The organism is Pseudomonas sp. TE3786, from assembly GCF_054057335.1.
Window position 1 is genome coordinate 1 of record NZ_JBSRZF010000020.1, and the last position, 57,671, is coordinate 57,671.

At 61.3% G+C, this 57,671-nt stretch carries 49 protein-coding genes, 3 tRNA genes and 2 pseudogenes (1 of these 54 running past the window's edge); 12 read left to right on the forward strand and 42 right to left on the reverse strand.

Annotated elements, in window-relative coordinates:
* Positions 1–91: 91 nt before the first annotated feature.
* From ACVW0Y_RS19380 to ACVW0Y_RS19405, 6 genes are all read right to left on the reverse strand, one after another.
* Positions 92–280, reverse strand: a complete 189-nt coding sequence (locus tag ACVW0Y_RS19380; protein ID WP_457440580.1) for a DUF1289 domain-containing protein — start codon at positions 278–280, stop codon at positions 92–94.
* 12 nt (positions 281–292) lie between these two features.
* On the reverse strand, positions 293–1,318 hold the full coding sequence (gene scpB / locus ACVW0Y_RS19385) for an SMC-Scp complex subunit ScpB (RefSeq protein ID WP_457440582.1): 1,026 nt from the start codon (positions 1,316–1,318) through the stop codon (positions 293–295).
* A gap of 13 nt (positions 1,319–1,331) precedes the next feature.
* A complete protein-coding gene (locus ACVW0Y_RS19390) occupies positions 1,332–2,030 on the reverse strand; it encodes a segregation and condensation protein A (protein ID WP_457440733.1) in 699 nt (232 codons plus the stop codon).
* A 149-nt stretch (positions 2,031–2,179) separates the two neighbouring features.
* Positions 2,180–3,409, reverse strand: a complete 1,230-nt coding sequence (locus ACVW0Y_RS19395) for a tryptophan--tRNA ligase (RefSeq protein ID WP_457440584.1) — start codon at positions 3,407–3,409, stop codon at positions 2,180–2,182.
* A 20-nt stretch (positions 3,410–3,429) separates the two neighbouring features.
* On the reverse strand, positions 3,430–4,059 hold the full coding sequence (locus ACVW0Y_RS19400) for an L-threonylcarbamoyladenylate synthase (protein WP_457440586.1): 630 nt from the start codon (positions 4,057–4,059) through the stop codon (positions 3,430–3,432).
* Between the two features lie 28 nt (positions 4,060–4,087).
* Entirely contained in the window at positions 4,088–4,951 is an 864-nt protein-coding gene (locus tag ACVW0Y_RS19405) for a PHP domain-containing protein (protein ID WP_457440588.1), read from the reverse strand.
* 167 nt (positions 4,952–5,118) lie between these two features.
* Here ACVW0Y_RS19405 and ACVW0Y_RS19410 point away from each other — a divergent pair, with 167 nt between their 5' ends.
* The 6 genes from ACVW0Y_RS19410 (at position 5,119) to ACVW0Y_RS19435 (ending at position 10,030) form a co-directional block, all read left to right on the forward strand.
* On the forward strand, positions 5,119–5,739 hold the full coding sequence (locus tag ACVW0Y_RS19410) for a septation protein A (RefSeq protein ID WP_457440590.1): 621 nt from the start codon (positions 5,119–5,121) through the stop codon (positions 5,737–5,739).
* Position 5,740: 1 nt separating this feature from the next.
* Positions 5,741–6,040: a YciI family protein gene (locus tag ACVW0Y_RS19415; RefSeq protein WP_457440592.1), complete on the forward strand. Its 300-nt coding sequence runs from the start codon at positions 5,741–5,743 to the stop codon at positions 6,038–6,040.
* Positions 6,041–6,072: 32 nt separating this feature from the next.
* A complete protein-coding gene (locus ACVW0Y_RS19420) occupies positions 6,073–6,501 on the forward strand; it encodes a hypothetical protein (RefSeq protein ID WP_457440594.1) in 429 nt (142 codons plus the stop codon).
* Between the two features lie 41 nt (positions 6,502–6,542).
* Entirely contained in the window at positions 6,543–7,220 is a 678-nt protein-coding gene (locus ACVW0Y_RS19425) for a response regulator transcription factor (RefSeq protein WP_457440596.1), read from the forward strand.
* Positions 7,221–7,459: 239 nt separating this feature from the next.
* Positions 7,460–7,903 carry a Spy/CpxP family protein refolding chaperone gene (locus ACVW0Y_RS19430; protein ID WP_457440599.1) on the forward strand — a complete coding sequence of 148 codons (444 nt, stop codon included), beginning with the start codon at positions 7,460–7,462 and terminating at the stop codon, positions 7,901–7,903.
* 795 nt (positions 7,904–8,698) lie between these two features.
* Positions 8,699–10,030: a HAMP domain-containing sensor histidine kinase gene (locus ACVW0Y_RS19435; protein ID WP_457440601.1), complete on the forward strand. Its 1,332-nt coding sequence runs from the start codon at positions 8,699–8,701 to the stop codon at positions 10,028–10,030.
* 136 nt (positions 10,031–10,166) lie between these two features.
* Here the strand turns inward: ACVW0Y_RS19435 and ACVW0Y_RS19440 are convergent, their stop codons facing one another.
* From ACVW0Y_RS19440 to zwf, 3 genes are read right to left on the reverse strand one after another with little or no spacing between them, the layout of a single operon-like run.
* Positions 10,167–10,838, reverse strand: coding sequence for a bifunctional 4-hydroxy-2-oxoglutarate aldolase/2-dehydro-3-deoxy-phosphogluconate aldolase (locus ACVW0Y_RS19440; RefSeq protein WP_457440603.1), 672 nt, complete (start codon positions 10,836–10,838; stop codon positions 10,167–10,169).
* Position 10,839: 1 nt separating this feature from the next.
* Positions 10,840–11,556 carry a 6-phosphogluconolactonase gene (gene pgl, locus ACVW0Y_RS19445; RefSeq protein WP_457440605.1) on the reverse strand — a complete coding sequence of 239 codons (717 nt, stop codon included), beginning with the start codon at positions 11,554–11,556 and terminating at the stop codon, positions 10,840–10,842.
* Complete coding sequence (gene zwf, locus ACVW0Y_RS19450; protein WP_457440607.1) at positions 11,543–13,012, reverse strand: glucose-6-phosphate dehydrogenase; 1,470 nt, start codon at positions 13,010–13,012, stop codon at positions 11,543–11,545. The genes pgl and zwf overlap by 14 nt, the downstream gene beginning before the upstream one ends.
* Before the next feature lie 211 nt (positions 13,013–13,223).
* Here zwf and ACVW0Y_RS19455 point away from each other — a divergent pair, with 211 nt between their 5' ends.
* Positions 13,224–14,084 (forward strand): MurR/RpiR family transcriptional regulator, encoded by an 861-nt coding sequence (locus tag ACVW0Y_RS19455; RefSeq protein ID WP_457440735.1) that lies wholly within the window; start codon positions 13,224–13,226, stop codon positions 14,082–14,084.
* Between the two features lie 100 nt (positions 14,085–14,184).
* Here ACVW0Y_RS19455 and ACVW0Y_RS19460 read toward each other — a convergent pair whose 3' ends face one another.
* The 11 genes from ACVW0Y_RS19460 to edd form a co-directional block, all read right to left on the reverse strand.
* Positions 14,185–15,033 carry a D-hexose-6-phosphate mutarotase gene (locus ACVW0Y_RS19460; RefSeq protein ID WP_457440737.1) on the reverse strand — a complete coding sequence of 283 codons (849 nt, stop codon included), beginning with the start codon at positions 15,031–15,033 and terminating at the stop codon, positions 14,185–14,187.
* A gap of 85 nt (positions 15,034–15,118) precedes the next feature.
* On the reverse strand, positions 15,119–16,342 hold the full coding sequence (locus tag ACVW0Y_RS19465; protein ID WP_457440609.1) for a carbohydrate porin: 1,224 nt from the start codon (positions 16,340–16,342) through the stop codon (positions 15,119–15,121).
* Positions 16,343–16,596: 254 nt separating this feature from the next.
* Entirely contained in the window at positions 16,597–17,754 is a 1,158-nt protein-coding gene (locus tag ACVW0Y_RS19470; protein WP_457440611.1) for an ABC transporter ATP-binding protein, read from the reverse strand.
* 3 nt (positions 17,755–17,757) lie between these two features.
* Positions 17,758–18,603, reverse strand: a complete 846-nt coding sequence (locus ACVW0Y_RS19475; RefSeq protein ID WP_457440738.1) for a carbohydrate ABC transporter permease — start codon at positions 18,601–18,603, stop codon at positions 17,758–17,760.
* A gap of 19 nt (positions 18,604–18,622) precedes the next feature.
* The gene (locus ACVW0Y_RS19480; protein ID WP_457440613.1) at positions 18,623–19,531 is read right to left on the reverse strand and encodes a carbohydrate ABC transporter permease; all 909 of its coding nucleotides are present in this window, start codon (positions 19,529–19,531) and stop codon (positions 18,623–18,625) included.
* A gap of 134 nt (positions 19,532–19,665) precedes the next feature.
* A complete protein-coding gene (locus ACVW0Y_RS19485) occupies positions 19,666–20,958 on the reverse strand; it encodes an ABC transporter substrate-binding protein (RefSeq protein WP_457440615.1) in 1,293 nt (430 codons plus the stop codon).
* Positions 20,959–21,073: 115 nt separating this feature from the next.
* Positions 21,074–22,342: a D-mannose isomerase gene (locus ACVW0Y_RS19490; RefSeq protein WP_457440617.1), complete on the reverse strand. Its 1,269-nt coding sequence runs from the start codon at positions 22,340–22,342 to the stop codon at positions 21,074–21,076.
* Between the two features lie 455 nt (positions 22,343–22,797).
* Positions 22,798–24,291 (reverse strand): ATP-binding protein, encoded by a 1,494-nt coding sequence (locus tag ACVW0Y_RS19495; protein ID WP_457440619.1) that lies wholly within the window; start codon positions 24,289–24,291, stop codon positions 22,798–22,800.
* The gene (locus ACVW0Y_RS19500; RefSeq protein ID WP_457440621.1) at positions 24,281–25,012 is read right to left on the reverse strand and encodes a response regulator; all 732 of its coding nucleotides are present in this window, start codon (positions 25,010–25,012) and stop codon (positions 24,281–24,283) included. The genes ACVW0Y_RS19495 and ACVW0Y_RS19500 overlap by 11 nt, the downstream gene beginning before the upstream one ends.
* 80 nt (positions 25,013–25,092) lie before the next feature.
* Positions 25,093–26,073: a glucokinase gene (locus tag ACVW0Y_RS19505; RefSeq protein WP_457440623.1), complete on the reverse strand. Its 981-nt coding sequence runs from the start codon at positions 26,071–26,073 to the stop codon at positions 25,093–25,095.
* Complete coding sequence (gene edd, locus ACVW0Y_RS19510) at positions 26,070–27,893, reverse strand: phosphogluconate dehydratase (RefSeq protein ID WP_457440625.1); 1,824 nt, start codon at positions 27,891–27,893, stop codon at positions 26,070–26,072. The genes ACVW0Y_RS19505 and edd overlap by 4 nt, the downstream gene beginning before the upstream one ends.
* A gap of 127 nt (positions 27,894–28,020) precedes the next feature.
* Here edd and gap point away from each other — a divergent pair, with 127 nt between their 5' ends.
* A complete protein-coding gene (gap, locus tag ACVW0Y_RS19515) occupies positions 28,021–29,022 on the forward strand; it encodes a type I glyceraldehyde-3-phosphate dehydrogenase (protein WP_457440627.1) in 1,002 nt (333 codons plus the stop codon).
* The gene (locus tag ACVW0Y_RS19520; RefSeq protein ID WP_457440629.1) at positions 29,019–29,483 is read left to right on the forward strand and encodes a methylglyoxal synthase; all 465 of its coding nucleotides are present in this window, start codon (positions 29,019–29,021) and stop codon (positions 29,481–29,483) included. The genes gap and ACVW0Y_RS19520 overlap by 4 nt, the downstream gene beginning before the upstream one ends.
* A 59-nt stretch (positions 29,484–29,542) precedes the next feature.
* Here ACVW0Y_RS19520 and ACVW0Y_RS19525 read toward each other — a convergent pair whose 3' ends face one another.
* The 13 genes and pseudogenes from ACVW0Y_RS19525 to ACVW0Y_RS19585 form a co-directional block, all read right to left on the reverse strand.
* Complete coding sequence (locus ACVW0Y_RS19525; RefSeq protein WP_457440631.1) at positions 29,543–30,139, reverse strand: tRNA-uridine aminocarboxypropyltransferase; 597 nt, start codon at positions 30,137–30,139, stop codon at positions 29,543–29,545.
* Between the two features lie 139 nt (positions 30,140–30,278).
* Positions 30,279–31,244, reverse strand: a pseudogene (locus ACVW0Y_RS19530) (methyl-accepting chemotaxis protein); the annotation flags it as partial.
* Between the two features lie 321 nt (positions 31,245–31,565).
* A pseudogene (locus ACVW0Y_RS19535) lies at positions 31,566–31,844 on the reverse strand (PAS domain-containing protein); the annotation flags it as partial.
* 545 nt (positions 31,845–32,389) lie between these two features.
* The gene (locus tag ACVW0Y_RS19540) at positions 32,390–34,774 is read right to left on the reverse strand and encodes an efflux RND transporter permease subunit (protein WP_457440633.1); all 2,385 of its coding nucleotides are present in this window, start codon (positions 34,772–34,774) and stop codon (positions 32,390–32,392) included.
* A 16-nt stretch (positions 34,775–34,790) separates the two neighbouring features.
* Complete coding sequence (locus ACVW0Y_RS19545) at positions 34,791–35,885, reverse strand: WD40/YVTN/BNR-like repeat-containing protein (RefSeq protein ID WP_457440635.1); 1,095 nt, start codon at positions 35,883–35,885, stop codon at positions 34,791–34,793.
* A 342-nt stretch (positions 35,886–36,227) separates the two neighbouring features.
* Positions 36,228–37,598 carry a DUF1329 domain-containing protein gene (locus ACVW0Y_RS19550; RefSeq protein WP_457440636.1) on the reverse strand — a complete coding sequence of 457 codons (1,371 nt, stop codon included), beginning with the start codon at positions 37,596–37,598 and terminating at the stop codon, positions 36,228–36,230.
* Positions 37,599–37,664: 66 nt separating this feature from the next.
* A complete protein-coding gene (locus ACVW0Y_RS19555; RefSeq protein ID WP_457440638.1) occupies positions 37,665–39,614 on the reverse strand; it encodes a DUF1302 domain-containing protein in 1,950 nt (649 codons plus the stop codon).
* Between the two features lie 531 nt (positions 39,615–40,145).
* Positions 40,146–42,803: an aminopeptidase N gene (pepN, locus tag ACVW0Y_RS19560; protein WP_457440640.1), complete on the reverse strand. Its 2,658-nt coding sequence runs from the start codon at positions 42,801–42,803 to the stop codon at positions 40,146–40,148.
* Positions 42,804–42,821: 18 nt separating this feature from the next.
* Positions 42,822–43,649 carry a DUF2797 domain-containing protein gene (locus ACVW0Y_RS19565; protein ID WP_457440642.1) on the reverse strand — a complete coding sequence of 276 codons (828 nt, stop codon included), beginning with the start codon at positions 43,647–43,649 and terminating at the stop codon, positions 42,822–42,824.
* Complete coding sequence (locus ACVW0Y_RS19570; protein WP_108094283.1) at positions 43,646–43,906, reverse strand: YeaC family protein; 261 nt, start codon at positions 43,904–43,906, stop codon at positions 43,646–43,648. The genes ACVW0Y_RS19565 and ACVW0Y_RS19570 overlap by 4 nt, the downstream gene beginning before the upstream one ends.
* Positions 43,907–43,933: 27 nt before the next feature.
* Positions 43,934–44,797, reverse strand: coding sequence for a rhomboid family intramembrane serine protease (locus ACVW0Y_RS19575; RefSeq protein WP_457440644.1), 864 nt, complete (start codon positions 44,795–44,797; stop codon positions 43,934–43,936).
* Between the two features lie 11 nt (positions 44,798–44,808).
* Entirely contained in the window at positions 44,809–45,783 is a 975-nt protein-coding gene (locus ACVW0Y_RS19580) for a metallophosphoesterase (protein WP_457440646.1), read from the reverse strand.
* Entirely contained in the window at positions 45,783–46,673 is an 891-nt protein-coding gene (locus ACVW0Y_RS19585) for an NAD(+) kinase (protein ID WP_457440648.1), read from the reverse strand. The genes ACVW0Y_RS19580 and ACVW0Y_RS19585 overlap by 1 nt, the downstream gene beginning before the upstream one ends.
* 155 nt (positions 46,674–46,828) lie before the next feature.
* Between ACVW0Y_RS19585 and ACVW0Y_RS19590 the strand changes: the two genes are divergently transcribed.
* Positions 46,829–47,779 carry a DUF1853 family protein gene (locus ACVW0Y_RS19590; RefSeq protein ID WP_457440650.1) on the forward strand — a complete coding sequence of 317 codons (951 nt, stop codon included), beginning with the start codon at positions 46,829–46,831 and terminating at the stop codon, positions 47,777–47,779.
* A gap of 177 nt (positions 47,780–47,956) precedes the next feature.
* Here ACVW0Y_RS19590 and ACVW0Y_RS19595 read toward each other — a convergent pair whose 3' ends face one another.
* The 5 genes from ACVW0Y_RS19595 to ACVW0Y_RS19615 all read right to left on the reverse strand — a co-directional run bounded on the left by ACVW0Y_RS19595 (position 47,957) and on the right by ACVW0Y_RS19615 (position 54,306).
* Positions 47,957–49,066 (reverse strand): cyclic nucleotide-binding domain-containing protein, encoded by a 1,110-nt coding sequence (locus ACVW0Y_RS19595; protein ID WP_457440652.1) that lies wholly within the window; start codon positions 49,064–49,066, stop codon positions 47,957–47,959.
* A complete protein-coding gene (locus ACVW0Y_RS19600; protein WP_457440654.1) occupies positions 49,059–50,039 on the reverse strand; it encodes a 1-aminocyclopropane-1-carboxylate deaminase/D-cysteine desulfhydrase in 981 nt (326 codons plus the stop codon). The genes ACVW0Y_RS19595 and ACVW0Y_RS19600 overlap by 8 nt, the downstream gene beginning before the upstream one ends.
* Positions 50,040–50,042: 3 nt before the next feature.
* A complete protein-coding gene (locus ACVW0Y_RS19605; RefSeq protein ID WP_457440656.1) occupies positions 50,043–51,410 on the reverse strand; it encodes a chromosome partitioning protein ParA in 1,368 nt (455 codons plus the stop codon).
* A 251-nt stretch (positions 51,411–51,661) separates the two neighbouring features.
* A complete protein-coding gene (locus ACVW0Y_RS19610) occupies positions 51,662–52,096 on the reverse strand; it encodes a nuclear transport factor 2 family protein (protein ID WP_457440658.1) in 435 nt (144 codons plus the stop codon).
* A 173-nt stretch (positions 52,097–52,269) separates the two neighbouring features.
* Positions 52,270–54,306 carry an oxidoreductase gene (locus ACVW0Y_RS19615; protein ID WP_457440659.1) on the reverse strand — a complete coding sequence of 679 codons (2,037 nt, stop codon included), beginning with the start codon at positions 54,304–54,306 and terminating at the stop codon, positions 52,270–52,272.
* Between the two features lie 215 nt (positions 54,307–54,521).
* Here ACVW0Y_RS19615 and ACVW0Y_RS19620 point away from each other — a divergent pair, with 215 nt between their 5' ends.
* Complete coding sequence (locus ACVW0Y_RS19620; protein ID WP_457440661.1) at positions 54,522–55,655, forward strand: carbon-nitrogen hydrolase family protein; 1,134 nt, start codon at positions 54,522–54,524, stop codon at positions 55,653–55,655.
* Positions 55,656–55,658: 3 nt separating this feature from the next.
* A complete protein-coding gene (locus ACVW0Y_RS19625; RefSeq protein WP_457440663.1) occupies positions 55,659–56,696 on the forward strand; it encodes an AraC family transcriptional regulator in 1,038 nt (345 codons plus the stop codon).
* A gap of 309 nt (positions 56,697–57,005) precedes the next feature.
* Here ACVW0Y_RS19625 and ACVW0Y_RS19630 read toward each other — a convergent pair.
* The 4 genes from ACVW0Y_RS19630 to ACVW0Y_RS19645 form a co-directional block, all read right to left on the reverse strand.
* Positions 57,006–57,082: transfer RNA gene (locus ACVW0Y_RS19630), tRNA-Asp, on the reverse strand.
* A gap of 108 nt (positions 57,083–57,190) precedes the next feature.
* Positions 57,191–57,267 (reverse strand) — tRNA-Asp (locus ACVW0Y_RS19635).
* A 31-nt stretch (positions 57,268–57,298) separates the two neighbouring features.
* A tRNA-Val gene (locus ACVW0Y_RS19640) sits at positions 57,299–57,374 on the reverse strand.
* 221 nt (positions 57,375–57,595) lie between these two features.
* On the reverse strand, positions 57,596–57,671 hold the 3' end of the coding sequence (locus ACVW0Y_RS19645; RefSeq protein WP_457440665.1) for a type II secretion system protein M. Its footprint extends 446 nt past the window's final position; 76 of the gene's 522 nt are visible here — the last part of the coding sequence; its start codon lies off the right edge, out of view — the gene reads right to left on this strand; the stop codon is at positions 57,596–57,598.

Genomic DNA, 57,671 nt, shown 5'->3' on the forward strand with positions numbered 1-57,671 from the left:
CAAGTTGCTGCACATCGCTTACGGCGTACTCAAATCGGGACAACCCTTCGATGCGCAAAAGGCGCTTGCTCACTGATGGGCAAGACGGTATCTACTTGCGTTTGCCCTTCTTCTTGCCCATGCCTTTTAACCGCTGCTGCGCTTCGGCCAGCACAGCACGTTTCTCGGGCTTATCCATCTTCTTCCACCCCTTGATCTCTTCCTTGCTGCGCCCACAGCCGATACAAATTCGTTCGTCGAACTTACAAATGCTGATGCAAGGATCTTTGCTATCGCCCATCACGGTTCTCGCTTAGTCGCGGAAGTATTCCTGTTCTTCCCGAATGGCACGGGCCAGAGCTTCTTCTTCGGTTTCTTCGCGGGGCTCAGGTGCAACTGGCGTTACGGGGACAGGAGCGGGTGGCGGTTGGGTGGCGACCTTGTTGCGCAGCACCTCTAGCGCCTCTAGCGCCTCTTCGGCGGACATGGGCTCTTCGTCTTCGTCGTCGGCCCATGCGGCATCGGCGCGGGCTTGCAGGTCGGAGGGCACGGGCTTGTCGTCGCTGTATTCTTCGACGGGGGGCGCTACGGGGGGCGGCTCATAGTCGTCGGGCAAATCGTCGAAGTCGGTTTTCAGGCCTTGTTCCATCGAGTCCAGTTCAGCCAGCAGGCTGCCGAAGCTTTTCTCTTCGCTCGGTTCGGGCGCTGCGCCCTCTTCGCCTTCGGTGGCCACGTCGGCGCGGGCTTGCAGGCTTTCGGGTACTGGCAGGTCGTCCTGGTCGAAACCGAGCATGGGTTCGGGTTCCAGTTCGCGCAGGGCGGCCAGGGGTGGCAGGTCGTCGAGGTTCTTGAGGTTGAAGTGGTCGAGGAACTGTTTGGTGGTGGCGAACATGGCCGGTTTGCCGGGTACGTCGCGGTAGCCGACGACGCGTATCCACTCGCGTTCGAGCAGGGTTTTGACGATTTGGGTGTTTACGGCCACGCCGCGTACGTCTTCGATTTCGCCGCGGGTGATGGGTTGGCGGTAGGCGATCAGGGCCAGGGTTTCCAGCATGGCGCGGGAGTAGCGTTGCGGGCGTTCTTCCCACAGGCGGCCGACCCAGGGGGCGTAGATTTCGCGCACTTGCAGGCGGTAGCCGCTGGCGACTTCTTTGAGTTCAAAGGCGCGGCCAGCGCAGGATTTTTCCAGGGCGGCCAGGGCTTTTTTGAATACGGCGGGCTCGGGGCGCTCGCCTTCTTCAAAGAGTTCGTAGAGGCGCTCCAGCGATTGCGGTTTGCCGCTGGCAAGCAGGAAGGCTTCGAGAAGTGAGGCCAGTTCTTTGGGGTCGTTGAGGTTCATGCTGGGCTCAGTGTTATTCGGCGCGGGCGCGTACGTGAATCGGCCCGAAAGCCTCGTTTTGTACCAGCTCGACCAGTTGCTCTTTGATCAATTCCAGTACCGCCATAAAGGTCACCACCACGCCCAACTTGCCTTCTTCGGCGAGGAACAGGCTGACGAAGGGCACGAAGCCGGCACCTTTCAGGCGTTCCAGCACGTCGCTCATGCGCTCGCGGGTGGACAGGGTTTCGCGGGTGATCTGGTGGCTTTCGAACATGTCGGCGCGGCGCAGTACTTCGGCCATGGACAGCAGCAGCTCTTCCAGGCTGACATCCGGTAGCAGTTTGCGCGCCCGCGCTTCGGGGGCGTCCAGGCGCGGTACGGTGAGGTCGCGGCCGACGCGGCTGATCTGGTCGATGCCTTCGGCGGCGGCTTTGTAGCGTTCGTATTCTTGCAGGCGGCGGATCAGTTCGGCGCGCGGGTCGTCTTCTTCTTCCTCGGCTTCGCTGGAGCGCGGCAGCAGCATGCGCGATTTGATTTCGGCGAGCATGGCGGCCATTACCAGGTACTCGGCGGCCAGTTCCAGGCGCACCGACTGCATCAGCTCGACGTAGCCCATATATTGCTTGGTGATCTCGGCCACGGGGATGTCGAGCACGTCGATGTTCTGTTTGCGGATCAGGTACAGCAGCAGGTCGAGCGGGCCTTCGAAGGCTTCGAGGAATACCTCCAGCGCATCCGGGGGGATATACAGGTCCACCGGCATTTCGGTGATGGCTTTGCCGTACACCAGGGCGAATGGCAGCTCCTGCTGGGCGCCGGCCTGGCTATCGACTTCGCTGGGGGTGGTGTCCTGCATAAGGTCCTTTATCGGCTGCGTGGTTAACGGTAGGTCAAGCCCAGTGCGGCACGCACTTCCACCAGGGTTTCGCGGGCCTCGTCGCGCGCCCGTTCGGCGCCCTCGGCGAGGATGTTGCGCACCAGTTCCGGGCTGTCCTGGTAATCCATGGCGCGCAGTTGCAGCGGTTTCAGTTCAGCCTGCACGGCTTCGATCAGCGGGCCTTTGCAGTCGACGCAGCCAATGCCGGCGCTGCGGCAGCCTTGCTGCACCCACTCACGCGTCGGCGCGTCGGAGTACACCTCATGCAACTGCCAGACCGGACAGCGGCTGGGCTCGCCCGGGTCGTCGCGGTGCACGCGCGCCGGATCGGTGGGCATGCGCCGCAGTTTGTCGTCGACTTCGCTCGGGGTGTCGCGCAAGTAAATGGCGTTGCTATTGCCGCCCTTGAAATGGGAGGTGGCCATCTTGCCGCCATCCAGCCCGGCCATTTTCGGCGATTCGCTGAGCAGGGCCTGGGGTTCGGGCAGCAGCACTTTACCGCCGCCTTCGAGATAGCCAAATAGGCGCTCTTTATCGCCGAGGGTGATGCTCTGCACTTCTTTGAGCAGGGCGCGGGCGGTGTCCAGGGCTTCGCTGTCGCCCTGTTCCTGGAAGGCTTTGCGCAAGCTGTTGTAGAGCTTGGCGGTTTTTTTGCCCAGGCGCAGGATGGCCGCTTCGGCCTTGGCTTCAAAGCCCGGCTCGCGGCCGTATAGGTGATTGAAGCGGCGCGCCACTTCGCGGGCAAATTCGATATGCGGCAGCTGGTCGGAGCCCACCGGCACCAGGCCGGCGCGGTACAGCAGAATGTCGGCGGCCTGCAGCAGCGGGTAGCCGAGAAAGCCGTAGGTACCGAGGTCTTTGTGGTGCAGTTGGTCTTGCTGCTCTTTGTAGGAGGGCACGCGTTCCAGCCAGCTGAGCGGGCAGATCATCGACAGCAGCAGGTGCAGCTCGGCGTGCTCGGGCACTTGCGATTGGATAAACATATTCGCCGAGCTGGGGCTGACGCCAGCGGCCAGCCAGTCGACGGCCATATCGCAAACATGCTGGGCAATCTGCCCGACTTCGTCGTAGTCGGTGGTCAGTGCATGCCAGTCGACGATGCAGAAAAAGCATTCGTACTCGTGCTGCAGTTTTACCCAGTTTTTCAGCACACCGTGGTAGTGGCCCAGGTGCAGCCGGCCACTGGGGCGCATGCCAGACAGTACACGGCGTTGCGGGTCGACCAGGCTCAAGCGTTGATTCCTTCAACCATCTAGGCGTCAGCCTCGAAGGGCGTGGGGTCGCCACAGCCGACGCGCACCAGCACCACTTCGTCGTCCACCAGGCTGACCACGGTGGAGGCTGCCAGGCCGCCAAAGCCGCCGTCGATAATCAGGTCGACCTGATGCTCGAGGATCTGGCGCATTTCATAGGGGTCGCTCATCGGCTCTTTTTCGCCGGGCAGTATCAGGCTGGTGCTCATCAGCGGCTCGCCGAGTTCTTCCAGCAGCGCCTGGGCAATCGGGTGGCTGGGCACGCGCAGGCCGATGGTGCGGCGCTTGGGGTGCAGGAGCATGCGCGGCACTTCGCGGGTGGCGTTGAGAATAAAGGTGTAGGGCCCCGGCGTATGGCCCTTGAGCAGGCGGAAGGCACCGGTATCCACCTTGGCGAACAGGCCCAGTTGCGAGAGGTCGCGGCACACCAGGGTGAAGTTGTGTTTGTCGTCTAGCTGGCGCAGGCGGCGAATGCGCTCGACGGCGGTTTTGTCGCCGATATGGCAGCCCACGGCATATGACGAATCGGTGGGATACACCACCACGCCACCGGCCTTGATGATTTCAACGGCTTGCTTGATCAGCCGCGCTTGCGGGTTTTCCGGGTGCACCTGGAAAAATTGACTCACGGGAGTTCCCTTCTCGAAGGCATGCGGCTCAGCCGGCAGCAGCGTGTTGGACATGATCGAAACGCAACCACAGTGGTGCCAGGTCTTCCGGTAGCGGGCGGTACATGCCCAGCTCGGACCAGTCTCCTGGGGCGTGGAAGTCACTGCCGACGCTGGCCAGCAGACCGAATTCACGGGCAAGTATCGCCAGACCGCCAATCTGCTCGGCCGGCTGCATGCCATTGACCACTTCCAGCGCCTGGCCGCCAGCGGCGACGAAGTCGATGATCAGCTTGCGCCGTTTGCTACGGGTGAAATCGTATTGCCAAGGGTGCGCCAGGCTCACCCAGGCACCCGCTTCACGCAGGGTGCCGACGGCTTGTTCGAGCGTTGGCCAATGCTGTTTGACGTCGCCGAGCTTGCCCGAGCCCAGCCACTTGCGGAACGCTTCGGCGCGGTCTTTGACGTAGCCTTCGCGCACTAGAAAATCAGCGAAATGCGGACGGGCCGGAGCGTTGCCGCTGTCGCCGAGTTCCTGCTGGATGGCCCGGGCACCATCGAGGGCACCGGGCATGCCTTTGAGCGCCAGGCGCCGATCGATCTCTTCGGCGCGTAGCCAGCGGCCACTGTGCAGGTCGGCAATCGCCTGTACCAGGGCCGGCGCCGTAGCCGCGAAGCCGTAGCCGAGCACGTGGATGGTGGCACCGCCCCAGGTGCAGGACAGCTCGACGCCATTGATCAGTTGCATATCCAGCTCGACGGCGGCGCTGCGCGCTTCGTCGAGGCCTTCGAGGGTGTCGTGGTCGGTGAGGGCCAGAACCCGCACGCCGCGCTCGTGGGCGCGGGCGACCACCACGGCGGGCGCGAGGGCACCGTCGGAAGCGGTGCTATGGCAGTGCAGGTCAACAGTCATCAACTAAGGCTCTCTGAATCAAAGGGTCTGTTTGCAATAGATAGCAGGGCTGACAAACAGTTGGTACGAAAAAAACCACGCGGTGGCACAAAGTCTGCGCCGCTGCGCCTAGCTCTACGGTTCGGGTTTGTTATTATGCCGGCACATCCAGCTTCTGGCTTGCCACTGTGAAACAATTCCTCGACTTCATTCCGCTTATCCTGTTTTTCATCGTTTTCAAGCTTGAACCCCGCGCGGTCGAACTGTTCGGCCACACCTACATGCTAGGCGGTATTTTCAGTGCCACCGCCATGCTGATCGCCAGCTCCATTGTGGTGTACGGCATTTTCTTTATCGTTCAGAAGCGTCTGGAGAAAAGCCAATGGCTCACCCTGATCGCTTGCCTGGTGTTCGGTAGCCTCACGCTGGCCTTCCACAGCGAAACCTTCCTGAAGTGGAAAGCGCCGGTAGTCAGCTGGTTGTTTGCCCTGGCCTTTTTCGGCAGCCACTTTATCGGCGACAAGCCGCTGATCCAACGCATGATGGGCCACGCGGTCAGCCTGCCGGAGCCGATCTGGGTAAAGCTGAACATCGCCTGGATTGTGTTCTTTATCGTCAGCGGTGCCGCCAACCTGTTTGTGGCCTTTACCTTCCAGAGCATCTGGGTGGACTTCAAGGTGTTCGGCAGCCTGGGCATGACCCTGCTGTTCCTGATCGGTCAGGGCATCTTCCTGGCCAAGCATATTCACGACGTCGAGGCTGACCCTGCGGCAGCCACCAAGACCGTCCCTTCCGAAAACAAGGACTGACATGCTCTACGCGATTATCGCCACCGACGTGGCCAATTCCCTGGAAGCCCGCCTTTCCGTGCGCCCTGCCCACCTGGCCCGTCTGGAACAGCTGAAAAGCGAAGGCCGCCTGGTGCTCGCCGGCCCGCACCCGGCCGTGGACAGCAATGACCCCGGTGCCGCCGGTTTCAGCGGCAGCCTGATCGTGGCCGAGTTCGACTCGCTGCTCGCCGCGCAAAGCTGGGCCGATGCCGACCCGTACCGCGCCGCTGGCGTGTACGCCAACGTGATCGTCAAACCGTTCAAGCTGGTCCTGCCCTAACCCCGTCGCACTCAACAGATTAAGGAAAGTCGATGCGCCAAGGCCCTTTGTCCCTGCTGTTCGCTGCATCGCTGTTGATTGGCTCTACCCCGTTGCTTGCCGAAGAACCCCCAGTGGTAGCGGCTGGCGAATCCACCGCAAGCGCCGAGCAAACGCAGTTACAACAGGAGGTGGATAGCCTGGAGCAACGCCTGGGCGAAAGTGAGCGGCTGCGCGCCGAGCTCACGACCCAGCTGCAGAGCAGTGCCGAAGTGCGCGAGAACGCCGTGATCGGCCGCTTGCGCCAGGAAAACCAGCGGCTCAAATTGCAGCTCAAAGAAGCCCAGGCCAGCCAGCAGGCGCCGCTGCTCAGCGAAGAGCAAAGCTGGTTCGCCATTGGTGCGGCGGTCACCCTGGTGGCCCTGTTCTGCGGTGCCTTGCTGCGTGGCGGGCGTAAAGGCCGCCGCGAATGGATCAACTGACCGTTGTTTATCGATAGCTCTTGGCGAAGTAGACCAGCCTTATGTCAACTCTCTTACTGATCGACGATGACGTGGAACTCTGCGAGCTGCTGAGCAGTTGGCTGGGCCAGGAAGGCTTTTATGTACGCGCCTGCCACGACGGGCGCAGCGCACGAGCGGCGTTGGCCAGTGAGTCGCCAGCGGCGGTGGTCTTGGATGTGATGCTGCCCGATGGCAGCGGCCTGGAACTGCTCAAGCAACTGCGCAGCGACCACCCCGACCTGCCGGTGCTGATGCTCTCGGCCCGCGGCGAACCGCTGGACCGCATCCTCGGCCTGGAGCTGGGCGCCGACGATTACCTGGCCAAACCCTGCGACCCCCGCGAGCTCACCGCCCGCCTGCGCGCCGTATTGCGCCGCAGCGTGCCGGTCGCCACCCCTAGCCAGGTGGAACTCGGTGACCTGGCCTTTAGCCCGGTGCGCGGTTCGGTGACCATTGCCGGCCATGACGTGGTGCTGACCGTCTCCGAAAGCCGCCTGCTCGAAGCCCTGCTGCGCCAACCGGGCGAACCGGTGGACAAACAGGAACTGGCGCAGCTGGCCCTGGGCCGCAAGCTGACCCTGTACGACCGCAGCCTGGACATGCACGTCAGCAACCTGCGCAAAAAAATCGGCCCGCACGCCGACGGCCGCCCACGCATCCTGGCGCTGCGTAGCCGCGGTTACTACTACAGCGCCTGAAACCCCACGATCTCGCAGGAGCGGCTTTAGCCGCGATGCTTTTTGCCGTTTACAGGCCCAATCAATCGCGGCTGAAGCCGCTCCTACGGACTGCATGGGGGCCTTGTGTAAAGCCAACAGTCCGCTATGTAGCAACGTCTTTACCTAAGCTTTACTGCCGCCTGACCGCGCTTGACCTTGCGTTCCCTAGACTGGGCACATCCGGCAAACATGCCGGTTTGCAGACAAGGAGATACCCCATGCGTAAGACCCTCATCGCCGCTCTGTTTGCCGCTGCCCTGCCAACCCTGGCCATGGCCCAGCCATCGCCAGGCGAAGACGGCGCGCGCCCTCCGTTCGCCCATGACGGTGGCCCACGTGGCGAACACCGCGGCCCAGGCCCGTTTGCCGATCTGGACCTGAGCAAAGAACAACGCCAAGCCATCGGCAAGATCATGGGCGAACAGGCCCACAGCCGTGACGAGCTGACCAAGCGTTACCTGGACAAGCTGTCGGATGCCGACAAAAAGGCCATGCACGACGAGATCAAAGCCAAACGTGAGGCCACCGACGGCAAGATCCGCGCCCTGCTCAACCCTGAGCAGCAAAAGGCGTTCGACGAGAAACACAAACAGATGGAAGCGCGCCGTGCCGAGTGGCAAGAGTTCCAGGCGTGGAAGGCCAAGCAGGCTAAAGCGCAGTAACTGGCCAGGCGATAGCGCATAGCTTGCTAAAACCTCCGTCGTCCCAGCGCAGGCCGGGACCCAGAATTTCCAGGCGTGCGACTATCGTGCACCACCCTCTATTCTGGATTCCAGCCTGCGCTGGAATGACGGAGTACCACCCCTTCCGGCCCAACCGTCGGGTGGGTTTTGTTTCTGCTAAAACCTCCGTCGTCCCAGCGCAGGCTGGGACCCAGAATTTCCAGGCGTGCGACTATCGTGCACCACCCCCTATTCTGGATTCCACCTGCGTTGCAATTACGGAGTACCAACCCATCCGGCCCAACCGCCGGGTGGGTTTTGTTTCTGCTAAAACCTCCGTCGTCCCAGCGCAGGCTGGGACCCAGAATTTCCAGGCGTGCGGCTATCGTGCACCACCCTCTATTCTGGATTCCAGCCTGCGTTGCAATGACGGAGTACCACCCCATCCGGCCCAACCGCCGGGTGGGTTTTGTTTTTGCTAAAAACCTCCGTCGTCCCAGCGCAGGCTGGGACCCAGAATTTCCAGGCGTGCGGCTATCGTGCACCAACCTCTATTCTGGATTCCAGCCTGCGTTGCAATGACGGAGTACCACCCCTTCCGGCCCAACCACCGGGTGGGTTTTGTTTCTGCTAAAACCTCCGTCGTCCCAGCGCAGGCTGGGACCCAGAATTTCCAGGCGTGCGACTATCGTGCACCGCCCTCTATTCTGGATTCCAGCCTGCGTTGCAATGACGGAGTACCAACCCATCCGGCCCAACCGCCGGGTGGGTTTTGTTGGTTTATAAGGAGTCGTTGTGCGCTCACTTTTTTGGCGGATATTTGCCAGCTTCTGGCTGGCCGTGGTGTTGGTGGCCGGCCTGTCGATGCTGCTTGGGCGCATGCTTAACCAGGACGCCTGGATTCTCAGCCAGCACCCCGGCCTGCAAGGGATTCCCGAGCAGTGGGCAAGCATCTACGAAAGCAAAGGCCAGCGCGCCGCCCAGGACTTTCTGGAGCAGCGCAAACATGATTTCCGCATCGACACCCAGGTACTCGATGACAGTGGCAACGCGATTATTCAAGGCACCTTTCCGCCCCGCGCCGCGGCCTTTGAGAAGCGCCAGCACGACGACCCGCGCCGCCTGCCCTGGCGTCGCCTGACCACCGAATACACCAGCCCCGGCAGTGGCGACACCTACCTGTTTATCTACCGCATTCCGCACCCGGAGCTGGACGAATGGCATCGCGGCAGCTTGCTGTTGCCGTTCAGCGCCCTGGGCATCGCCTTTCTGGTGCTGACCGCACTGAGCCTGCTGCTAACCCTGTCGATCACCCGCCCCCTGGGGCAACTGCGCGGCGCGGTGCATGACCTTGGCCAGGCCGCGTACCAGCAACACACCCTCGCCCGCCTGGCCAATCGCCGCGACGAGTTCGGCGTGCTGGCCGGCGATTTCAACCGTATGGGCGAACGCCTGCAGGACCTGATCAGCAGCCAGCGCCAGCTGCTGCGCGATGTGTCCCACGAACTGCGTTCGCCGCTGGCGCGCTTGCGTATTGCTCTGGCGTTGGCCGAGCGTGCAGAGCCCGAAGACCGGGTAAAACTCTGGCCACGCCTGGAACGTGAATGTGATCGCCTGGAAGCGCTGATCAGCGAAATTCTGGCGTTGGCACGGATGGACGCCAACCTGGGCCCGGCACAACCGGTGAACATCGCCGCGCTGTTCGACAACCGCCAGCAGGAAGCGCAGCTCAACGAGCCGGAGCAGCCCGTGAACCTGCAGATCGAGCCGGGGCTGACGCTGGCCGGCTGGCCGGACATGCTTGAACGCGCGCTGGACAATTTGCTGCGAAATGCCCTGCGCTTTAATACGCCCGGGCACGCTATCGAGCTGCGCGCCGAGCGCTTGGGTGAGCAGGTGCGGTTGAGTGTGCGCGACCATGGGCCCGGCGTGCTGCCCGAGCACCTGGCGCGCCTGGGCGAACCCTTCTATCGCGCTCCTGAGCAGAGCGCGCCGGGCCACGGCCTCGGCCTGGCCATCGCTCGCCGCGCCGCAGAACGGCATGGCGGTACGTTGGAATTGGCCAATCATCCAGAGGGTGGGTTTGTGGCCAGTCTGGTGTTGCCGGTGGCGATGGTCGTGGCATAAAAAAACCGCCTTTCGACGGTTTTTTTGGCGCGCTTCGATCCAGCATTCTGGGCCCCGGGTGACGGAGGTGTTGCTAGCCATCCCCGTCGCCCCAGCGAAGGCTGGGGGCCAGAATATTCCGTCTTACGCATCCAACTTATGCATCCAACAAGGCCAACGCCTCCTGGCTCACCTGGGTAACCCGCGCCCAGTCGCCGGCCTTGGTCCAGGCGCTGTCGAGCATCCAGCTGCCGCCCACGCACATCACATTGGGTACCGCCATATAGGCCAGCAGGTTGTCCGGCTTGACCCCGCCAGTGGGGCAGAAACGTACCTGATTGAACGGCCCGCCCAACGCTTTCAACGCCGGGATGCCACCGCAGGCTTCCGCCGGAAACAGCTTGAAGCGCCGGTAGCCCATGCCATAGCCCAGCATCAGATCCGACGCGCCACCGACACCCGGCAGAAACGGCACCGGGCTGTCGACGGCAAAGCGCAGCAGCTCTGCGGTGCAACCGGGGCTGACGATAAATTGCGCGCCCGCCTCTTCTGCGGCCTGGAACATCTGCGCGTCAAGAATGGTCCCGGCGCCGATGCACAGCTGCGGGCGCTCTTTGCGCAGAACGCGAATGGCGGTCAGGCCATGTTCGGAACGCAGGGTGATTTCCAGGGTGCGCAAACCGCCGGCGGCCAGGGCATCAGCCATGGGCAGAATCTGCGCTTCGTTGTCGATGGTCACCACCGGCAGAATGCGCGCCGCACGGCAAATGGCGTCGATCTGCGCGGTCTTCTCTTCCATGCTCGGGGTCACGCTGTTGAGGAGTGTCATGTCAGGGGCACCAGTAAATAGTCAGCGGCGAGCGCAGGAAGGCACGGATCGGCATGGCCAGGGCATCATCGCCCACCAGCGCGGTACGCAAGGTCGCCAGCTTGGCGGGGCCTTGCACGGCAAGAAAGATCGACCGCGCTGAAGCCAGCAGCGGCAAGGTCATGGTGATGCGTTGGTGCGGCACGCTGGGGGCCAGCATCGGCAGGCAGCGTTGCGGGCAGTCGGCGCTCAAGGCCAGGGCCAGTTGCGGGCTGTTGGGGAACAGCGAGGCCGTGTGGCCATCGTCGCCCATGCCCAGCACCAGTACGTCCAGCGGTTGCGGCAGTTCGGTCAGGGCCAGGTTGGCACCGGCCACCGAAGCGTCCAGGCTCGTCGGGCTGCGATACAGGCCGATGAAATGGGCTCGCGCCGCGTCGCCACGCAGCAGATGGCGCTTGAGCAGGGCTTCGTTGCTGTCGCCATGTTCGGTGGGCACCCAGCGCTCGTCGGCGAGGCTGACCACCACCCGCGCCCAGTCGAGTTTGTGGCTCGACAAGGCTTCGAGAAACGCCACCGGGCTACGGCCACCGGATACCACCAGGCTGGCGAAATCGCGTTCACGCAGCGCCGCGTTCAAGGCATCGGCAACGGCCACGGCCAGATCCTGCGCCTGCTGTTTGGCCGAAGCTTGGCTGAGCGCCTGCACACCGGCGGGGAATTGCAGTTCAGAGATCACCATACCAGGACCTCCCATCACGGGTAATCAACGCCATCGCCGCCATTGGTCCCCAGGAACCGGCCGCGTACGGCTTGGGTGGGTCGCCAAGCTGTTTCCAGCCGGCAATCAATTGGTCGCACCACAGCCAGGCGTGTTCGACCTCGTCTTTGCGTACGAACAGGTACTGGTTGCCCTGGGTGACTTCCAGCAACAGCCGTTCATAGGCGTCGGGAATGCGCGCTGCTTTGTAGGTTTCCGAGAAGTTCAGCTGCAACGGACCGCTGCGCAGCTGCATGCCTTTGTCCAGGCCCTGGTCTTTGGTCATCACCTGCAGGGAAATGCCCTCGTCCGGCTGCAGACGGATGATCAGCCGGTTGCTCACCAGCGGCCGCTGCTCGGGGGCAAAGATGTAGTGCGACGACTCTTTGAAGTGGATAACGATCTGCGACAGTTTCTGCGGCATGCGCTTGCCGGTACGCAGGTAGAACGGCACGCCGGACCAGCGCCAGTTACGGATTTCCGCACGCACGGCGACGTAGGTTTCGGTGTCGCTCTGCAGGTTGGCGTTGTCCTCTTCGAGGTAACCCGGCACCGGTTTGCCGGCGCTGCTGCCGGCCACGTATTGGCCACGCACCACCTCACGGCTCATGTGTTCCGGGGTGATCGGTGCCAGTGCCTTGAGCACCTTCACTTTCTCATCGCGGATGCTGTCGGCGGACAGGTCGCTGGGCGGGTCCATGGCGATCAGGCACAGCAGCTGCAACAGGTGGTTCTGGATCATGTCGCGCAGTTGCCCGGCCTGATCGAAATAGCCCCAGCGCCCTTCGATGCCCACCACTTCGGCCACGGTGATTTCCACATGGGAGATATGGTGTTGGTTCCACTGGGTTTCGAACAGGCTGTTGGCGAAACGCAGGGCGATCAGGTTCTGTACCGTCTCTTTGCCCAGGTAATGGTCGATCCGGTAGATCTGCGATTCGGGGAAATGCGCGGCTACGGCGTCGTTAATGGTGCGCGACGACTGCAGGTCGTGGCCGATGGGTTTTTCCAGCACCACGCGGGTTTTCTCGGCCAGGCCGCAGGCCGCCAGGTTGGCGCAGATCGGGCCATAGACGAACGCCGGGGTGGCGAAATAGGCGATCAGGGTGTCGGCATCGCCCACCTCGGCCACCAGCGCGGCGTAATCCTCGGCCTTGGCGAACTCCATGCTGATATAGCTCAGGCGCTGGCGGAAACGCTGGAGCACTTCGCCATCCAGGTCCATCACCGGGATATAGCGGTGCATCCAGTCATCGATAAACGTCAGGTGCGTGCTGGGTTCACCCTGGTCGCGGGCGAGGCAGACGATACGCGTATCGGCGTGCAACAGACCGGCGCGGTCGAGCTGATACAGGGCAGGAAAAAGTTTGCGCAGCGCCAGATCGCCAAGGGCGCCAAACAGGATAAGGGTGCAGGGTTTTGCAGTGATCACGGGCATGATATTTGTTCTTTTATCAAGTATTGGAAGAAATACCGCGTTAACCGGACTAAATCAAGCTTAAATGTTGTAAACAAAACAACATTTCGCAGTAATCACTGTCGGCAGTGGCCGTTTGCCCGGCCCCACAGTTAGGATAGGCCGCCCTGCCCGCGCCTCAAGCGCAACGGCGGCATTGGCTGGCAATCACCGAGGAAACCAGATGGAACGCGTGCGTAACCTGTTGGAGCAGATCCAGAGCCGGCTCAGCGAACTGAATAAAGCCGAGCGCAAGGTGGCCGAGGCCATTCTGCGCAGCCCGCAACAGGCCACCCGTTTCAGCATCGCCACCTTGGCCCAGGAAGCGCAGGTCAGCGAACCCACCGTAAACCGTTTCTGCCGCTCGTTTGGCGTCAGCGGTTACCCCGAACTGAAAATGCAGCTGGCCCAGAGCCTGGCCAGCGGCGCTGCTTATGTAAGCCGCGCAGTGGAAGCCGACGATGTGCCCGAGGCCTATACGCAGAAAATCTTCGGCAGCGCCATCGCCTCTCTGGACAGCGCCTGCCGCGCGCTGGACCCGCTGAAAATCAGCCGCGCCGTCGACCTGTTGATCCAGGCCCGGCAAATCAACTTCTTCGGCCTGGGGGCCTCGGCCTCGGTAGCCCTGGACGCCCAGCACAAATTCTTTCGCTTCAACCTGGCGGTGACCGCCCATGCCGACGTACTGATGCAGCGCATGCTGGCCTCGGTGGCGCATACCGGCGATCTGTTCGTGATCATTTCCTACACCGGCCGCACCCGCGAGCTGGTGGAAGTGGCGCGCGTGGCGCGGGAAAACGGTGCCTCGGTGCTTAGCCTGACCGCCGCCAACTCGCCGCTGGCCAAGACCAGCACCCTGAGCCTGGATATACCCCTGCCCGAGGACACCGACATCTATATGCCGATGACCTCGCGCATCATCCAGCTCACCGTGCTGGACGTGCTGGCGACCGGCGTTACGTTGCGCCGCGGGGTGGATTTCCAGCCGCATCTGCGCAAGATCAAAGAGAGCCTGAATGCCAGCCGGTATCCCAACGAAGACGATCCGGGCTAGGTAAATCCAGGATTGGCGTTTGCCTCAATCGCGGCTAAAGCCGCCCCTACAGGAACCCACAATCCGTAGGAGCGGCTTTAGCCGCGATGCTTTCAAGTGTTCACAAAAGCCGCGCGTGCAAATTCAGCGCAGCGGTCTCTCCTGGCCCGATGGTCACGCTATCTTCCCGGCAACTCGCCGCCTGCACCGAGACAAACCCCAGCGCTTCATGCCAGCCGACATCGGCCAACGGCCTGGAACCTGGGTGCCAGACCACCGTATTGGCACCACCTGTGGTATCGATCTGCAAACGCCGACGCCAGAGCTGGTCTTCCAGCTCCACCCGCCCCGCTTGCCGGTAAACCCGGTGACAGCCGTTATCAAAACGCAACTCGGCACCGGCCGGGAAATCGGCGCGAGCCACCAGGTCATAGCCATCGGCCTGTTCCAGGCCGCGCAAGCCCACCTGGGCCATATCGCCGACCCGCCAATAGCCATGCAAGGCGTGGCTGAGCTGGCACGGCTCACTGTCCTGATGCTGGGTGACCAAGCGCAGCTTCAGCTCGGAGCCCAATTCGGCAAACAGGTCTACCTGCCACTCACATAAATCCAGCCGCCAATGCAGGCGCACGCCATTGGCGTCCGCTTCATGGCTGAGCAGCTCCCAATCACTGAGGCGCGCCCAGCCGTGGGACGGCCAACCGCTTTCGGTGGGGTGACGGCTAAACCACGGCCAGCACACCGGTACGCCGCCACGAATGGCACCATGCCGGGGCCAGCGCGCGGCGCACCAGAGCCAAGGCCGTTGGCCCTTGGGCTGGAAATGCAGCAGCTGCCCGCCCTGGCGGCTGAACACCGCTTCGCAGGTCGGGTGGCTGATTAAAAAGAGGTCGCGCTCCTGATGGCGCGTCCAACTGAAAAGGGGCTTGCCAGCTCCAGCCAGCAGCGCGCTCAGAGGGTTCTCCTCCACACGCATCTGCTCGCTGGCAGCTACAAGTTCCGGGCGCGGCACGATGGGCTTTGCTGTTCTACGACTCATCGACCGCGCTCAGGCATTACTTCCACCAGTACTCGACTTGCACACCAAAGTTGGAGCCGTGCAGATCGCTGCCGAAGGCACCGGTGTCGGACAGCGCCGAGCCTGCAGCGAGCAGGTTGGCCGAACGTTGTGCGGCTTCGTTCCACTGCGCATAGGTGTAGTACAGACGCACCTCAGGACGGGTAGTGAAACCAGGGCCCATTGGCGACCACGCCGGGGCAACGGTGAACTTGGTCATCTTGCGGGTGCCGCCTTCGGCTTCCACTTGGTCATGACCGATTTCGGTGATCAGCTTGATGGTGTCGGTAATCGCGTAAACCGGGCGCACGCCCACCGACATCCAGTTCTGCTCGTTGCCACTTTCCAGCTTGTTGTGTTCGTAGACCGCCTCGAACTGGCCACCGAAGTGCTTGGTCACCTGCCAGTCAAAGAACTCCACCAAACGCCAGGTTTTGGCACTGTCGTCGAGGGTTGGGTCGCCGGTGTAACCCAGCGCGGTACCCGGGCCTACACCGTATTGGAAGGCCATGGTGTTGACGCCACCGAGGAACTCTTTCTGCTTGTGCTGCACGGCGAAGGAGTAACCGCTATGGGCATCGGTGCTGTCGGGCTTGTCGATATAGCTGACGCCAAGCTGCAGAGTGCCGTTGGTGTTGGTGTTGAAGCCGTCGACGTTGAAGTCATGACGGTTGATGTACGGTTCCTGGTCGTAGTTGTCTTTACGCGAGAACACGTAGCTGTACTTCAGGTCACCCATCTGCACTTCGTCCAGACCGAAACCGGTGGCGCTTTGGTTCCAGTAGAAGAAGTCGGAGATATGGATGTCGTTACGTTTGTAGAAACGACGCCCCGCCCAGAACGAACCGCCATTGAGCGCGGGCATATTGCTCCACTCGGCGTACATCTGGTTCATCCGCGCGAAGCCATAGTCGCCGGTGTATTTGGGGGTCTTGTCGTATTGGTTGTAGAGCTGGGCCATGCCCTCGACGCTCAGTACCGAGCCATCGTCGAGCTTGAACAGGTCCTGGCGCAGATCGAGCTCGGTGTACTGCTCGCATTCGTTACCAAGTCGGTATTTGGATTTGGCACCTTGCAACTGGAAGCATTGCTGGCCGGAGCTGTTTACCGAGGTACCCATGCCGTTACGGGTGTAACCGCTGAATTCCAGCGCCTGGGCAGACCAGGGAAACATTGCCAGGGCGCACGGCAGTGCCCAGAGGCCTTTCTTCATTGTGTTCATATCCACTCCACTCATTTTTATTGTTGTTGCGCTTCGGATAACACCCAGACGGGAGCGCACGAAAATCAGTGCCCATCCCGCGCTGATCTGAGCGGCCTTGCGGCCGCGTAAATCGCCCTGCCTTGCGACAGAGGTACTTATCCATCCCCTCCCCCGGGCTACTTCCTTGCGAGTAAAAAAACAGCCGGGGCGCTAGCCAAAGGAACCGCGCACCACAGCTGAAAACCACGCAAACCCGGTCTCACTCCCACGCCTTAGCGCGGGATCAAACGCGTTACGCGGCCTGCTTTCTCAGCAGGCTGCGACTTTCCCAACAGCCCCAGGCGCTCTCCGCTTTGGGCGTCGAAGAGCAGCACCTTGTCAGGATCGAATTGCAGTTCCAGGGTTTCGCCGACTTTCGGTGCCATATCCGGTGCCAGACGGCAGCAGACCTTGGTCTGGTTGAGGTTGACGAACACCAGGGTGTCCGGGCCGGTGGGCTCGATCACTTCCACTTCGGTGAGAATGCTCGGCAGATTCGAGCCGGCGCTGGCCAGGCTGATCTGCTCAGGGCGGATGCCGAGGATCACTTCGCGGTTTTCCAGGCCTTCGTCCTGCATCGCCAGCGGCAGCTCGCAGCGCGCCTGGCCGGAATCCAGCAAGGCCAGCAGACGGCCGTCACGGCGCTGCAGACGCAGGGGAATAAAGTTCATCGGCGGCGAGCCAATAAAGCTGGCGACAAACAGGTTGGCCGGGTCGTTGTAGATCTGCTGCGGCGTGCCGAACTGCTGGACGATGCCGTCCTTCATCACCGCCACTTTATCGCCCAGGGTCATGGCTTCGATCTGGTCGTGGGTGACGTAGACGGTGGTAGTTTTCAGGCGCTGGTGCATCAGCTTGATTTCGGTACGCATCTCTACGCGCAGCTTGGCGTCGAGGTTCGACAGTGGTTCGTCGAACAGGTAGATCTTCGGCCGCCGCGCCAGGGCCCGGCCCATGGCCACGCGCTGTTGCTGACCACCGGACAGTTGCCCGGGCTTGCGCGTCAGCAGGTGTTCAATCTGCAGCAGCTTGGCAACGCGCGACACTTCTTCTTCGATGGCCGCCGGGCTCATCTTGCGCATCTTCAAACCGAAGGCGATGTTCTCGCGTACGTTCATGGTCGGATACAGGGCGTAGCTCTGAAACACCATGGCGATGTCACGGTCTTTCGGGCTCATGCCGCTGATGTCGGCACCGTCCACCAGAATCTCGCCACCGGTGATGTTTTCCAGGCCGGCGATGCAGTTCATCAGGGTCGATTTACCGCAGCCCGATGGCCCGACCAGAATCAGAAACTCGCCAGACTCGATCTTCAGTTCGATGTCTTTGAGGGTGTCCGGCAGGCCGCTGCCGTAGGTCTTTTTGACGTTCTTGAGTTCTAGAGTTGCCATGCTTTACCCCTTGACCGCGCCGGCCGTGAGCCCACGCAGGAAATACTTGCCCGCGACGATGTAGACCAACAGCGTTGGCAGGCCGGCGATCATCGCCGCCGCCATGTCTACGTTGTATTCCTTGGCCCCGGTGCTGGTGTTCACCAGGTTGTTGAGGGCCACCGTGATCGGTTGTGCGTCGCCACTGGCGAACACCACACCAAAGAGGAAGTCGTTCCAGATCTGGGTGAATTGCCAGATCAGGCAGACCATGATGATCGGCACCGACATCGGCAGCAGAATCCGCCCGAAGATGGTGAAGAAGCCGGCACCGTCGAGACGCGCCGCTTTCACCAGGGCATCCGGAATCGCCACGTAGTAGTTACGGAAGAACAGCGTGGTAAAGGCCATGCCGTAGACCACATGGATCAGCACCAGGCCCGCGGTGGTGTTGGCCAGGCCGAACTTGCCGAGGGTGAACGAGGCCGGCAGCAGCACGGTCTGGAACGGCAGGAAGCAGCCGAACAGCAGCAGACCGAAGAACAGTTGCGAGCCACGGAAGCGCCACATCGACAGCACGTAGCCGTTCATGGCCCCGATAAAGGTGGAGATCAGCACCGCTGGCACGGTGATCTTCACCGAGTTCCAGAAGTAGCCGCCAACGATGTCCCAGGCCTTGATCCAGCCGATGCCATCGACCACTTGCGGCCAGCTCAGCAGGTTGCCGGTGCGGATATCGTCGGGGCTTTTGAAGCTGGTCAGCAGCATCACCACCAGCGGAATCAGGTACACCGCCGCCGCACCGAACAGGGTGACGTAGATCGCCACCCGGCTGAAGCTGAAGGAAGTCTTGGCGAACGGGCGGGCCATTGGCGTTACAGCAATCGAATCAGTCATGGCGTTTGTTCCGCAGCTCGGAATACAGGTACGGCACCAGAATGGTCAGGATCGCGCCCAGCATCAGCATGGCGCTGGCTGAACCGATGCCCATCTGGCCGCGGCTGAAAGTGAAGGAATACATAAACATCGCCGGCAGATCGGAGGAGTAGCCGGGGCCGCCGGCGGTCATTGCGGCCACCAGGTCGAAGCTCTTGATCGAGATATGCGCGAGGATCATAAAGGCGCTGAAAAACACCGGACGCAGGCTTGGCAGCACGATGCGCAGGTAGATGGTCGGCAAGCTCGCGCCATCCACCTGAGCGGCACGAATGATCGACTGATCGACGCCACGCAGCCCGGCCAGAAACATCGCCATGACAAACCCCGAGGCCTGCCATACGGCAGCGATCACCAGGCAATACACCACGCGCTCCTGATCCACCAGCCAGTCCAGGCGGAAGCCTTCCCAGCCCCAGTCACGCAGCATCTTGTCCAGGCCCAGGCCCGGGTTGAGCAGCCACTTCCAGGCAGTACCGGTGACGATCATCGACAGCGCCATCGGGTACAGGTAGACGGTGCGGATAAAGCCTTCCTTGCGAATGCGCTGATCCAGCAGCACCGCCAGAAACACCCCGAGCACCAGGCTGATGCCGATAAACAGGCCACCAAACATCACCAGGTTCTTGCTCGCCACCCACCAGCGATCGTTATCCAGCAGACGCACGTATTGCTGTACGCCGACCCACTTGTAGCTCGGCATAAAGCTCGAATTGGTAAAGGACAGAATGAACGTCCAGAGGATGTATCCGTAGAAGCCCACCAGAATCAGCAACATGCTCGGCGCAACCACCAGCTTCGGTAGCCAGCGCTGCAGTGCGTCGAACGGTGAGGCCTTGTTAAATACCGCCACGGTGCTCATCGGCAAAACCCATCATAGAGAAAATCGGTGCAAACGCTCCCAACGACAGCTGCGGGGGCCGCTGTCGTTGGCAGGGTTTGAGTGTTGTAAAAGGCCGCCGGCGAACCGGCGGCCTGCTGTTGCAAAAGCGCGCCTTACAGAGCCGCTTTGATAGCCGAAGCCATCTGCGCACCGGCCTTGGCCGGATCGGCGTTCTTGTCGCTCATGAAGTTGGTCACCACATCGAAGATAGCCCCTTGTACCGCCAGGGACGTCGCCATGTTGTGGGCCATGCTTGGCTTCAGGGTGCCGGCCTTGTCGGCGGCCTTGAAGTCAGCCATAGCGGCTTGACCACAGCTGTCGAACTTGGTCATGTCCAGGTCATCACGCACCGGGATAGAACCCTTGTTCTGGTTGAACACGTACTGGAACTCGGGCTCGAGGATGATCTTCGCCACTTCGTTCTGCGCGGCGATATTGCCCGGCGTGTTGTTCTTCGCCGAGAGCTTGAACATGGCCAGCGAGTCGATGTTGTAGGTGAAGCTGCCCTGGGTACCCGGGAACGGTACGCACTCGAAGTCGCTGCCGGCTTTCTTGCCTGCCGCGCTCCACTCGCTCTTCGCCCAGTCACCCATGATCTGCATACCGGCTTTGCCGTTGATCACTTTGGCCGCTTCCAGGTTCCAGTCCTGGCCAGTGCCATCCGGGTCCATGTAGCCCTGGAGTTTTTTCAGGGCCTTGAACACTTCGGTCATTTTCGCGCTGGTGAGTGTGGCTTCATCCTGCTCGATAAAGGCCTTGGTGTAGCCGTCGGCACCCATGATGCTCAGCACCAGGTCTTCGAATACGGTGCTGTCCTGCCATGGCTGACCGCCGTGAGCCAGCGGAATCAGGCCGGCTGCCTTGAATTTTTCAGCAGCGGCGAACAGTTCGTCGAGGGTGGCCGGTGCCTTGTCGATGCCGGCCTTTTTCATTGCTACGGGGTTGATCCACAGCCAGTTCACGCGGTGAATGTTCACCGGTACGGCGACGTAGTGACCGTCGTACTTCATGGTGTTGGCGACGGTTTTGGACAGCAGCTTGTCCCAGTTATTGGTCTTGGACACATCGTCCAGATCGGTCAGCAAACCGAGGGCACCCCAGTCCTGCAGGTCGGGGCCTTTGATCTGTGCGGCCGATGGCGGGTTGCCGGAAACGGCGCGGGTTTTCAGTACGGTCATGGCAGCAGCACCACCACCGCCGGCCACGGCGCTGTCTTTCCAGGTGTAGCCGTCTTTTTCCACCAGCTTGCGCAGCACGTCGATGGCTTTGGCTTCACCACCGGAAGTCCACCAATGCACTACTTCTACAGTGCCTTTGGACTCTGCAGAGGTATCGGCGGCAAGGGCGCTGAGGGGGAATAACGAGGCGAGGGAAATAACAGCAGCGAGTCGGTTGATCGCGTTCATCTGAAGTACCTTCTTGTTGTTATACAGGCAAGTCGGAAGCTTGCGTTGCGATGGATTCTAATCATGCAGTCCAGCTCCTGAGGTAACGAAGGGATGCGTTAATGTCACCAGCCGGTTACATAGCCGGGGACGTTGTACAAAGTTCGCCAAGCGCAGCCGTCAGGCTAGGTGCCAAGGGCACTTGCGGCAGGCAGACGGCCTGATACGCGTGGTACAGATCGGGCTTGCCGGCCCAGATGGTGGCCGCGGGTTTATTGCCGGTATCCAGCTCGTGATGCCAGCTGCCCTGCTCGCGGTCGATGAAATGGCGCTCGATAAAATCCCAGAAGCGCCGGTACCACACTTCATAACGCTGCTCGCCCGTGCGCTTGAGCAAGGCCGCGGCGGTGGCAGTCGCCTCGGCATGCACCCAATGCAGCCGTGGGCGCACCACCGGCTGGTTCTGCCAGTCGAGGGTATAGACCAGCCCCGGCGCACCATCGACATTCCAGGCGTAACGGCAGGCACCGTCGAACAGGCCGACGGCGTCATGCAGCAGCCAGTCCGGTGCCGCATAGCTGGCACGCTGCAAAGCGGCTTCCAGATGCAACACCAGCCGCGCCCACTCAAAGGCATGACCCGGGGTGGTGCCATAAGGACGGAAACCGTCGGCCGGGTTGTCGACGTTGTACTCCAGCTGCGGCTGCCAGTGGCGGTCGAAATGCTCGATCACAGCAAACCCATTGTCGGCGGCATGCCCATGAATCAGGCGCTCGACAATCTCCAGCGCGCGCTCCAGCCAACGGCTGTCACCGGTGGCATCAGCCAGGGCGAGAAAGGCCTCGGTGCCGTGCATATTGCTGTTGGCACCGCGATAGGCTTCTTCATGCGTCCAATCACGAGCGAAGGATTCGCGCAGGGCACCCTCCTCGTCGCTCCAGAAATGCTCTTCAATAATCTGCACGGCCTGGGCTAACAACTCCTGCGCACCGGCCGCGCCGGCCTGCACTGCTGAGCTCGCGGCCAGAGCAACAAACGCATGCAGATAGGCGGCCTTGCCGGTATTGCCATCGCGGTGCTCGGCCTGGGCGTACCAGCCACCGAACTCGGCGTCCCGCAACGGCCCCAGCAAGGCGGCAACGCCGTGCTCGACCAGCTCCAGGCAACCGGGGATACCTTGCACATGGGCCATGGCAAAACTGTGGGTCATGCGCGTGGTGTTCATCGTTTCGGCGACGGCATCGGCCGGCAGACAGCCCTGAGCATCGAGATTGGCAAAGCCCTGCTCGACCTTTGACCCCTTGGCGAAAGCAAGCAGGCGCAGGCCTTCGGTTTGCAGCCAGAGGTGGTGAGCTGGAGCGTGGAGCCAACTGGCAAAATGCGCGTCGTTGCTGTCGCTGGTCATGGGGGTGTCCTGTGCAGATTCTTGATTTTATCGGGTGCCCGAATTCTACCCAGCGTCTGAGTGGGATTGCCGGAAACAGTGCAGAGAAAAGTGTCACAGGGCTGTGACAATGCCCCGGGGTAGAGCGGTTGCTGGACGCTTTAGGTAAGCGGTGGTTTTCGTTACCGCTTGCGCTGAGCGATCTGTTTCGCGCCTTAGGCGCGAGCTTCTGTTGTCGGTCATCGGAATGCCTGCCACGGCAAAGTAGCCAAAGCACTTGCGCCAACCTTGGCCTGCGGTAATTGGGCCGAGTGGATCAAGATCAACAGCCAGATCAGAAGCCTCCCACAGGGAACGAGTTGTTTGAAGGAGCGGCTTCAGCCGCGATCCCTGGAAAAGACAAATCAAGAGCACCACGGCTCACCATGGCTTTTGAAAAGAAGCACACCGCTAACCGATAGCCATCCAGAAAAACGTCAGTCGGAGAACCGTGGCAGGTAGAGGGTGACCCGCAATCCGCCTTCACGCAGGTTTTGCAGGGTCACTTCGCCGCCATGGCTATGGGCGATATTGCGGGCGATGCCGAGGCCCAAGCCGTACCCCTGTTGCTTGCCCGACAAGCGAAAATGCGGTTCAAACACCTGCTCCAAGCGCTGCTCCGGCACCCCCGGCCCTTCGTCATCGACATGCAGAATAAAAGCACTGTCGTTATCTTCGATATGCAGATGCGCCCGCGTGCCGTACTTCAAGGCGTTGTCGATCAAATTGCCCATGCACCGGCGCAAGGCCAGCGGCTTGCCGGCATAGGCAGACATTGCCCGACCATGCAGGCTGACCCGTCCATTACCCTGCGGCGGCAGGTAGGGTTCGATCAGGCAATCGAGCGCCAGATTGAGGTCCACCGGCTCGATATTCTCGTGAATGTCGGTGTCCTTGACGCATTGCAGCGCGCCTTTGACCAGCATTTCCAGGTCGTCGAGGTCGCGGCTGAATTTGCCTTGTACCTTTTCGTCGTCGAGCAACTCTACCCGCAGACGCAGGCGGGTAATGGGTGTGCGCAGGTCGTGGGAGATGGCGCTAAACAGCTGGCTGCGCTCAATCAGGTACCGACTGATGCGTTCGCGCATGGCGTTGAAGGCGCGGCCCACTTCCACTACTTCGCTACCGCCGCCTTCGGCCACCGGGCGCACTTCAGCGGCGCCTAGGGACATGTCCCGCGCCGCCCGCGCCAGGCGTTTGAGCGGCCGGCTTTGCCAGTGCACCAGCACGCCGATAAACGACAGCAGAAAGCTGCTGGTGAGGATGATGAACCACACCTGCTGCGCCGGCAGCCCCTCTTCTTCCAGGCTGGTGTAGGGCTCGGGCAACAGCGAGGCGATGTACAGCCACTCACCGGGCGCCATCTGGATTTGCGTCACTAGTACCGGCGGCTTGACCGGCTCCAGGGTCAGCGCGTAGTGCGCCCAGGAACGCGGCAGTTCGTCGAGTTTCAGGCCGCCGTTGAAGATGCGCAGGTCATCGGGGCTGACGAAGGTCACCAGAATATCGACGTCATTGCCCATGGCTTCACGCAGCACTTCATGCACCGAGTCCAGCACCGCGGTTTTCCGTGGGGTGGGCGGCAGCACCTGCATATCCAGGGGTTTGTCGTTGAGGGTGACGACAAAGCGGGTGCCGCCCATGCTGCGCAACTGGTCGAGCACCAGCGGCCGGTAGGCCAGTGGCAAGGAGCGCAGATAGCTGACGCTGGCGGACATCGAATGGGCCAGGCTGCGGGCGCTGGTGACCAGGCCTTCCAGTTGCGTGGCACGCAGTTGCGACAGCCAGATCACGCTGGACAGGCCCTGGGCCATCAGCACCGAGAGCAGGGTCAGCAGCAACATGCGGCCGAGCAATGAACGCGGCACCGGCACCCAGCCGAACCAGCGCTGGTACCAGGGTTTCGGCGCGACTGGAGCGCTAGGCAGCATTGTGCGGGGTCACCTGGGCCGCCAGCAGATAGCCCGAGCCGCGCACGGTGCGGATCAGCCGCGGCGCCTTGCCGGTGTCCCGCAGGCGTTGACGCAGGCGGCTGACGGCCATGTCGACGATGCGATCAAGCGGCATCGGCTCGCGGCCACGGGTGGCGTTGCCGATGGTGTCGCGGTCGAGAATCTGCTGAGGGTGATCGAGGAAGAGTTTGAGCAAGGCAAAGTCGGCACCGGATAGAAACACCTCTTCGCCATCGAGGTGAAACAGGCGGTGGCTGACCATATCCAGCCGCCACTCATCGAAGGCCAGCACTTCCACGCGGCTGCGTTCCTGGCCGAACTGGGCGCGCCGCAACAGGGCCTTGATCCGCGCTTGCAGTTCGCGCGGGCTGAAGGGTTTACCCAGGTAGTCGTCAGCGCCCAGCTCCAGACCGATCACCCGATCGGCTTCGTCGGAACTGGCCGTCAGCATGATGATCGGCACCTGAGCCAGGCGCGGGTGTTGGCGCACCCAACGGCAAAGGCTGAAGCCATCTTCGTCGGGCAGCATCACATCAAGAATCAGCAGGTCGGCGCTTTCCTCGCCAAGGGCGGCGCGAAAACCGGTGCCGTCAGCCACAGTGCGCACCTGAAAGCCGGCCCGGCTCAGATAGGCTTCCAGCAGCTCACGAATTTCCTGATCGTCATCCACCAGCAAGATGGATTTTCCGGTCTGGCTCAAGGGGCCTTCCTTATAGTTTTTGTCGTAAAGGGCACTTGGATGTATGGCCTGCCAACTGGTTCAGCCGGCGATTCTAACGGTTACGCGCCCTCAGTGAGCTGACGCTGTTCAAGGAGTTGCTGCAAGGCCACACCGGCCCCCATCAAACCGGGGTACTCGGCGGTCACCAGCCACACCGGCACATCGACCATGTATTTGCTCATTGGCCCTTTGGCAGCAAAGCTCTTGGCAAAACCGCTGCGCAAGAATAGCTCGGTAAAACGCGGCACGATGCCACCGACTATGTACACGCCACCGCGCCCGCCCAGGCTCAGTACGTTGTTGCCGGCCACCCGGCCCAGCCAGCAGGAGAATTGCTCGATCACGGCAGCGGCGACTGCGTCACCTTCCAATGCCGCTGCGGTAATTTGCGCCGGCGACTTGAAGGTTTCGCCATGGCCGTCCAGCGCACACAGGGCGCGATAGAGCAGCAGCAAGCCGCCGCCGCTCAGCACGTCTTCGGCGCGCATATGGCCATTGAGGCGATACAACTCTTGCCACAGCTGCGCTTCGCGCGGCGTACCAATCGGCAGGTCGACGTGGCCGCCCTCGCCCGGCAGGGCTTGCCAACCGTGTTCGGCAGAACCAATCAAGGTGCCAACCCCCAGACCAGTGCCAGGGCCGACCACCACCGCCGGACGATCCGCTTCGGCAACGCCCGGGCAGACTTGCACGCGCTCGTGGTCCTGCAGACGGGTCATGCCCAGGGCCATGGCGGAAAAGTCGTTGATCAGCAGCAGTTCTTCCACCTGCAGGTCGCGGCAAAACGCCGAGCGACTGAGGCGCCAGTGGTTGTTGGTGAACACAAACAGATCACCGCTGACCGGCCCGGCACAGGCCAGGCACACCGCGTGCACGGCACCGACCGCCAGGCCGAGGCCTTCCAGGTAGGCGCTGATGGCCTGCTCGACGCCGGGATAATCCGCGGTGGCCAGCACTTGCACCGACTCCAACTGGTTGTCGCGCCACAGCGCGAAGCGTGCATTGGTGCCGCCGATATCGCCGACCAGAGCTAACTTCATTTCAATCCTTCCAAACTGGTAGTAAAGGCACTGGCACCCTGCTCTGCGGTGCTGAACGCGGCGCGCATAAAGGCAAACAATTCACGTCCGGTACCGAAGGCAACGGGAAGACCTTCAGCATTGGGGCGCTTGGCCAATTCCGCTGCATCCACCAGAACCCGCAGCTCACCCTTGGTTCCATCAACCCGCACGATGTCGCCATCACGGATGCGGGCCAGCGGGCCGCCATCGAAGGCTTCCGGGCAGACGTGAATGGCGGCCGGGATCTTACCCGAGGCCCCCGACATCCGGCCATCGGTAACCAGCGCCACTTTGAAGCCACGGTCCTGCAACACGCCGAGGAACGGCGTCATCTTGTGCAGCTCGGGCATGCCGTTGCTGCGCGGGCCCTGGAAGCGCACCACGGCGACAAAATCGCGCTCCAGCTCGCCGGCCTGGAAGGCATCGGCGAGTTCTTGCTGGTCGTGGAACACCCGCGCCGGGGCTTCGACAATCTGGTGTTCCAGCGCCACGGCAGACACTTTCATCACGCCACGGCCGAGGTTGCCGTCCATAACCCGCAGGCCGCCTTCGGGCGAGAACGGGTTGGAGAGCGGGCGCAGAATGCTTTCGTCCAGGCTCTTGCTCGGGCCTTCACGCCAAACCAGTTTGCCCTCCTGCAGGAAAGGCTCCTGGGTGTAACGGCGCAGGCCTTTGCCGACCACGGTGTGCACGTCTTCGTGCAGCAGGCCGCCATCGAGCAGCTCGCGAATCAGAAAGGCCATGCCGCCAGCGGCCTGGAAATGATTGATATCGGATTTACCGTTGGGGTAGACGTGGGCCATGGTCGGCACCACTTCCGAGAGGTCGGCCATGTCCTGCCAGGTCAGCAGAATGCCGGCCGAGCGGGCAATGGCGGGCATGTGCAGGGTGTGGTTGCTGGAGCCACCGGTGGCGTGCAGCGCGACGATGGAGTTGACCAATACCTTCTCGTCGACCAGCTCACCGAGCATGACGCGGTTGCCCGATTGCGCGGTCAGACGGGTGACTTGCTGCGCCGCTTCGCGGGTTAGCGCATCACGCAGCGGAGTGTAGGGGTTAACGAACGACGCGCCAGGCAAGTGCAAGCCCATCACTTCCATCAGCAACTGGTTGGTGTTGGCGGTGCCGTAGAAGGTGCAGGTACCGGGGCCGTGGTAGGCCTTCATTTCCGATTCCAGCAGCTCGTCGCGACTGGCTTTGCCTTCGGCGTAGCGCTGGCGGACTTCGGCTTTTTCCTTGTTGGAGGAGCCAGTGGTCATCGGCCCGCCCGGCACGAACAGAATCGGCAGGTGGCCAAAGCGCAGCGCGCCCATCATCAGGCCGGGCACGATCTTGTCGCAGATACCCAGGCATAACGCGGCGTCGAACATATTGTGGGACAGCGCCACGGCAGTGGCCATGGCGATGGTTTCACGGCTGGCGATACCGATTTCCATGCCCGGCTCGCCCTGGGTGACGCCATCGCACATGGCCGGAACCCCGCCGGCAAACTGGCCGACCGAGCCGATATCGCGCAGGGCCTGTTTGATTTGCTCGGGGTAATGTTCGTAGGGCTGGTGGGCGGAAAGCATGTCGTTGTAGGCGGAAATAATCGCCACGTTGGCCGAATCCATCAGCCGCAGGCGCTGCTTGTCTTCACCGCTGCAGGCCGCCACGCCATGGGCGAAGTTCGCGCATTGATGCTTGGCGCGGGCCGGGCCGTCCTCGGCGGCCGCGTGAATCATCTTCAGATAATGCTCACGGGTGGCGCGGCTGCGGGCTATCAAACGCTCTGTAACTTCTACGACACGGGGATGCATATCATCAGCTCCACACAGGCTAAATTTTTATATAAAACAAAATTTCGTTGGGATATTGGCTTGGTTTTTTATATTACCGAGCATAATCTTGTAATTCCAACAACAAAAAACAAGATTCGGTGATTCCATGACACTGCGTATCGCAATCAACGGCTTCGGCCGCATCGGCCGCAACATTCTGCGCGCCCTGTATACCCAGGACTACCGCCAGCAGCTGCAGGTGGTTGCGATCAATGACCTGGGCGACAGCGCCATCAATGCCCACCTGTTCAAGTACGACAGCGTGCATGGCATTTTTGACGGCAGCGTCGAAGCCCAAGCCGACGCCCTGCTGGTCAACGGCGACCGCATCGCCGTAACCGCCATCCGCAATCCGGCCGAATTGCCCTGGCGCGAGCAGCAGATCGATATCGTCTTCGAATGCACCGGCCTGTTCACCGACCGCGACAAAGCGGCGGCGCATTTAACCGCCGGTGCCTCCAAGGTGATTATCTCGGCCCCGGCCAAAGGTGCCGATGCCACCATCGTCTATGGCGTCAACCACGACATCCTGCGCCAGTCGCACCAGATCATCTCCAGCGCCTCCTGCACCACCAACTGCCTGGCACCGATTGCCCAGGTTCTGCACCGCGAACTGGGCATCGAGAACGGTCTGATGACCACTATCCACGCCTACACCAACGACCAGAACCTCTCGGACGTTTACCACAGCGACCCCTACCGCGCCCGCTCGGCCACTCAGTCGATGATTCCGACCAAGACCGGTGCCGCTGAAGCGGTGGGCCTGGTGCTGCCGGAACTGGCCGGCAAGCTTACCGGCATGGCGGTGCGGGTGCCGGTGATCAATGTGTCGCTGGTGGATTTAACCCTAGAACTAAAACAGCCGGTCAGCGCCGAAAGCGTAAATGCGCTGATGCTGGCGGCCAGTCAGCAGCTGCCGATTCTGGGCTACAACGCCCTGCCGCTGGTGTCCCACGACTTTAACCACAACCCGCTCTCCTCCATCTTTGACGCCAACCACACGAAAACCAGCGGCAAGCTGCTCAAGGTATTGGCCTGGTATGACAACGAGTGGGGGTTTTCCAATCGGATGCTGGATAACGCATTGGCTCTGCGGGATGCGCCGTGAGCCGCGTGCCCTTCACCACTGCACAACTGCCAGCGCGTAAACGCATCGCCCTGGTGGCGCACGACCACTGCAAGGAATTTCTCCTCGACTGGAGCGAACGCCAGCGCCCGCGTCTGGCCCAGCACGACCTGCTGGCCACCGGCACCACCGGCCTGCTGCTGACCCGCCGCCTGCACCTGCCGGTGGAAAGCATGATCAGCGGGCCGCTGGGCGGCGACCAACAGATCGGCGCACGCATCGCCGAGCGCCGTGTGGACATGCTGGTGTTCTTCTGGGACCCCTTCGAACAACAGCCCCATGACCCCGACATCAAAGCCCTGCTACGGGTGGCGGCAGTGTGGAATATTCCAGTGGCGTGCAATGAAAGCAGCGCCGACTACCTGTTGAGCAGCCCGTTGCTGGCGCAGCAGCATGCGCATCGGGTACCGGACTACGCCACGTATCTGGCGGCACGAGCGTAGGCAGGGTTAAGCGCAGCCAAGCCCAACACCTGCCTCTGCCGGTCTTCGCTGCGCTCTGCCTACAAATCGGGAAGGTGATTGCGGGTAAACACCTCCTCCCCCATCGCCTCGATCTGCCCCTCGATCAACGCCTCGAACGGTCGCAACAGCTCGCCGAACGCGCTTGGCGCTTCGACAATCTCCAGCGCCTGCACAATCGCTTCGATGGTCGACAACGCGCCCTCCATCGGTGCCTTGCGCAAGCGGTAGCGCGACCTCCCACCCGCCGGCAAGCTCACCCGTGGCAACGCCGCCAACAGCGGATTCACATGCAGCAATTTGCTCGCCTTGCGCCAGGTGCCGTCGGGCACCACCAGTTGCAGCGGCAAATCGCTTGGTGTCGAGTCCAGCACTGTCGCGCCCTCCCCCGGAAACAACAGACAGCTGCGGTAACCCGGCCGCTGCAATAGCCCCTCCAGCTCATCGAACCGCTCGCCCACGCACAGCTCGGCATTGACCAGGCCTAGTGCCGCCAGCCGTGCGGTATTCAGGGCGTGTTTGACTTCACTGGGATGCTGCAGGATCAGCACGCGGGTCCGGCTGTTGAGGCTGGGAATCAGCGCACACAGGCAATGACTCAACGGACGGCAGCAACGTGAGCATAACGGGCGGGACATGGGCACTCCTTGGGGTGCCAAGTCTGCCAGTAATAAACAGCCTGTGGGAGCGGCGTTAGCGGCGATGCTTTTAACCCTGAAGAATCGCGGCCAACCGGAGCGCCGGACCGGTCGCTCCTACCACTAAGTGCGGACAGGGTTATTTATTGAAACGCTCCGCGAGGCTATGCAGATACTCGGCCATACGCTCCAGGTCCTGACTGATCGCCACACCTTCCTGAGCCTGCCCGGCGCTGCGGTCGGAAAGCTGGGCAATACGGGTGATCTGCTGGCTGATGTCTTCGGCCACATGGCTTTGTTGTTCGGAGGCGGTGGCCATCTGTTGGCTCATGCTGGTGATGCGCGTCACCGCCTGACTGATACCGTCCAACGCCTGACGCACTGCCTCGACGCTGTGCACGCTTTCGCGGGAAATATCTGCGCCCTTACTGGCAGTGGCCACAGCACGGTCTGCGCCACTGCGCAGTGAGGAAATGATCTGGTGAATCTGCTCGGTGGATTCGCGGGTGCGCGAGGCCAGCGAGCGCACTTCGTCGGCGACCACGGCAAAACCGCGGCCCTGCTCGCCAGCCCGCGCGGCTTCAATGGCGGCGTTCAAGGCTAGTAAGTTGGTCTGCTCGGCAATCGAGGTAATGACATCCGCCACGCTGCCAATCGACTGGGTTGAGTCGGCCAGGTCTTTCACTGCCTGGCCGATTTCGGTGACGGCGTCCGACATATGCTGCATGGCGCCCAGGCTGTCATTGGCCAGGTCGCGCCCCTGTTGCGCCAGCTGATCGGCTTCTTCAGCGGCATGGGCGGTGCTGGCCACGTTGTGGGCAACTTCCTGAATAGTCGCGGCCATCTGGTTGATGGCAGTGGCGGACTGATCGGTTTCGCTGCGTTGTTGTTCCAACAACTCGGCGCTGGAGGTGGACAGTTTCGATGACTCGGCCGCGCGCAACTTCACGTTCACCCCGGCATCTTCCAGACGCGTCAGCGCCGTTTGTAGCCGCGCCTCTTCGCTGATCATCGCCATATCGAGCAAACCCTGAGCACCACGGCTGTCGGAATAGGTCAGCGCCACCAGCGCGCTGGTAAAGGCCTTGGGATGTTCAGCCAGGGTTTTGCGCACGTTGCGGCGCTTGGTATACAGCTGCCAGGAGCCGAGCCAGAACATGATAAACAGCACCTGAAACGCCTGAAGCCAGCCTTCGAGCAGGTAGTCGCCGAGCAGAATCAGCAAGGCGGCAAGAATCACCGGCCAGGACTGGACGAAATCGCGGGTCCAGTTTTGCACTGCCGGCACCGGTGCCTTGCCGGCCCGCAGCCGGGCGTAAAGCGCCTCGGCACGGGCCACCTGGACGCGGCTGGGCAAAGAACGCACCGACTCATAGCCGGCCATCTGGCCGTTTTCATACACCGGGGTGACGTAGGCACTAACCCAATAGAAATCGCCATTTTTCGAGCGATTTTTCACCAGCCCCATCCACGGCTTGCCCTGCTTGAGCACTTCCCACATATGGCCGAACACCGCCGGCGGCATATCCGGGTGACGCACCAGGTTATGCGGCTGGCCAAGCAATTCTTCGCGGGTAAAGCCGCTGATCTCGACGAAGGCGTCGTTGCAGTAAGTGATCTTACTGTGCAGGTCAGTGGTGGAAATCAGGCGCTCATGCTCAGGAAAGGTTCTTTCCCGCAGGCTAACAGGCAGGTTCTGGCGCATCGCTTCAATCCCTGGTTGATAAGAGCATTCGAACTTCCTTGCTCATAGGGATTAGGTGTAGCACAGCGATGGCGTGGCGGATGGGTAGAGGCAAAGCCACAACCCATCGACACGCAAATTGATGGGTTGCGCTGCGCTCGCCTAGGCGCACGGGATGCGGTTACCCCACTCGGGGCTGGGTCAGCTGGGTTTTCAGCAAATCACGGAACCTTCGCAACAACGGCGCTGGGGAACGGCCCCGGCGATGGGAGCATCTGGCGCAGTTGTTGGAGCGCGCGCCGAGTGATTGGCCGCTGGTGATCGAGGGGGTTCAGGCACCACCGTTTGCTCCATAAAATCTGGATCCCAGCCTACGCTGGGATGACGGATGTTTTTGCCAAGATTACGGTCATTCCAGCGTTCAGAATCGTGAATGCAGACAAAAACCGAATAACCGAGCCCCCTCGCCGCTAAAGCCCCTCCCACAAAAATCAAAAACCAAAAACCAAAAACCAACGCAAAAAAAACCGCAGCCAAGGCTGCGGTTTTTTTATTGCGGTGGCGGCTTAGTGTGCGAGCAGCGAACCGCCGACCTTGCCGGCCAGTTTCTCCGGTTTGATCAGGAAGCGTGCCAGCGCTGGCAGCAGCCACAGGGCACCGAACATGTTCCAGAGGAGCATAAAGGTCAGCATCAGGCCCATGTCGGCCTGGAACTTGATCGCCGAGAAGATCCAGGTGCACACGCCGATGGCCAGGCACAGACCGGTGAACAGTACCGCTTTACCGGTGGACTTCAGGGTCTGGTAGTAGGCCTCTTGCAGTGGCATACCGGCACGCAGGAAGCTTTCCAGACGGCTGTAGATATAGATGCCGTAGTCGACCCCGATACCCACCCCCAGCGCGATCACCGGCAGGGTTGCCACCTTCACGCCGATGCCCAGGAAGGTCATCAGGGCGTTACCCAGCACCGAGGTGAGGATCAGCGGCAGCACGATGCACAGGGTCGCTGCCACCGAGCGGAAGGTGATCATGCACATGGTGGCCACGCAGATGTACACCAGAATCAGAATGGTGAACTCGGTCTGCTTGATCACTTCGTTGGTGGCCGCTTCGATACCGGCGTTACCGGCCGCGAGGAGGAACTGCAGGTCTTCGGTGTCGTGGTCCTTGGCGAAGGCTTTTACCGCATTGACCGCGCGGTCGAGGGTTTCGGCCTTGTGGTCGTTGAGGAACACCAGCACCGGTGCCAGCGAGCAATCGTTGTTGAACAGGCCATCAGCACGGGCGATGGAGTTGTTCAGCACGTCTTTGTTGCGCGACAGGGTTTCCCACTTCAGGTTGCCCTCGTTCATGCCCTTGATCATCTGCTTGGACACAGTGACCAGGGAGATGGCCGATTGCACGCCCTCGGTGTTGCTCATGGTCCACATCAGCTCATCAATGGGCTGCATGGTTTCGTGGATCGAACAGCCTTCAGGCTTGCTCTTGACCATCACCACCAACACGTCCGAACTGGTCGAGTAGTTGTTGATGATAAAGGCGTTGTCCTGGTTGTAGCGCGAGTCCGGACGCAGCTCCGGGGCACCCTGATCGAGGTCACCGATTTTCAGGCCGTGGCCGTACCACAGGCCGCCACCGAAGGCTGCCAGGGCGATAACCACCGAGATCGGTGCCACCACTGGGTGAGCGAAGTTCGACAGCAGGCGCCAGAACGGATGTTCACGCACCGCGTCTTTCTTGCTGCGCTCGATAGCCCTCTTGCTGATGCCGACATAGGAGATGGCAACCGGCAGCAGGATCAGGTTGGTGAACACGATCACGCCCACACCAATCGACGCACCAATGGCCAGCTCGCGGATCACGCCGATGTCGATGATCAACAGGGTGATAAAGCCCACGGCGTCGGCCAGAATCGCGATGGCACCCGGCAGGAACAGTTGGCGGAAAGTCAGGCGTGCGGCGGTCAGCGAGTTGTCCGCTTCACTCGATTGCAGAGCGATACCGTTGATCTTCTGTACGCCGTGGGAAATCCCGATGGCGAAGATCAGAAACGGCACCAGCATCGAGTACGGGTCCAGACCAAAACCTACGGTGTGCATCAGACCCAACTGCCAGACCACCGCCACCAAAGTGGTGAACAGCACGGCAACGGTACTGCGCAGGCAGCGGGTGAACCACATCAGCAGCACCAGGGTGATCAGGAAAGCGATGGCGAAGAACGCCACAACCATCACCAGGCCATCGATCAGGTCACCGACTTTCTTGGCGAAACCAACGATGTGGATTTCCACATTGGGGTTCTGCGCTTCGTACTTGTCGCGGATCTTCTCTTCCAGCTCGTGGGAGAACTGGCGGTAGTCGAGTTTCAGCAGAGTGCCCTGGTCTTGCGGGTCCGGGTAGGACTCCAGCAGCGGCACATCGACGATGCTCGATTTGAAGTTGTTGGAGACCAAGCGGCCGATCTGACCCGACTTGAGCACGTTGTTGCGCAGCTCGTCGAGGCTGTCGGGCGAGCCGTCGTAGGTTTGCGGGATCACTTCACCGCCGGCAAAACCTTCTTCGGTCACTTCGGTCCAGCGTACGCTCGGGCTCCACAGCGACTTCAGACCGGAACGGTCGACGCCAGGAATGTAGAACACCTCGTCGTTCACCTGACGCAGGGTTTCCATGTATTCCTTGCTGAAGATATCGCCATCTTTGGCTTCCACCGAGATACGCACGGTGTTGCCCAGGTTGGCCAGATCATTGCGGTGCTCGAGCATCTTCTGAATAAACGGATGCTGCAGCGGAATCATCTTTTCGAAGCTGGTGGAAGGACGCACCTGCAACGCTTGGTAAAACAGGAACACGCTGACCAGCAGGCAGATAAGGATCACTGTCGGCCGGTTGTTGAAGATCAGGCGCTCGAGAAAGGAGCCCTTATCCTGATGATGGTTACTCATCGTACTCATACCTCAAAGCCACGGCTTATTGTTTTGGGCTAGCGTCTTCGCCGGTAGGCGAAGTGACATGGACGCCACCTTGGCCGACCAGAACCAGGTCACCTTTGTCGTCCGCAGTGACGCTGGACAAGGACAGGCGATCAGGACGGTTGATCAGGCTGAAGGTCAGGCCGTTATCGGTGCTTTTAAGTACGCTGCCGCCGTGCCCGACGATGACCACAGAGCCATCCTTGAGCACTGCGCCGCCGGACAGACCGAAGTCGAGTTTGCCGCGAGGCGACTTGACCTTGATCGGCGTCCAGGTGGTACCGAAGTCGGTGGAGCGGAACAGGTTGCCGCGCAGGCCGTAGGCCAGAACGGTGCCAGGCTGGTTGGTGCCCAGCACGCCGAACAGCGAACCTTCGTACGGGCCCTTGATGGTTTCCCAGGTTTCGCCGTCATCGCTGCTTCTGAACATGCTGCCCATTTCACCGACTACAAACAGGCCGGAGCCTTTGACTTCGGTGATGGCATTGAGGTGATAGCCGTCGGGGTTGTCGAGACGGTCACCAGCATCTTCCCAGGTCTTGCCGCCGTCGGTGGTGGCGAACAGCGCGCCATAGGCACCTACGGCAAAACCAGTGGAATCGTCTTTGAACCAGACGTCGAGGAAAGGCGCGCCCTCCTCCCGTTCCTGGTCGCTGAACTGCTGCGTCCAGGTGCTACCACCGTCGGTGGTGGCAAGGATCAGTGCATCGTGGCCAACCGCCCAACCGTGCTTGTCGTCACCAAACGCCACCGCCGTGAGCATCATCCGGGTCGGCACTTTGGCCTGGGTCCAGGTTTTGCCTTCATCGTCGGAATACAGGATGTGGCCACGATCACCAACAGCCACCAGGCGCTTGCCGGCGTTGTCGATATCGAGCAACAGAGCATCTACTGCCTTGGCGGACGGGATCGAGTAAACGGTGGCCGAATCGTCGGTCGCCGCTTGCACCTGCACAGGCGCAACAAAACTCAGAACGGACAACACACTACACAGCGAAAGCACGTTAGCCAGCGGCGAGTGGAAGCGGAACGCTGGTGTGCGGGACTGCTTGACTTCACCAGACTGGGTGCGCCGCATGACGGGCTCACTCATACACCTTTCCCCTTTATTGTTATGGGACATCAGCCTTTTAGCAGGCCGCCTATCCTATCCAGCTTTCGAAAGGTCTGACAATCAACGTGACGTTATGTTTTGTTAAGGCAAACCCGCGTGATTGACACGTTATAGGCACCTCTGATGCACCGGAATAGATACTCCTGATGCACAAAAGCCGCTACGACTGTAGCGGCCTTTGCCGAACACTACACAACCTGAGCTGCGTTGCCTACGGTCACCGTCGGCGTTTGTTCATCTTTGTAGGAGCGACTTCAGTCGCGATGCTTTTAACTTTAAGGGCATCGCGGCTAAAGCCGCTCCTACGCGATCAACATCGACTCAACGAGTACCGCGACGACGCAGAGCGGCTGGCTTGAAGTAGCCGTCGTCTGGAATCGGCTGGCTGAAGTCGATGGTGGTCGGCTCTTCGTTGTCCAGGTTCTGTACGTGGTAACGACGAGCTTGCAGGTCGTGGAACACGTCCAGTGCAGACCAGGTGGTCGGCAGCTCGTAGAAGTTCTTCAGGTACGCCAGGGACACGCGCCACAGTTCGCCACGGCCGTCGTACTGGTCCACTTCCGCTGCTTGCCAGCTGTCCTCGTCGAGGAACAGCACGCGCTTGGAGTAGATGTGACGAGCGCCGGCTTTCAAGGTGCCTTCTACAACCCACACACGGTGCAGTTCGTAGCGGGTGTAAGCCGGGTTCAGGTGGCCTACTTTCAGCAGGTCGGCGTATTTCACGTCGGGGCTGCTGACCTTGTAGTTGTTGTACGGAATGTAGATTTCTTTCTTGCCGACCAGTTTCCAGTCATAGCGATCTGGCGAGCCGTTGAACATGTCGGTGTCGTCTGCAGTGCGCAGGCCGTCAGCGGCAGCAATCGGGGTGTCGTAGGCCAGGTTCGGCGCACGACGTACGCGACGCTGACCGGCGTTGTAGCCCCAGGCCTGACGTGGCTCTTTAACCTGATCCAGGGTCTCGTGTACCAGTACTGCACCACCGGCCAGACGGGCTGGGCTCTTGGTGAAGGACAGGTAGTAGAACAGGATGTTGTTCAGGTCCGAGTAGTTACTTTTCGGATCGTAGAAACGGAACATCGCTTCTTGCTGCGAGGTCACCAGGGTGTAGTCGCCATTGCGCTGCACGGCCACTTCCGAAGCGCGACGCACGATGTAGGTACCGCGGTAGCGAGCAATGTGGTTCCACACCGCTTCCACGCCGTTTTGCGGGATCGGGAATGGCACGCCGCCGTAGGCGTCAGCGAAGCCGTTGCCGCCGTCCAGCAGTTTGGCGGTGGTGGCGTTCTTCACGGTGTTGTCATACACCCACTGCGGCGCGGAGCCGGAGCGACGGGTCTGGTACACCGGCAACTGGTAGTCCGCCGGGTAGGCGTTGAACAGGGCGATCTGACCCGGGGTCAGGTTGGCCTTGTACTGGTCCAGGTTGGCTTTGGTGATGGTGAACAGCGGCTTGTCGCCCGAGAACGGATCGACATGGTGCTGGCCAGGGGTTTTGTACTCGGCTGGGGCCTTGGTGATACCACCGGTCCAAGCCGGGATGGTACCTGCGGCGTTACCGGCTTTCTCTGCACCGAACGGCGTCAGGGTGGTGCCGAGCTTGGCGGCTTCCTGGGACGAAACGGCTGCCAGTGCGCTACCGGCGGTCAACGCCAGAGCGATCGCGGCACCAACCAGCGTGTGCTTTTTCAGCATCTTGATTCTCCGTGGTCAATCATCGTCCGAGCGCCCGTAGGCGCCCGGCTTCTTTTATAGGGTGGTTTAGAACGAGTACTTAACGTTGACGCCGATGTTGTCGCGGTCACGGCTGGAGTTGTTCTCGCCGGCACCGAAGAACTCGGTGTAGGCCAGTTCGCCTTCCAGACTGTTCAGGTAGCTGGCTTTCACGCCCAGGGTGTATGCCTTGCGGCCTTCGATGAAGTTACCGGTCTGGTAGGAGTTACCCTCGAAGTCGTCCTTGTAAACGACGTACGGGGAAACGTTTACGCCGGCGTATACGTCGTTCCAAGTACCGGAGAGAACGGTAGTAAAGCCGTAGGCGTTCTTGTTGACCTGGTCATCACGGTCGCCGCCACTCACGTAGGAGTTGTTGCCACGGCCGGAGTAGTAACGGGTGGTGTTGTCGTAGGCGGTGTACTTCAGATCGGTACCGCGCAGGTGCTCGGACGCCAACTCGGCAACGCCGAACAGGGAATCGAAACCAGCCACCGGACCGAAGTTGTAGATGGTGCCCAGCGAGGTGTTGTAAGCCTCAACACGGTCTACGTTGTGGATCTCGTCGCCCAGGTGAACGTCCTGGCCACCGATGTTCACGGTACGCTTGCTAGCCAGTGCGGCCGCTTGCTTAAGCAGGTCGCCCAGCAGGTCGTTGGTAGTCGCAACGCCAATTGGCAGATTTGGACGGTAAGCCAACTCACCGAACACCGAGGCATTACCCAGGGTGGTGTTGAAACTGAAGCCGTACATACGGATGTCTTCAGCATATTCACGACGAGCATTGACCTGGTTGGCCACGTCGATGGTGGTCAAGCCACCAGCAGAGGTCACGTAGCCGCCATAACCAGCTGGCGTACCGCAAGTTGCACCACCACCATTCAACGCACAGAGGCTCTGTGCCAGACCTACTACGTTGACGCCTTGGTAGTCGCCCAGATCCGCCGCGATGGTCGGTTCTTTGGAGTGGTAGTTAACAAAGTACGCACCGAACTCAGTGGAGTTCAGCTCTTCAGCGATGTACTTGAAGTTGACGCCATACTGACCATCGTTCTTCGCGTTGATATCAGAACCAATGCGAGCAACCTGAATGTTGCCGTTCGAATCGACGTTGCGACCGCCAGCCAAACCAGCCACATGAGCACCGCTCAGGCGAGAATAGAAGGCACCTGCAGGAATCAGAGCTGGCTGCGTCGAGTAAGCAGTATTGCCGCCTTCAGCAAACAGGTCGGTCTCGGAGAAGTAAGTACCAGCCGGGTCGATGGCCGACTCTTTCCAGTTGAACTGGTAGAAGGTTTCCATCGACAGGTTGTCGGTCAGACCCAGGTTGAAGCTCAGCGCCTCGACCGGTACCAGCACTTCTTTCAGCTCGGAACCTGGCAGACGGAACTTGGCAGCGTCGACCGGGTTGGTGGTGTTCACGCCACCACGGTAGAACAGGCCTTCACCCCAGTTGAATACCTGGTTACCCAAACGGGCGGTGACCGGCATATCGGCTACGTCCCAGTTGCCATAAACGTAGGCGTCGAGAATCTGCGCATCACGACCGGCCTTGTGGCGCGCGTCGTAAGTCAGGCTGTCGTTGTTCGGATAGTTCTGGCTTGGCTGTGCGGGGCTGTTGTTGTCGCCGTAGTCGGTGCGCTTGTCCATGATCTGCGTGTCATAGAAAGCGGTACCACGAACGAAGAGACCGTAATTCTTGTAGGTCGCTTCCAGGTCGGAAGTGATCTTGTACACCTCGGAAACCAGACCTGTGTCGAAGTTGCGGTTGCCGTCGTTGGTGTTGATGTCGTCGTTGTTCTTGTCACGACCCTGTACGCGCCAGAGTTGGCCGTAGGACACGGTGGTGTCGAGGGAACCGGTGACTTCGTCGTCGGCAAAGCTGAATTCCACCGCTTGGGCTTGTACAGCAACCAGCAACGGCAGGAGACCGGCAAAGGCGAAACCAGCCTTGGACGGTGCGAAACGCAACATAGGACTACGGGACTTGAATTCCATCGAGACTTTACTCCGTGGACAGATCGTTATTCTTATTGGCTGCCTCTAGTGAGGTAGCTCAGTACTGCCGCTGACCCTAGCCTCAGGGCAGGCGGTCTTTTTAGTTGATCGGAAGACTCCCTTCCAACGCGTCTAGCACGCACCCCCGAGCATTACCTGCACCATTGCGGGGCCAATTACTGTCGAGCAATGCAACCATGGCGCCAAACAAGCGTTTCAATCCAAATTAATGACGCCAACGTTTTATGGTTTACCGGGCAAAAGGTGACTGATCATTCATTGATCAACTCCCACATCATTCAGGAAGCGTTTGCACAATTTGTCCTACGAGATGGCGCGGATAGTCACTCGCCCGTTTTGGTGCGGATTTTCCTGGCCGCATAATCAGAAAACAGTCAAGGGCCTAGCCCCAACCTATTAAGGGTTTTCTAATAAGAAATACGGGGGTTATTTCAGTAAGTAACAAAAAAGTGTTACCGGCAGATTGCCAGTAACACTTCTTGGTGGGGCGCGGGAGAAGCGAGCAAAACCTTAGACCAGGCTTTTGCTGACCACTTCATAGACGTCGGAAGACAGCTCGCCAGAGGCGAGAATCCGCTCTAGCTCGGCCTTCATCAGCGCCTGACGGCGGCTGTCGTATTTGCGCCAGCGGGTCAACGGTGCCAATTGCCGCGAGGCGATCTGCGGATTGAAGCCATTAAGGGTGATCACCAGGTCGGCGAGGAAGCGGTAGCCCGACCCATCGGCGCGGTGGAAGTTCACCAGGTTCTGACCGGCAAACGCGCCGACCAGTGCACGCACCTTGTTAGGGTTTTTCAGGGTGAATGCCGGGTGCTCCATCAGCGCCTTGACCCGCTCCAGACCGCCAGGTAGAGCGCTCGCCGCCTGCACACTGAACCATTGATCCATAACCAAGGGGTTGTCCTTGAAGTGCTCGGCAAAGGCCGCCAGGGCTTTGGCCTTCTCCGCGTCAAAGGCGGAATTGACCAATACCGCCAGCGCCGTCAGGCGTTCGGTCATGTTGTCACAGGCGTCGTACTGCTCCAGGCAGGCCGCCAGCACTTCTGCTTTGCCACTCAGCATTAAGTATGAGAGGGCGATGTTTTGCAGGCTGCGGCGGGCGAAATGCTCGGCCTGAGCGACGTATTCACTGTTACGGGACACCTCGCGGTTCGCCTGATAGCGCTGCCACAGCGGCGCGAACAGGGCGTCGGCCAGTTGCTGGCGGGCAAATTCGCGGGCCGTATGAATGGCATCGACATCCGCCACCTCACTGATCTCGGTGAGGTAGGCCTCGCTGGGCAGCGAGAGCATTTCAGCGACCATGGCCTGATCCAGGCTGTCATCGGTCAGCAAGGTTTCAAAGGCGGTAACCAGGCGCTTATCGAGCACCAGCGTTTCGCCGCGCTGGGACTGGCCGATCAGCTCTTGCAGCACTTGCACCGACAATTGCTGGCCGGCTTCCCAACGGTTGAAGCCGTCGGCGTCGTGCTGCATCAGGAACATCAGTTGATCGCGGTTATAGGGAAAGCTCAGTTTCACCGGTGCCGACAGGCCACGCAGCAAGGACGGCAGCGGCTGCTCGGCAACCTCGACAAAGGTAAAGCTCTGTTCGGCTTCGGTTACCGCAATCACGGTCGATTCGCCGCGCGCCGCGCCCTCGCCCGCCAGCTTCAGGCTTAACGCCTGCCCCTGAGCACCCAGCAAGCCAAGCTCCACCGGAATCACGAACGGCAGCTTCTCGGTCTGCCCCGGGGTGGCTGGGCAGCTTTGGCGGAACGTCAGGGTGTAGGTTTTCGCAGTGGCGTCATACGCTTCGCTCACCTGCAGGCGCGGCGTGCCGGCCTGGCTGTACCAGCGCTTGAACTGGGTGAAGTCGGCGCCGTTGGCGTCTTCCATGGCCTTGATAAAGTCGTCGCAGGTCACGGCCTGGCCGTCATGGCGCTCGAAGTACAGGTCGCTGCCTTTGCGGAAGCCTTCGTTGCCCAGCAGGGTGTGCAGCATGCGCACCACTTCCGAGCCCTTCTCGTAGACGGTCAGGGTGTAGAAGTTGGAGATCTCGATAAAGCTGTCCGGGCGTACGGCGTGAGCCATGGGGCCGGCATCTTCGGCGAACTGGTGGGTGCGCAGGTAGGCCACGTCTTCGATGCGTTTGACTGTGCGCGAATTCATGTCGGCCGAGAACTCGGCATCGCGGTACACGGTGAAGCCTTCTTTGAGCGACAACTGGAACCAGTCGCGGCAGGTGACGCGGTTGCCCGACCAGTTGTGGAAGTACTCGTGCGCTACCACCCCTTCAACGCGCTGGTGCGCGGCGTCGGTGGCGGTGTCGGCCTTGGCCAGCACGCAGCTGGAGTTGAAGATGTTCAGGCCCTTGTTTTCCATGGCGCCCATGTTGAAGTCGTTGACGGCGACGATCATAAAAATATCCAGATCGTATTCGCGGCCGTACACCTCTTCATCCCAGCGCATGGATTTTTTCAGGCTGTCCATGGCGTGCTGGCACTTGTCGATATTTTCCGGCTCGACATAAATGCGCAGCGCCACTTCACGCTTGCTCATGGTCTCGAAGGTGTCTTCGATGGCCCACAGGTCGCCGGCTACCAGGGCAAACAGGTAGGCCGGTTTCATAAAGGGGTCTTCCCAGGTCGCCCAGTGCCGGCCGCCGTCTTCCGGCCCACTGGCAATCGGGTTGCCGTTGGACAGAAGCACTGGGTACTTGTGCTGTTCGGCGCTCAGGGTGGTGGTGAACTTGCTCATCACGTCCGGGCGGTCGAGGTAGTAGGTGATCTTGCGGAACCCCTCGGCCTCGCACTGGGTGCAGAACATGCTGCCGGACTTGTACAGGCCTTCCAGCGCGGTGTTGCTTTCCGGGTGAATGCGCACGCTGCTGTCGATCACAAAGCGCTCGCCAGCCGGTTGCAGGCTCAGGTGGCTGTCGCTGAGCTGATAGTCGCCGGCTTCCAGGGTTTTGCCGTCCAGGCTCAGCGACAGCAGTTCCAGCTCCTGGCCATCCAGCACCAGCAGTGGCAAGCCGGCACCGCGCGCCGGGTTGCGGCGCATCACCAGCTGCGCGTGGACCAGGGTGTGGTCCTCGAACAATTCGAAAGTCAGATGGGTTTCGTCAATCAGGTAATCCGGCGCCTGATAGTCCTTCAGGTAAATCATCTTCGGTTGTTCGGTGCGCATGACGGGTTCCCTTCACGTTCAGGAATGCACGGCCAACTGGTAGGCCGTGTATTTGCGGATATTGATAACGCCGGTATCGAACATCAGGTACTGGCCCTTGATGCCCAGCAGGGTGCCCTCGGCTACCGGGTCTTTGTCCAGATTGAAGCTGGTGATCTTGGGCGGATAGGCCTCGATCGGGTAGGTGATTTCAATCGGTTCGACGTCAGTCAGCTGCTGAATCGCCTGCAAGCCAAAGCGCTGCTGCAAACCCTGCAGGCCGTCGGCGCAGGTCTCGAACAACTGCTGGCGCACGGCTTTGAGGTCCACCGGCGTGGCGTGACTTTTCAACAGGGCGCGCCAGTTGGTTTTATCCGCCACCTGGGTGCGTAGCAAGTCTTCGACGAAGCCGGACTGCTGCCGGGTGCTTACCCGCAGGATTGGCAGCGCCTGGCTGGCACCCTGATCGAGCCAGCGGGTCGGCACCTGGGTGGCGCGGGTAATGCCGACTTTCACACCCGATGAGTTGGCCAGATAAACGATATGGTCCGTCATGCAGAACTGCGCCGCCCACTCCGGCTCGCGGCAAGTGCCGGCCTCGTGATGGCAGCGCTCGGGGCTCATCATGCAGGTGTCGCATTGCGCCAGCGAGGTCATGCACGGGTAGCAGTAACCCTGGCTGAAACTGGTTTTGGTTTTGCGCCCGCAATGGCTGCAATGAATGGCACCGAGGTATTCCAGCTTTACGGTCTTACCGATCAGCGGGTTGACCGGCACTTCTTCATCGCCCAACCGAAACGCGTACTGCACAGGCGCGCCCAAACGGGCGGCCATTTTGCTCAAGGCACCGCGACCCAATTCGCTCAATGGATAGCGTCCGACTTGAACAGGATATTCGGCACAGGCTTGGACTTGGAGCTGCACTCCTGCAATTCCATATAGCCGGTGCGCTGGTCTTCCGGCAGGTTCTGCAGCTCCCAGGCGATCACCGCCTGCAGGCTCAGTTCTTTCTGCTCCTGGGTCAGCTTGCGGCCGTCGGACCACTTGCCGATTTCCACCGCCAATTTCAGGCTTTCGTAGATATCCGGGGTGATGTTTTCAATCATTTCAGCAAAGGACGACATAGACGCCTCCAAAAACAAAGTCGCAGTTTAACGGCGACGGCGCGCCAGTGCACCGCCCAACAGACCGGTGAGACAGCCCACCAGCAGACCACCGACATGGGCACCATTGGCAATCGCCGCGCCGGCCAGTTCGGTGATGCCGCTCATGCAGATCAGCAGCCAGATCAGCATCATCACCACCACGCCCTTGGGCAGCTGGTAAGCGCGGTTAGGTGCCAGCAGTTGATAAATCCAGCAGTGGCCAAGCAAGCCGTAGAGCACGCCCGACAGCCCACCAAAAATCGATGGCCCGGCCCACCAGAACTGCACCGCATTGGAAACCAGGCCAACCAACAGGGTCAGCCCCAACAGCAGCCATTTGCCCTGATAGAACTCGATACGCCGGCCCAACTCCCAATACCACATGCCGTTCATGGCCAAGTGAAGGATGCCGAAGTGAATAAAGATCGGCGTGATCAGCCGCCAGTATTGGCCGGCGGCCATGCTGTCGGGCCAGGGCACGAAATAGGCGTATTCGCCCTGCACGCGGTAATCGAACCAGCTCAACCAGTGAATGGTGTTGTGGTTTTCGCCGAGCATGGTGATGCCGGCGACGATCAGGGTCAGCAGCAACACCGCTGCCGTCAGCGGGCTGTCGCGCAGTTGCCGAACGAAGCCAGCGCCCTTGGGCTGCACGGCGGGGGGCAGCTGCAAACGTTGCTGCGGGTCACCCTCGGGGTATTGCTGATACAAACCGCGCACCTGGCCGGCCAGCTCTTCGCCCGGCACCCACAACACCTGCTCGCCCGACTCTTCACTGACCCGATGCGGCACCTGCATGCGCTGCAGCAGCTCGACAAAGCCGGCCAGGTTGACGCTTACCGGCAAGCGCAGTACTTCAACAGGATTCATCGCGCTATCACTCAATGGGGCAGCTCCGGGCGCTCGACGTCCACCCAGGCAAATTTATTCGGATCGATACGGCTTTCCTGATCCATCCGGTACGCCACCAGCTTGCCGTACAGCACGGCGCTGTAATCCAGGCAGGCCAGATTTGGACGGATCGGTGCCGGACGGCCTTTGCGCCAGTAGTGGCCGACAAACAGCGGCGGCTCTTTCGGGCCGTAGCGCAGCAGTTCGGTTTTCTCCCGCTGGCTCAGCGGCGTGCGCGCCACGGCTTCGGGCAAGGCGTCGGGCTGGAAGACGATATCGCCGTAGGTCTGCGGGTCTTCCTCCCAGAATTTGGTGCGGAAAAAAGCCCGGGTGTAGCCATCGTCGCTGGTCAGGGTCAGGCCATCCGGCAGGCGCATATCGGTGCCGCGCAGCAGACGACTGAATACCCGACTGGCGAAACTGCCGGACACCGCAGCATCGCGCAAAAAGGCTTCATCGATACGGCCGTCGGGGTGCAAGGTGCGCAGGGAATCGATCAACCCGGCATCCCAGCAGGCATGCACGACACGGAAATGCCCGGCATCGATAAACAGCGGCAGCTCGTAGAACCAGCGCTGGAATTCCCGCCACTCGTGGGGATACGCCTCGAACTGGGCCAGGCTCTGGGTGATCAGCCGGGCATTGCGCGGCGTGTGTTCGCGAACGAACTGGCGGCCACTGCCGGGCGGTGCCGGGGTGCTCCAGCCGAGCGCATCGAACTCATGGTTGCCCATGATGCACAGCGCCTGCCGGGCCTCGACCATATCGTGGACGATATGCAGCGCTTCGCGAATACGCGGACCTCGGTCGACGATATCGCCAAGAAACAGCGCCATCCGCCGCGGGTGATGCCAGACGCCGTTACGGCGCTGGTAACCGAGACCATCGAGCAGGCGCGCGAGGGTGTGTGCGCAACCGTGCACATCACCGATCAGGTCGTAACCGCGCGCCGGGTCGAGTTGCATCAGTCGTTCCCGCCTCCGAGGCGACTGCCCCAGCCCAGCTTGGTGCGGCAGACCTCGTAGTAGTTGTGGTCCAGCGGGTGAATCAGGCGCAGTTTCTGCGGTTTCTTGCTGACGATCAGGCTGTCACCGGGGGCGCAGGTAAAGTGGTTCTGGCCGTCGCAGGACACCTGCGGGTAGATCTGCATGTCCTTGGAAGCGACGATTTTCAGTTCGCTGTTGCCGTCCACCACTATCGGCCGGCTGGACAAGGTGTGCGGGTACATCGGCACCACCACGATGGCGTCCAGCTTGGGGTGCATGATCGGGCCGCCGGCGGACAAGGCATAGGCGGTGGAACCGGTCGGCGTGGCGACGATCAGGCCGTCGGCCTTCTGGCTGCAGACGAACTGGCCGTCGATATGCAACTCGAACTCGATCATCCGCGTCGACTTGCCGGGGTGCAGCACCACATCGTTGAGGGCATCGCCCTGGCCGATCACTTCGGCGTGGCGACGCACTTCGGCTTGCAGCAGAAAGCGGTTCTCCACCAGGAACTGGCCATCGAGCACTTCGGCGACTTTGCTTTCCAGCTCATCGGGGCGAATGTCGGTGAGAAAGCCCAGGCTGCCCCGGTTGATCCCCAGCACCGGCACATTGAACTGCGCCAGGGCCCGGGCGGCACCGAGCATGCTGCCATCGCCACCCACCACTATCACCAGATCACAGGCTTCGCCCAGGCTTTTGCGCGACGAGGTTTGCAGGCCGTGGCCGGGCAACACTTCGGCAATGGTGTCCTCAAGGATCACATGCAGCTGGCGCTCGATAAGCAGTTTTTTCAGGCGGCGGATGGTGTCCAGCACCTGCGAACTGCCCAAGCGGCCGATGATGCCGATATTGCGAAATTGCTCCATGAGGCTCCTGGGAGACGCTGGCAGAAAAAGGGAAAAGCGCTCTCCATGCAGAGAGGGCCAGACAGGCCAATTATGGGTGAACGGCGCAATTATGGGCGAAAGGCGCCACTCAAACCAAGGCGCACATTGCCCGAGCTAAACGCTATGCTCGCAGAATGACGCTTTTTCCTACCCTCAGCGCCCTGCCCCAGCACCTGCATCAGCCGGCCGTCCGTGATCTGGCCTGGGTGCTGCTGTCGCCGCCGTTGCTCGACCCGGCAGTTTGCCCACAGCGCCACCCGCTGACGGCCAGCGCCTGGGTGGCGGCCCCCGAGCAACTGGCCGACTGGCTGTACGCCCTCGACCGCGACCCGACCCCACTCAGCGCCTGGCTCGCGCAACACAGCATCCGCCGCCTGGGCCTGTACTACGAACGCTTGTGGCAGTTCGCCCTGATGGCCGCGCCCGGTGTGCAACTGCTGGCTGCCAACCTGGCGATCCGCCAGGGCGGGCATACCCTCGGCGAGCTGGATTTGTTGCTGCAGGACGACTGCGGTATTCACCACCAGGAATTGGCGATCAAGCTGTACCTGGGACCGCAGCACGGCAATGGCAGCGATGCCCATGAATGGCTCGGGCCCGGCAGCCAGGACCGCTTGGCGCGCAAGCTCGAGCATCTACTGCAGCATCAACTGCCCCTCTCCGCCCGCCCCGAGGCGCAAGCCGTGCTGGCCGAATTAGGCATCGACCAGGTGCAGCCGCAGCTGTGGTTGGCCGGGTATCTGTTTTATCCATGGCCTGGGCTTAGTCAGCCGCCCGCCGGTGCGCTGACAGAGCATCTGCGTGGGCGCTGGTTGCATCGCCGGGACTGGGCAGCATTTCAAAATGGCAGCGGCCGCTGGCAGCCCATTCCCCGGCAGACCTGGCTGGCACCGGCGCGGGAACAGGATGGGACGTTATGGACGACGCAGCAGTTCACGCAGTGGCTGGATGAACTGGAGCCCACCGCACAGGCGCAGTTGCTGGTGCGTTTTGAGCGGGACGAGGAAGGGGCTTGGCAGGAGGTAGAGCGGGTGTTTTTGGTGGCTGACTCTTGGCCGCAATGGAATGGCCAACGGTATGCGTGACAGCTACAACGCTGGATATCGGACCGCCGCCTACGTGCGAAAGACGAGAGTAAACCTGAAAACCTCCGTCGTCCCAGCGCAGGCTGGGACCCAGAATAAGTCAGGAGAACGCATTTCCACTCGACATACTGAATTCCAGCCTGCGCTGGAATGACGGTGTCCGGCGCAGATCCGGGGCTATCGACTGCGCTCGGTCCTGCCACCCGACCGCGCCAAATACCCCGAGCCACTCTCACACAACAACCCATCGCGCATCACCGCCGGCAACGCGTTCAGCCCATCGCGCAAGGCGTAGGCGTTGTAGCCCAGTTGGGACAGAAGAAACACCGCACTGGTGCTGCGATTGCCGCTGTCGCAGTAGCACAGGTAGGTGCGGGTTTTATCCAGCAGACGGGCCTTCAGCCGCAGCAGTTGCAGCGGCATGTTCAGCGACTCAAGGGCGTGGGCCCGTTCGTATTCTTCCTGCAAACGCACATCCAGCCATTGCGCGCCACTGGACAGCAACCGCGCCGCTTCGCCAAAGGACACCTCGTCAACAATCGGCGCTTTGAGCAGGGCGAAAAAATCCTGGCGGTCGAGGCGCAGCACCACGCCATCTTCGAGCATGGTCACGGTGGCGTTGCGCGGCTGATCGGCGAGCAATGCTTCCTCGCCAAAACAGGCACCGACGTCCAGCTCGGCCAGCACCTGGCGATCACTGCCGGCGCTGCGAATCACTTCGGCGCGGCCGCTATTGAGGAAGAAGCAGCTGTCCCCCGCCTCACCTTCGCTGAGCACCGTGCTGCCGGCTTTCAACTCCAGGCGCTGCAAGCGGTCGAGCATGGCGCGCACGTTGGGCGACGGCACCTTGGCGAACAGCGGGTTTTCCAGCAGACGCTCCAGCCATTCCACATCGCCGCCGCGCTGACCCAACTCCAGCAACAGATCCTGATAGGCCAGGCGCCAGGTGAGCAAACGGGTCAGGGTGGCGCTGTCGAGAATCAGCAGGCTGATATCGGTAACGGCACGGGCTTCGTGCAGACGCGGCAGGCTGGGTGACAGCGGATGACAGCTGGCTTCGCTGCCGGCCTGCAACCGCGTTTGTTGGCCATCGGCAGTGGTCAGCAACAGCTCGCCGGCCAACAGGTAATAGGTCAGACGGGCCTGATCGCCGGGGCGAAACAGTAACTGGCCGGCCAGCATCGGCTGCGGCACCAGCTGGCTGCGCAGCTCACGCCATTGTTGTTCGGACAACACATTGAGCGGCGTCAGACTGCGCAGTTGCTCAAGGTTAAGGGGGTCACTCATGGAAATGGTCAGACTCCAACGGCTTGCCCGGCATCCCGCCAGGTTGCGCAATGTTCAGATGAGTGGCCCGTCGCCCCTGCAAGCCGCCCGTATGAACGAACAGCAGGCGCGTGCCGCGAGCCACGTTACCGGCCACCACGTGTAGGCGCAACGCCATTAATGCCTTACCGGTATAAATCGCTTCCAGGGGCAGCTTGCCATCAACTTCGGCCTGATCGACAAACGCCGTAAGCGCTGTATCGACCTTAGCAAAACCGCCACGGCTCGCCTCCAGCAAGCGATACCCCTGATCGGTTTGTCCGGCCTGCTGCAGGATGGCGCGGACGTTTTCCTCCACCCCATGCCCTGGTGGTACGGCGGATGCGCCATACACCGGGCGGCACCCGGCCTCGGCCAGCACCAGGCCGGCCAGGGTGGTGCCGGTACCGACGGCCAGCCACCAGGCGTCGAAATCCTCCCAGCCGATGCTGGCCAATTGCGCCTCAGCCATCTCACGTAGCGCCATGCAACCTATAGCGCCGGGCACGCCACCACCACCTTCGGGCACTGGATAGAAGTCGGCGTAACGCGCCAACCAAGGCTGCCAGAAATCCGCCTGGTGGCGCTGGCGATAGCCGCCAAAGCCCAGCCAGTGCAGGTGCATACCCCAGGCTTGCAAGTCGCGAATGGTCGGGGTGTCTTGCGGCTCACCGCGCAGCAGGCCGACGGTGGCGAAGCCGAAGCGCTGGCCGGCGGCGGCCAGCGCATGCAGGTGATTGGAGTGGCTGCCGCCCAGGCTGATCACGCCCTTGGCACCTGCGCCTTCAGCCGCCTGCAGATGATGGCGCAGCTTGAACCACTTGTTGCCGCTGATCAGCGGATCGATCTGGTCCAGACGCAGCACCGCCGCCTCGACACCGACTTCCGCCAACCATGGCAATGCCAGGCGCTGTAAAGGCGCCTGGGGTGCCCAGGACGGCAGAGTTAGGGGCAAGGCTTAGCTGACGGTCCGCAAACGGGCACCGGTTTTGTGCCGCGCGCAGCAGTTGGAATCGCCAATAACAAAACGGCTGGGGGTGTCGATGCGATCCAGGGGAATGCCGCAACGGTCACCGTTGGGCAGGCTTGCATCGCAGCTGGGTTTTTCGTAGTGGGCCAGCCACTGACGGTACTGCGGCTCGGCAACAAAACACTTGGCCGCCGCGTAGGCCATGGGGTTGTCCTGGTAACGGGCAATATCCTGCAGCGGGATGGTCAGGTGCCCGGCACCCGGGTGGTAAACCACAAACACCACACCAAGTTTCGACAGACGCTCGAGAATCTGTTCGCCGCCCTGGCTGGCAAAGGCGTTGCGCTCCTGCTTGAGGCGCTCCATTTCCTGCTCAAGCTGGGTATCCAGCTCATTGCGATAGGCCAGCTCCACATCGCGGATGGCAATCTGTTCTTTGTACTCGACCACGGCCGAGGCAATACGCGCCTGCAATTCGCTGTCGAATTGCGCACGCAGGATGTCGGTTTCGGTACGCCCGTGGCGCTCAATGGCGCGCAGCTGCTCGGTCATTTCCTCGCGGTTTTTCTGGAAGGTGTCGGCCTGGGCAGCAAGCTGGCCCTTGAGGCTGACATTCAGTTCCTCCTGCTGGCGCAAGGCCTGGTGCAGGGTCTGGATCTGCGCGAGCATTTTCTGCGTGTCTTCGGCGCTGGCCAGCTTGAGCTTGGCCAACTCCTCTTCGTATTGCTGGGTCTGGCTGCTGATCCGCAGGCGTTGCTGTTTGATCAGCTGGGCGGTTTTCAGCCGGTGCTCCTGCTCGATCTTTTCCGCCAATTGTTCGGCCGCTTCCTTGGCCGGATCCGGCGCATGCCATTGATCTTCCGGTGCCATCTGCAGACGCTCAGGAGCCACGCTCTGTCCGGCATCGTCTTCGACCAGCAGGCCCAATTGGTTGCGTTTGACTGTCTCACGCAGCAGCACCAGATCGTTCTGACCGGGTACCAGGCTTGGATCCCAGAGGTGCATCTGGTGCCAGGACACCGGGCATTGGCTGCGGCAGGCCAGGCGGATGGGGCCAGCCCCCAGATCGGGGCCACGCCCGGAGCGTTCGGCCAGATGGCGCAGGGGAATATTCCAGCCGCTGTCCGGCGAGCCACGCTCATCGAACTCCAGGTAGAAGAACACCGCCGCGCGCACCAGCAGGCGGGGGTTGATCAGCACGTAGGCCACGCGCATTTGCTGATCCCTGAACTCCGGCATATTCACCACGCCGTCGAGCAGGGCCTCGAACTCGGGAAACAGCATCTCCTTGCAGATACCGCGTTCACTAAAGAACACCACGGCTTCAACCATTTGCGGCTTGATCTGCATGCTCATCAACGGACCCCTAAGCCAAACCACGGCGAGCTATCGCACTTACGAATACGCTCGAATTTTTCTGCGCGCACAGCCAGAAAGTAGGCGTATTCCTACATTTGGCTCAAGTCTAGGGTAAAACGGACCGGCGGCAATGTGACTGGGTTGGCAGTCACCCGCGCCCAACGCCCGAGAACCGGGCGCTGGGATAAAAGTGTGACGGAATTGGTACAACGGTCAGCTTTTGTTTTTCAGCGGGGAACTTTTTTAATTCACGCCGGCGCTTTGGCCAAAAACGGTGCCAGGCGCTTGCCCATCTCATCGCCCAGGGCCTGCAGGCCGCTCATGGGGCGAATCATCACTTCGAAATCGACGATCTTGCCCTCGCTATTGAACTGCACCATGTCGATGCCTTTGAGCTGACGGTCGCCCACGGTAGCACTGAACTCCAGCACCACACTCTGGCCATCGGCACTGACCAACTGGCGGTGGTATTCGAAGTTTTCGAACACCTGGATCACCGTATTCAGAATCACATTGACCATCTGCGCGCCCGCATAGGGCTTGAAGGCCATGGGCGAACGGAACACCGCGTTGGGGTCGAGCAGGTCGGGCAAGGCCTTGAGGCTTTTGCTGGCGATCATCGAATGCCACTGCTCAAGGGTGGCGGTGACGGCGGGGTTGGAACTGGTGGCGGAAGTGGTCATAGCAACTCCTTTGTTGTTGTTTTTGCCTTTATAAAACTGACAACTCGGTCGAGAGCTTCTGGGCTAAGGCCAGGCAAGGCGCCCCGGAGCTTTTAAGCGCAGCGTACTGCAGTACGTGAGCATTAAAAGCGGGGACGCAACGCCGCCTGGCCGACGATCAGGAGCTCGGTTAGTTACAGCGAAGCAGCCAGGCGCGAACCCTGGTTAATGGCGCGCTTGGCATCCAGTTCGGCGGCCACGTCCGCACCACCAATCAAATGCACCACCTGCCCTGCCGCTTCCAGCCCTTCCTGCAATTCACGCAATGGGTCCTGGCCGGCGCAGACAATGATGGTGTCCACCGGCAGCACCTGCGGTTCGCCTTCAGCAACGCGGATATGCAGGCCAGCGTCGTCAACCTTGAGGTACTCGACGCTGTTGAGCATCTGCACATTCTTGTTCTTCAGACCGGTGCGGTGGATCCAGCCGGTGGTTTTACCCAGGCCGTCGCCGACTTTGGTTTTCTTGCGCTGCAGCAGAAACACCTGGCGCGCCGGGGCGTGCACTTCGGCCTTGATCCCGGCGATACCACCACGGGCTTCCAGCGCCTTGTCGATGCCCCACTCTTTCCAGAACGCATCGCGGTCCTGGCTGGTGGCGTCACCCTGGTGAACGATGAACTCGGAGACGTCGAAACCGATACCGCCGGCACCGATCACAGCAACGCTCTGGCCAACCGGTTTGCGCTGCAGAATGGCATCCAGATAGCTGATCACTTTCGGGTTGTCGATGCCCGGAATGGCTGGGGTACGCGGGGCGATACCGGTGGCCAGAATGATTTCGTCAAAGCCGCCCTTGGCCAGGTCATCGACGCTGACGCGGGTGTTCAGGCGCAGATCAACGCCAGTGGTTTGCAGCTTGCGGCCGAAGTAACGGATGGTTTCGTAGAACTCTTCCTTGCCCGGCACACGCTTGGCCACGTTGAACTGGCCGCCGATTTCGCTGGCCGAGTCGAACAGGGTCACGCTGTGGCCGCGCTCGGCGGCTACGGTGGCGGCGGACAGACCGGCAGGGCCGGCACCGACCACGGCAATTTTCTTCACGGCGGCGGTCGGAATGTAGTTCAGCTCGGTTTCGTGGCAGGCACGCGGGTTGACCAGGCAGCTGGTGAGCTTGCCGCCGAAGGTGTGGTCCAGGCAGGCCTGGTTGCAGCCGATGCAGGTGTTGATTTCGTCGCTGCGACCTTCAGCGGCCTTGTTGACGAACTCCGGGTCGGCGAGGAATGGACGAGCCATCGAGACCATGTCGGCATCGCCGTCGGCCAGCACTTGCTCAGCCACTTCCGGGGTATTGATACGGTTGGTGGTGATCAGCGGAATGCTCACTTCGCCGCGCAGTTTGGCGGTGACCTTGGTGAACGCCGCGCGCGGCACCTTGGTGGCGATGGTGGGAATACGCGCTTCGTGCCAGCCGATACCGGTGTTGATGATGGTGGCGCCGGCCTTTTCGATGGCTTTGGCCAGGGTGACGATTTCGTCCCAGGTGCTGCCGCCTTCCACCAGATCGAGCATCGACAGGCGATAGATGATGATGAAGTTCGGGCCTACCGCTTCCCGCACGCGGCGGACGATTTCCACCGGCAGGCGCATGCGGTTTTCGTAGCTGCCACCCCAGCGGTCGGTGCGCTGGTTGGTGTGGGCGGCGAGGAACTGGTTAATGAAGTAACCCTCGGAGCCCATGATTTCCACGCCGTCGTACTCGGCAACTTGTGCCAGCGAGGAGCAGGTGACGAAGTCGGATATCTGCTTTTCGATGCCCTCTTCGTCCAGCTCGTGGGGCTTGAACGGGTTGATCGGTGCCTGGATGGCGCTTGGCGCTACCGATTTCGGGCTGTAGGCATAACGACCGGCATGGAGGATCTGCATGCAGATCTTGCCGCCCGCCTCGTGCACGGCACGGGTGACGATGCGGTGGTTTTCCGCTTCTTCCTGGGTGCTCAGCTTGGCCGCGCCGGCGTACACGCCACCTTCCACGTTCGGGCCGATGCCGCCGGTGACCATCAGGCCGACGCCGCCCAGGGCGCGCTCGGCGAAGTAGGCGGCCATGCGTTCGAAGCCGCCCGGTTTCTCTTCCAGCCCGGTGTGCATGGAACCCATCAGGGTGCGGTTGCGCAGGGTGGTGAAACCCAGATCCAGGGGGGCCAACAGGTGCGGGAATTGAGCGGCGGTCATAGATAGCTCCACATCGAACGGTTAATGCACGGAATGCCGCGGCCTCTTGTTATGCAGCAACAGGGCAGCGGTCAGTTATGCAGCGAACGATAAAGAGCGCGGCGACGCCCCTCAATGATCCAAAGTGACAAGTTATTGATCCAAATGTGCAGCGCAACTTGGCAATCGCCCTGCGGCCCCCTACCCTTAGGCCTTCACTTTGCACAACCAAGACCATGCGCCGACTACTCAGCAACACCCTCGCCGCCACCCTGATCGTTCTGCTTGGCGCTTATGCGCTATGGACCGACTTGCCGTCCGATGCCCATTACCTCTCCGACCTGCGCAGCCAGGTGGCCCTCAACCAGGGCCAGCCCGGCGACCACGGCAACCTGCTCGGCATCCAGCCGGAAATGTTTTCCGGCGACTACCACAGCGTCGAACTGCTGCGCCTGAAGCTTGCGGCCTACCTGCACAAGGCCCGCGACGCCGGTCTGCTGAATGGCAAAACCGTCGCTGTGCTGCCGGAACATATCGGCACCTGGCTGGTGGTCAGCGGCGAAAAGGCCGAGGTCTATCAGGCACAAACCATCGACAGCGCCATGGCCTGGCTGGCTGCCAGCAACCCATTGAAACTGGGCCGCGCGCTACTCTCCGCCAAAGGTGAAGACCGCCTGCAAGACGCCCTGCTGCGCATGAAAGGCGAAGCCATGGCCCGCGACTACCAGGCGGTGTTCGGTGGCCTGGCCAAAGACTTCGGCATCACCCTGGTGGCCGGCTCCATCGTGCTGCCCGAGCCACGGGTGGAGAACGGCCAGTTAGTGGTCGGCGATGGCCCGCTGTACAACGTCAGCCTGGTGTTCGGCAGCGATGGCGCGCCGCTGGGTCAACCGCAGCGCAAGGTCTATCCGATCCGCGACGAGCAGACCTTTACCGCCGCCGCTCCGGCCAGCGATCTGCAAGTCATCGACACCCCGGCCGGCCGCTTGGGCGTGCTGATCTGCGCCGACAGCTGGTATCCCGCCGGTTACACCGAACTCAGCAAACAAGGCGTGCAACTGCTGGCCGTGCCGGCCTTTCTTACCGGCAATGGCAATTGGTCGAAACCCTGGGGCGGTTACAACGGCGCGCCGACGCCCAGCGATGTCGCCCTGCAGCCCGGCGAAGTGAGCGAGGGACAGGCCTGGCAACGCCTGGCCATGGCCAGCCGCCTGCAAAGCAGCGGTGCCCAGGCCGGGCTGACGGTATTTATGCGCGGCCAGCTGTGGAACCTGGGGAGCGACGGGCAAAGCCTGCTGGCCACCGAGCAGCAGGTCAGCCTGGTCAATGAAGGCGGCCACGGTGGTCGTCTGCTGAATATCTGGCTGTAACCGATGAAACCGGTGCGGGTACGCCTGGGGGATCTGTCGGTGGGCTTTGTCCATGGCCTGGCCGATGCCGTGCGCCACTACCACCAGGAGCCCAGCGCCCTGCTGGAGCAATACGGCCTGGATCAGGCGCGCCTGGCTGAGCCGCGGGCACGTCTGTCGATTCCGCGCTATATGCGCCTGGGGCATGCTGCCATCCAGCTCACCGGCGAGCCGGGGCTGGGCCTGACCATGGGCGTACACACACGCCTCAGCCAGGTTGGTCTGGCCGGCGTCACCGCCGCCCAGGCACCCACCGTACGCGAAGCGGCGCGCGCGCTGATCCGCTTCGAGCCGCTGTACGCCTACAACTACCGCGGCCAATCGAGCTTCCACGAAGACGCCCGCGGTGCCTGGCTGCGCTTCTACTCGATCAGCCCCTATAACGCCTACAACCGTTTTGTGGTGGATTCGGTGCTGGCCGGTTGGGCCGCGCAACTGGGTGCCTTGGCCGGCCAGCCGGTGAGCGTGGAAAAAGTCGAAATCGAATTCCCGGCCACCAGTTATGCCGAGCACTACAGCACGCTGTTTGGCTGCCCGGTGGAGTTCGCCAGCGGCACCAATCAATTGCGCCTGAACCAGGCCAGCCTGGCCCTGCGCAATCCCGAGCACTGCCCGAGTACCTGGCGTCACCTGCTGGAAATCTGCGAGCGTGAGCTGGAGCAACTGACCCGCACCCGCAGCCTGCGCGAGCGTACCAGCCAGCTGCTGGGCCCACTGCTGAATGGCCGCGAGCCCGATCTGGAAGAAGTCGCCGCCCGCCTGCAACTGCCGACCTGGACCCTGCGGCGCAAACTGGCCGAAGAAGGCACCCAATACCGCGCCATCCTCAACGACACCCGTCGAGATCTGGCCATGGCCTATATCCGCGATACCGAACTGGCCTTTGGCGAGATTGCGTACTTATTGGGATTTGCCTCGGCGGAGGCGTTTCAGCGGGCGTTCAAGCGCTGGAGTGGGCAGACGCCCGGGGAATTCAGAAGGGCCCAGCGTAAAGCCGGGTAAAGGACATCTAACGTCTTACGCACTCATCTGTGGGAGGGACCGAGCGCCCTATCGGGCTGGAATGCAGTTACAGCTCGGTAGCGTCTTCCGCGAGCTCCGCCGGCTCATCCTGCTCTGCTGCGCGGTACTCGAGAAGTTCTTCCTGGTAGTCGTCCATTGTCTGTGCTCGCTCATGTGCTTGTCATTCAGGTCTGCGGCCAAGCCTAAAACCCGCAGATGACCAACAGATGAACGAAACCTAGCGAGCAGACTTTAAAAATTGCAGGCAATAAAAAACCCCTGGATCTTGCGATCCAAGGGTTTCGTATATGGCGCAGCGGACGGGACTCGAACCCGCGACCCCCGGCGTGACAGGCCGGTATTCTAACCGACTGAACTACCGCTGCGTGTCGGTGGACTTGCGTCCGGTACTGCATAAAACGTTCTAGCGTCTGACCTTCAAGCCCTGGTTGGCTTTCCGGTCTCAGGCCCGACAAAGTCGTACCTGGCAATAATGGCGCAGCGGACGGGACTCGAACCCGCGACCCCCGGCGTGACAGGCCGGTATTCTAACCGACTGAACTACCGCTGCGCGTCGGTGGACTTTCGTCCGGTTTCACAAGTGGTGGGTGATGACGGGATCGAACCGCCGACCCTCTGCTTGTAAGGCAGATGCTCTCCCAGCTGAGCTAATCACCCCTTGCTTGCGAGGCGCGAAATTTACGCGGGGGACACACCTAAGTCAACACCCCATATAGAAATTTTCTGAAATTAACGGTTTTTTCTTTTTGCCCGTTTAGCCACATTGGCATGCGATCCCTGCGGGAGGGGCTTTAGCCGCGAGCTTTTAAAATCAAAAACTCGCGGCTGAAGCCCCCTCCCACAAAACGCGCCGCCCGGCATCGGTGCCGGCAAACAGCCTACTGCGCCACCCGCAAGGTCAGGCGCGACGTCACCAGCCCTTCTTCATTGCGATCCAGGCCCGCCTCGTCAATC

Coding starts and splice junctions, on each gene's coding strand:
- edd (WP_457440625.1), bottom strand. CDS start 27,893: ATGCATCCCCGTGTCGTAGAAGTTACAGAGCGTTTGATAGCCCGCAGC.
- ACVW0Y_RS19625 (WP_457440663.1), top strand. CDS start 55,659: ATGAAACCGGTGCGGGTACGCCTGGGGGATCTGTCGGTGGGCTTTGTC.
- ACVW0Y_RS19540 (WP_457440633.1), bottom strand. CDS start 34,774: ATGAGTACGATGAGTAACCATCATCAGGATAAGGGCTCCTTTCTCGAG.
- pepN (WP_457440640.1), bottom strand. CDS start 42,803: ATGCGCACCGAACAACCGAAGATGATTTACCTGAAGGACTATCAGGCG.
- ACVW0Y_RS19580 (WP_457440646.1), bottom strand. CDS start 45,783: ATGCAACTCGACCCGGCGCGCGGTTACGACCTGATCGGTGATGTGCAC.
- ACVW0Y_RS19545 (WP_457440635.1), bottom strand. CDS start 35,885: ATGAGTGAGCCCGTCATGCGGCGCACCCAGTCTGGTGAAGTCAAGCAG.
- ACVW0Y_RS19620 (WP_457440661.1), top strand. CDS start 54,522: ATGCGCCGACTACTCAGCAACACCCTCGCCGCCACCCTGATCGTTCTG.
- ACVW0Y_RS19505 (WP_457440623.1), bottom strand. CDS start 26,073: ATGAAGTTAGCTCTGGTCGGCGATATCGGCGGCACCAATGCACGCTTC.
- ACVW0Y_RS19570 (WP_108094283.1), bottom strand. CDS start 43,906: ATGTCGTCCTTTGCTGAAATGATTGAAAACATCACCCCGGATATCTAC.
- ACVW0Y_RS19490 (WP_457440617.1), bottom strand. CDS start 22,342: ATGACCAGCGACAGCAACGACGCGCATTTTGCCAGTTGGCTCCACGCT.
- ACVW0Y_RS19420 (WP_457440594.1), top strand. CDS start 6,073: ATGCGCCAAGGCCCTTTGTCCCTGCTGTTCGCTGCATCGCTGTTGATT.
- ACVW0Y_RS19550 (WP_457440636.1), bottom strand. CDS start 37,598: ATGCTGAAAAAGCACACGCTGGTTGGTGCCGCGATCGCTCTGGCGTTG.
- ACVW0Y_RS19425 (WP_457440596.1), top strand. CDS start 6,543: ATGTCAACTCTCTTACTGATCGACGATGACGTGGAACTCTGCGAGCTG.
- ACVW0Y_RS19525 (WP_457440631.1), bottom strand. CDS start 30,139: ATGTCCCGCCCGTTATGCTCACGTTGCTGCCGTCCGTTGAGTCATTGC.
- ACVW0Y_RS19440 (WP_457440603.1), bottom strand. CDS start 10,838: ATGACACTCCTCAACAGCGTGACCCCGAGCATGGAAGAGAAGACCGCG.
- pgl (WP_457440605.1), bottom strand. CDS start 11,556: ATGGTGATCTCTGAACTGCAATTCCCCGCCGGTGTGCAGGCGCTCAGC.
- ACVW0Y_RS19475 (WP_457440738.1), bottom strand. CDS start 18,603: ATGGCCCGCCCGTTCGCCAAGACTTCCTTCAGCTTCAGCCGGGTGGCG.
- ACVW0Y_RS19380 (WP_457440580.1), bottom strand. CDS start 280: ATGGGCGATAGCAAAGATCCTTGCATCAGCATTTGTAAGTTCGACGAA.
- ACVW0Y_RS19415 (WP_457440592.1), top strand. CDS start 5,741: ATGCTCTACGCGATTATCGCCACCGACGTGGCCAATTCCCTGGAAGCC.
- gap (WP_457440627.1), top strand. CDS start 28,021: ATGACACTGCGTATCGCAATCAACGGCTTCGGCCGCATCGGCCGCAAC.
- ACVW0Y_RS19405 (WP_457440588.1), bottom strand. CDS start 4,951: ATGACTGTTGACCTGCACTGCCATAGCACCGCTTCCGACGGTGCCCTC.
- ACVW0Y_RS19480 (WP_457440613.1), bottom strand. CDS start 19,531: ATGAGCACCGTGGCGGTATTTAACAAGGCCTCACCGTTCGACGCACTG.
- ACVW0Y_RS19495 (WP_457440619.1), bottom strand. CDS start 24,291: ATGCTGCCTAGCGCTCCAGTCGCGCCGAAACCCTGGTACCAGCGCTGG.
- ACVW0Y_RS19610 (WP_457440658.1), bottom strand. CDS start 52,096: ATGACCACTTCCGCCACCAGTTCCAACCCCGCCGTCACCGCCACCCTT.
- zwf (WP_457440607.1), bottom strand. CDS start 13,012: ATGCCCGTGATCACTGCAAAACCCTGCACCCTTATCCTGTTTGGCGCC.
- ACVW0Y_RS19605 (WP_457440656.1), bottom strand. CDS start 51,410: ATGAGCATGCAGATCAAGCCGCAAATGGTTGAAGCCGTGGTGTTCTTT.
- scpB (WP_457440582.1), bottom strand. CDS start 1,318: ATGAACCTCAACGACCCCAAAGAACTGGCCTCACTTCTCGAAGCCTTC.
- ACVW0Y_RS19430 (WP_457440599.1), top strand. CDS start 7,460: ATGCGTAAGACCCTCATCGCCGCTCTGTTTGCCGCTGCCCTGCCAACC.
- ACVW0Y_RS19585 (WP_457440648.1), bottom strand. CDS start 46,673: ATGGAGCAATTTCGCAATATCGGCATCATCGGCCGCTTGGGCAGTTCG.
- ACVW0Y_RS19470 (WP_457440611.1), bottom strand. CDS start 17,754: ATGGCAACTCTAGAACTCAAGAACGTCAAAAAGACCTACGGCAGCGGC.
- ACVW0Y_RS19465 (WP_457440609.1), bottom strand. CDS start 16,342: ATGAACACAATGAAGAAAGGCCTCTGGGCACTGCCGTGCGCCCTGGCA.
- ACVW0Y_RS19595 (WP_457440652.1), bottom strand. CDS start 49,066: ATGAGTGACCCCCTTAACCTTGAGCAACTGCGCAGTCTGACGCCGCTC.
- ACVW0Y_RS19575 (WP_457440644.1), bottom strand. CDS start 44,797: ATGAATCCTGTTGAAGTACTGCGCTTGCCGGTAAGCGTCAACCTGGCC.
- ACVW0Y_RS19615 (WP_457440659.1), bottom strand. CDS start 54,306: ATGACCGCCGCTCAATTCCCGCACCTGTTGGCCCCCCTGGATCTGGGT.
- ACVW0Y_RS19590 (WP_457440650.1), top strand. CDS start 46,829: ATGACGCTTTTTCCTACCCTCAGCGCCCTGCCCCAGCACCTGCATCAG.
- ACVW0Y_RS19485 (WP_457440615.1), bottom strand. CDS start 20,958: ATGAACGCGATCAACCGACTCGCTGCTGTTATTTCCCTCGCCTCGTTA.
- ACVW0Y_RS19555 (WP_457440638.1), bottom strand. CDS start 39,614: ATGGAATTCAAGTCCCGTAGTCCTATGTTGCGTTTCGCACCGTCCAAG.